This is a genomic window from Fictibacillus sp. 5RED26, from assembly GCF_015903895.1.
Classification (GTDB): domain Bacteria; phylum Bacillota; class Bacilli; order Bacillales; family Fictibacillaceae; genus Fictibacillus; species Fictibacillus phosphorivorans.
This window is the reverse complement of sequence record NZ_JACZDU010000002.1, coordinates 115,344-172,162: the sequence shown is the minus strand read 5'-3', so window position 1 is coordinate 172,162 and position 56,819 is coordinate 115,344. Positions and strand designations below refer to the sequence as shown.

The 56,819-nt window shown below is 42.4% G+C and carries 60 protein-coding genes and 3 riboswitches (2 of these 63 cut by a window edge); of the genes, 20 read left to right on the top strand and 40 right to left on the bottom strand.

Features of this window, described 5'->3' with window-relative positions; all coding sequences use genetic code 11:
- On the bottom strand, positions 1-126 hold the 5' portion of the coding sequence (locus tag IHV10_RS09150; protein ID WP_197128425.1) for a hypothetical protein. Its footprint begins 54 nt before the window's first position; 126 of the gene's 180 nt are visible here — the first part of the coding sequence; the start codon lies at positions 124-126; its stop codon lies beyond the left edge, outside the window.
- Between the two features lie 335 nt (positions 127-461).
- On the opposite strand from IHV10_RS09150, the gene IHV10_RS09145 reads away from it, so the two are divergent.
- The 3 genes from IHV10_RS09145 to IHV10_RS09135 all read left to right on the top strand — a co-directional run bounded on the left by IHV10_RS09145 (position 462) and on the right by IHV10_RS09135 (position 2,991).
- Positions 462-1,640, top strand: coding sequence for a S8 family peptidase (locus tag IHV10_RS09145; protein ID WP_197128423.1), 1,179 nt, complete (start codon positions 462-464; stop codon positions 1,638-1,640).
- Between the two features lie 191 nt (positions 1,641-1,831).
- Positions 1,832-2,047 carry a hypothetical protein gene (locus IHV10_RS09140; RefSeq protein WP_137791030.1) on the top strand — a complete coding sequence of 72 codons (216 nt, stop codon included), beginning with the start codon at positions 1,832-1,834 and terminating at the stop codon, positions 2,045-2,047.
- A 64-nt stretch (positions 2,048-2,111) separates the two neighbouring features.
- A riboswitch (SAM riboswitch) is annotated at positions 2,112-2,219 on the top strand.
- A 103-nt stretch (positions 2,220-2,322) separates the two neighbouring features.
- The gene (locus tag IHV10_RS09135; protein ID WP_197128421.1) at positions 2,323-2,991 is read left to right on the top strand and encodes a sulfite oxidase-like oxidoreductase; all 669 of its coding nucleotides are present in this window, start codon (positions 2,323-2,325) and stop codon (positions 2,989-2,991) included.
- Positions 2,992-3,021: 30 nt separating this feature from the next.
- Here the strand turns inward: IHV10_RS09135 and IHV10_RS09130 are convergent, their stop codons facing one another.
- The gene (locus tag IHV10_RS09130) at positions 3,022-3,312 is read right to left on the bottom strand and encodes a hypothetical protein (RefSeq protein ID WP_197128419.1); all 291 of its coding nucleotides are present in this window, start codon (positions 3,310-3,312) and stop codon (positions 3,022-3,024) included.
- A 177-nt stretch (positions 3,313-3,489) separates the two neighbouring features.
- Between IHV10_RS09130 and IHV10_RS09125 the strand changes: the two genes are divergently transcribed.
- On the top strand, positions 3,490-3,681 hold the full coding sequence (locus tag IHV10_RS09125) for a hypothetical protein (RefSeq protein WP_197128417.1): 192 nt from the start codon (positions 3,490-3,492) through the stop codon (positions 3,679-3,681).
- 253 nt (positions 3,682-3,934) lie between these two features.
- Here the strand turns inward: IHV10_RS09125 and IHV10_RS09120 are convergent, their stop codons facing one another.
- From IHV10_RS09120 to IHV10_RS09075, 10 genes are all read right to left on the bottom strand, one after another.
- Entirely contained in the window at positions 3,935-5,866 is a 1,932-nt protein-coding gene (locus IHV10_RS09120) for a vWA domain-containing protein (protein WP_197128415.1), read from the bottom strand.
- A gap of 65 nt (positions 5,867-5,931) precedes the next feature.
- A complete protein-coding gene (locus tag IHV10_RS09115) occupies positions 5,932-6,816 on the bottom strand; it encodes an ATP-binding protein (protein WP_197128413.1) in 885 nt (294 codons plus the stop codon).
- Positions 6,817-6,991: 175 nt separating this feature from the next.
- Positions 6,992-7,762, bottom strand: a complete 771-nt coding sequence (locus IHV10_RS09110; protein WP_197128411.1) for an HAAS domain-containing protein — start codon at positions 7,760-7,762, stop codon at positions 6,992-6,994.
- The gene (locus tag IHV10_RS09105) at positions 7,759-8,091 is read right to left on the bottom strand and encodes a PadR family transcriptional regulator (protein WP_197128409.1); all 333 of its coding nucleotides are present in this window, start codon (positions 8,089-8,091) and stop codon (positions 7,759-7,761) included. Before IHV10_RS09105 ends, IHV10_RS09110 begins: the two co-directional genes overlap by 4 nt.
- Before the next feature lie 138 nt (positions 8,092-8,229).
- Entirely contained in the window at positions 8,230-8,406 is a 177-nt protein-coding gene (locus tag IHV10_RS09100; protein ID WP_197128407.1) for a hypothetical protein, read from the bottom strand.
- A 15-nt stretch (positions 8,407-8,421) separates the two neighbouring features.
- Positions 8,422-9,156, bottom strand: a complete 735-nt coding sequence (locus IHV10_RS09095; RefSeq protein WP_197128405.1) for a YdcF family protein — start codon at positions 9,154-9,156, stop codon at positions 8,422-8,424.
- A 92-nt stretch (positions 9,157-9,248) separates the two neighbouring features.
- A complete protein-coding gene (locus IHV10_RS09090; protein WP_197128403.1) occupies positions 9,249-9,740 on the bottom strand; it encodes a hypothetical protein in 492 nt (163 codons plus the stop codon).
- 34 nt (positions 9,741-9,774) lie between these two features.
- Positions 9,775-9,857, bottom strand: a riboswitch (cyclic di-GMP riboswitch).
- A 167-nt stretch (positions 9,858-10,024) separates the two neighbouring features.
- Positions 10,025-11,464: a sodium/pantothenate symporter gene (gene panF, locus IHV10_RS09085; protein WP_197128401.1), complete on the bottom strand. Its 1,440-nt coding sequence runs from the start codon at positions 11,462-11,464 to the stop codon at positions 10,025-10,027.
- Positions 11,461-11,754 (bottom strand): YhdT family protein, encoded by a 294-nt coding sequence (locus tag IHV10_RS09080; protein ID WP_197128399.1) that lies wholly within the window; start codon positions 11,752-11,754, stop codon positions 11,461-11,463. Before IHV10_RS09080 ends, panF begins: the two co-directional genes overlap by 4 nt.
- 180 nt (positions 11,755-11,934) lie before the next feature.
- Positions 11,935-12,573 carry a spore coat protein gene (locus tag IHV10_RS09075; RefSeq protein ID WP_197129887.1) on the bottom strand — a complete coding sequence of 213 codons (639 nt, stop codon included), beginning with the start codon at positions 12,571-12,573 and terminating at the stop codon, positions 11,935-11,937.
- A gap of 338 nt (positions 12,574-12,911) precedes the next feature.
- Between IHV10_RS09075 and IHV10_RS09070 the strand changes: the two genes are divergently transcribed.
- Complete coding sequence (locus IHV10_RS09070) at positions 12,912-13,472, top strand: transposase (protein WP_197190097.1); 561 nt, start codon at positions 12,912-12,914, stop codon at positions 13,470-13,472.
- A 131-nt stretch (positions 13,473-13,603) separates the two neighbouring features.
- On the opposite strand, the gene IHV10_RS09065 is transcribed toward IHV10_RS09070, so the two are convergent.
- Positions 13,604-15,577 (bottom strand): methyl-accepting chemotaxis protein, encoded by a 1,974-nt coding sequence (locus IHV10_RS09065; RefSeq protein ID WP_197128395.1) that lies wholly within the window; start codon positions 15,575-15,577, stop codon positions 13,604-13,606.
- 256 nt (positions 15,578-15,833) lie between these two features.
- On the opposite strand from IHV10_RS09065, the gene IHV10_RS09060 reads away from it, so the two are divergent.
- Positions 15,834-16,004 carry an aspartyl-phosphate phosphatase Spo0E family protein gene (locus IHV10_RS09060; RefSeq protein WP_082861519.1) on the top strand — a complete coding sequence of 57 codons (171 nt, stop codon included), beginning with the start codon at positions 15,834-15,836 and terminating at the stop codon, positions 16,002-16,004.
- Between the two features lie 149 nt (positions 16,005-16,153).
- Here the strand turns inward: IHV10_RS09060 and IHV10_RS09055 are convergent, their stop codons facing one another.
- Both IHV10_RS09055 and IHV10_RS09050 read right to left on the bottom strand, forming a co-directional pair.
- Positions 16,154-17,101: a nucleoside hydrolase gene (locus IHV10_RS09055; RefSeq protein WP_197128393.1), complete on the bottom strand. Its 948-nt coding sequence runs from the start codon at positions 17,099-17,101 to the stop codon at positions 16,154-16,156.
- Positions 17,102-17,177: 76 nt separating this feature from the next.
- Positions 17,178-17,594: a thiol-disulfide oxidoreductase DCC family protein gene (locus IHV10_RS09050; RefSeq protein WP_370629659.1), complete on the bottom strand. Its 417-nt coding sequence runs from the start codon at positions 17,592-17,594 to the stop codon at positions 17,178-17,180.
- Positions 17,595-17,722: 128 nt separating this feature from the next.
- Here IHV10_RS09050 and IHV10_RS09045 point away from each other — a divergent pair, with 128 nt between their 5' ends.
- From IHV10_RS09045 to IHV10_RS09035, 3 genes are all read left to right on the top strand, one after another.
- Positions 17,723-18,385 (top strand): DUF975 family protein, encoded by a 663-nt coding sequence (locus IHV10_RS09045; RefSeq protein WP_197128391.1) that lies wholly within the window; start codon positions 17,723-17,725, stop codon positions 18,383-18,385.
- Positions 18,386-18,588: 203 nt separating this feature from the next.
- Positions 18,589-20,214 carry a hypothetical protein gene (locus tag IHV10_RS09040; protein ID WP_197128389.1) on the top strand — a complete coding sequence of 542 codons (1,626 nt, stop codon included), beginning with the start codon at positions 18,589-18,591 and terminating at the stop codon, positions 20,212-20,214.
- Positions 20,215-20,219: 5 nt separating this feature from the next.
- The gene (locus IHV10_RS09035; RefSeq protein WP_197128387.1) at positions 20,220-20,915 is read left to right on the top strand and encodes an OmpA/MotB family protein; all 696 of its coding nucleotides are present in this window, start codon (positions 20,220-20,222) and stop codon (positions 20,913-20,915) included.
- A gap of 56 nt (positions 20,916-20,971) precedes the next feature.
- On the opposite strand, the gene IHV10_RS09030 is transcribed toward IHV10_RS09035, so the two are convergent.
- Positions 20,972-21,454, bottom strand: coding sequence for a hypothetical protein (locus tag IHV10_RS09030; protein WP_197128385.1), 483 nt, complete (start codon positions 21,452-21,454; stop codon positions 20,972-20,974).
- 216 nt (positions 21,455-21,670) lie between these two features.
- Here IHV10_RS09030 and IHV10_RS09025 point away from each other — a divergent pair, with 216 nt between their 5' ends.
- Genes IHV10_RS09025 through IHV10_RS09005 form a run of 5 tightly spaced genes read left to right on the top strand, consistent with a single transcriptional unit; the run spans position 21,671 to position 26,255 of the window.
- Positions 21,671-22,216, top strand: a complete 546-nt coding sequence (locus IHV10_RS09025; RefSeq protein ID WP_197128383.1) for an RNA polymerase sigma factor — start codon at positions 21,671-21,673, stop codon at positions 22,214-22,216.
- Positions 22,217-22,972, top strand: a complete 756-nt coding sequence (locus IHV10_RS09020; protein ID WP_197128381.1) for a hypothetical protein — start codon at positions 22,217-22,219, stop codon at positions 22,970-22,972.
- Positions 22,973-23,857, top strand: a complete 885-nt coding sequence (locus IHV10_RS09015; RefSeq protein ID WP_197128379.1) for an ABC transporter ATP-binding protein — start codon at positions 22,973-22,975, stop codon at positions 23,855-23,857.
- Positions 23,841-25,109 carry an ABC transporter permease subunit gene (locus IHV10_RS09010; protein ID WP_197128377.1) on the top strand — a complete coding sequence of 423 codons (1,269 nt, stop codon included), beginning with the start codon at positions 23,841-23,843 and terminating at the stop codon, positions 25,107-25,109. The genes IHV10_RS09015 and IHV10_RS09010 overlap by 17 nt, the downstream gene beginning before the upstream one ends.
- A gap of 15 nt (positions 25,110-25,124) precedes the next feature.
- Positions 25,125-26,255, top strand: a complete 1,131-nt coding sequence (locus IHV10_RS09005; protein WP_197128375.1) for a hypothetical protein — start codon at positions 25,125-25,127, stop codon at positions 26,253-26,255.
- Positions 26,256-26,344: 89 nt separating this feature from the next.
- On the opposite strand, the gene IHV10_RS09000 is transcribed toward IHV10_RS09005, so the two are convergent.
- From IHV10_RS09000 to IHV10_RS08950, 11 genes are all read right to left on the bottom strand, one after another.
- Positions 26,345-27,214: an AraC family transcriptional regulator gene (locus tag IHV10_RS09000; protein ID WP_197128373.1), complete on the bottom strand. Its 870-nt coding sequence runs from the start codon at positions 27,212-27,214 to the stop codon at positions 26,345-26,347.
- Positions 27,215-27,401: 187 nt separating this feature from the next.
- The gene (locus IHV10_RS08995; RefSeq protein ID WP_197128371.1) at positions 27,402-28,364 is read right to left on the bottom strand and encodes a DMT family transporter; all 963 of its coding nucleotides are present in this window, start codon (positions 28,362-28,364) and stop codon (positions 27,402-27,404) included.
- 295 nt (positions 28,365-28,659) lie between these two features.
- Positions 28,660-29,190, bottom strand: coding sequence for a chromate transporter (locus IHV10_RS08990; RefSeq protein WP_197128370.1), 531 nt, complete (start codon positions 29,188-29,190; stop codon positions 28,660-28,662).
- Positions 29,187-29,768, bottom strand: coding sequence for a chromate transporter (locus IHV10_RS08985; RefSeq protein ID WP_197128368.1), 582 nt, complete (start codon positions 29,766-29,768; stop codon positions 29,187-29,189). Before IHV10_RS08985 ends, IHV10_RS08990 begins: the two co-directional genes overlap by 4 nt.
- 36 nt (positions 29,769-29,804) lie before the next feature.
- The gene (locus tag IHV10_RS08980) at positions 29,805-31,448 is read right to left on the bottom strand and encodes a gamma-glutamyltransferase family protein (RefSeq protein WP_197128366.1); all 1,644 of its coding nucleotides are present in this window, start codon (positions 31,446-31,448) and stop codon (positions 29,805-29,807) included.
- A 5-nt stretch (positions 31,449-31,453) separates the two neighbouring features.
- Positions 31,454-32,428 carry an ABC transporter ATP-binding protein gene (locus tag IHV10_RS08975; protein WP_197128364.1) on the bottom strand — a complete coding sequence of 325 codons (975 nt, stop codon included), beginning with the start codon at positions 32,426-32,428 and terminating at the stop codon, positions 31,454-31,456.
- Positions 32,400-33,407: an ABC transporter ATP-binding protein gene (locus IHV10_RS08970; protein WP_197129884.1), complete on the bottom strand. Its 1,008-nt coding sequence runs from the start codon at positions 33,405-33,407 to the stop codon at positions 32,400-32,402. The genes IHV10_RS08975 and IHV10_RS08970 overlap by 29 nt, the downstream gene beginning before the upstream one ends.
- 9 nt (positions 33,408-33,416) lie before the next feature.
- Positions 33,417-34,949, bottom strand: a complete 1,533-nt coding sequence (locus IHV10_RS08965; protein ID WP_197128362.1) for a glutathione ABC transporter substrate-binding protein — start codon at positions 34,947-34,949, stop codon at positions 33,417-33,419.
- Between the two features lie 16 nt (positions 34,950-34,965).
- Positions 34,966-35,862 carry an ABC transporter permease gene (locus IHV10_RS08960; RefSeq protein ID WP_197128360.1) on the bottom strand — a complete coding sequence of 299 codons (897 nt, stop codon included), beginning with the start codon at positions 35,860-35,862 and terminating at the stop codon, positions 34,966-34,968.
- An 18-nt stretch (positions 35,863-35,880) separates the two neighbouring features.
- Positions 35,881-36,822: a nickel ABC transporter permease gene (nikB, locus tag IHV10_RS08955; protein WP_066398770.1), complete on the bottom strand. Its 942-nt coding sequence runs from the start codon at positions 36,820-36,822 to the stop codon at positions 35,881-35,883.
- 662 nt (positions 36,823-37,484) lie between these two features.
- On the bottom strand, positions 37,485-37,934 hold the full coding sequence (locus IHV10_RS08950; protein ID WP_191754264.1) for an Lrp/AsnC family transcriptional regulator: 450 nt from the start codon (positions 37,932-37,934) through the stop codon (positions 37,485-37,487).
- A gap of 279 nt (positions 37,935-38,213) precedes the next feature.
- Between IHV10_RS08950 and yhfH the strand changes: the two genes are divergently transcribed.
- From yhfH to aceA, 3 genes are all read left to right on the top strand, one after another.
- Positions 38,214-38,345, top strand: a complete 132-nt coding sequence (yhfH, locus tag IHV10_RS08945; RefSeq protein WP_137791063.1) for a protein YhfH — start codon at positions 38,214-38,216, stop codon at positions 38,343-38,345.
- 83 nt (positions 38,346-38,428) lie between these two features.
- Complete coding sequence (gene aceB, locus IHV10_RS08940) at positions 38,429-40,018, top strand: malate synthase A (RefSeq protein ID WP_197128358.1); 1,590 nt, start codon at positions 38,429-38,431, stop codon at positions 40,016-40,018.
- Positions 40,019-40,415: 397 nt separating this feature from the next.
- The gene (gene aceA / locus IHV10_RS08935) at positions 40,416-41,702 is read left to right on the top strand and encodes an isocitrate lyase (protein ID WP_197128356.1); all 1,287 of its coding nucleotides are present in this window, start codon (positions 40,416-40,418) and stop codon (positions 41,700-41,702) included.
- Positions 41,703-41,781: 79 nt separating this feature from the next.
- On the opposite strand, the gene IHV10_RS08930 is transcribed toward aceA, so the two are convergent.
- Entirely contained in the window at positions 41,782-42,228 is a 447-nt protein-coding gene (locus IHV10_RS08930; protein ID WP_197128354.1) for a DUF2569 family protein, read from the bottom strand.
- A 112-nt stretch (positions 42,229-42,340) separates the two neighbouring features.
- Between IHV10_RS08930 and IHV10_RS08925 the strand changes: the two genes are divergently transcribed.
- The gene (locus tag IHV10_RS08925) at positions 42,341-42,811 is read left to right on the top strand and encodes a GNAT family N-acetyltransferase (protein ID WP_197128352.1); all 471 of its coding nucleotides are present in this window, start codon (positions 42,341-42,343) and stop codon (positions 42,809-42,811) included.
- A 261-nt stretch (positions 42,812-43,072) separates the two neighbouring features.
- Here the strand turns inward: IHV10_RS08925 and IHV10_RS08920 are convergent, their stop codons facing one another.
- From IHV10_RS08920 to IHV10_RS08910, 3 genes are all read right to left on the bottom strand, one after another.
- Positions 43,073-44,032 carry an ABC transporter permease gene (locus tag IHV10_RS08920; protein ID WP_197128350.1) on the bottom strand — a complete coding sequence of 320 codons (960 nt, stop codon included), beginning with the start codon at positions 44,030-44,032 and terminating at the stop codon, positions 43,073-43,075.
- Complete coding sequence (locus IHV10_RS08915) at positions 44,004-44,954, bottom strand: ABC transporter ATP-binding protein (protein WP_197128348.1); 951 nt, start codon at positions 44,952-44,954, stop codon at positions 44,004-44,006. Before IHV10_RS08915 ends, IHV10_RS08920 begins: the two co-directional genes overlap by 29 nt.
- An 87-nt stretch (positions 44,955-45,041) precedes the next feature.
- Entirely contained in the window at positions 45,042-45,974 is a 933-nt protein-coding gene (locus IHV10_RS08910; protein ID WP_197128346.1) for a DMT family transporter, read from the bottom strand.
- 361 nt (positions 45,975-46,335) lie between these two features.
- Here IHV10_RS08910 and IHV10_RS08905 point away from each other — a divergent pair, with 361 nt between their 5' ends.
- Entirely contained in the window at positions 46,336-47,256 is a 921-nt protein-coding gene (locus IHV10_RS08905; protein ID WP_197128345.1) for a DMT family transporter, read from the top strand.
- Between the two features lie 61 nt (positions 47,257-47,317).
- Here IHV10_RS08905 and yidC read toward each other — a convergent pair whose 3' ends face one another.
- The 8 genes from yidC to IHV10_RS08865 all read right to left on the bottom strand — a co-directional run bounded on the left by yidC (position 47,318) and on the right by IHV10_RS08865 (position 53,612).
- Positions 47,318-48,067 carry a membrane protein insertase YidC gene (yidC, locus tag IHV10_RS08900; RefSeq protein ID WP_231619489.1) on the bottom strand — a complete coding sequence of 250 codons (750 nt, stop codon included), beginning with the start codon at positions 48,065-48,067 and terminating at the stop codon, positions 47,318-47,320.
- A 28-nt stretch (positions 48,068-48,095) separates the two neighbouring features.
- A complete protein-coding gene (locus tag IHV10_RS08895; RefSeq protein WP_197128343.1) occupies positions 48,096-48,377 on the bottom strand; it encodes a hypothetical protein in 282 nt (93 codons plus the stop codon).
- A 38-nt stretch (positions 48,378-48,415) separates the two neighbouring features.
- Complete coding sequence (locus IHV10_RS08890; protein WP_197128342.1) at positions 48,416-49,432, bottom strand: MoeB/ThiF family adenylyltransferase; 1,017 nt, start codon at positions 49,430-49,432, stop codon at positions 48,416-48,418.
- Positions 49,429-50,196 (bottom strand): thiazole synthase, encoded by a 768-nt coding sequence (locus IHV10_RS08885; RefSeq protein ID WP_197128341.1) that lies wholly within the window; start codon positions 50,194-50,196, stop codon positions 49,429-49,431. The genes IHV10_RS08890 and IHV10_RS08885 overlap by 4 nt, the downstream gene beginning before the upstream one ends.
- A gap of 4 nt (positions 50,197-50,200) precedes the next feature.
- A complete protein-coding gene (gene thiS, locus IHV10_RS08880) occupies positions 50,201-50,395 on the bottom strand; it encodes a sulfur carrier protein ThiS (RefSeq protein WP_231618404.1) in 195 nt (64 codons plus the stop codon).
- Between the two features lie 5 nt (positions 50,396-50,400).
- Positions 50,401-51,468, bottom strand: coding sequence for a glycine oxidase ThiO (gene thiO, locus IHV10_RS08875; protein WP_197128339.1), 1,068 nt, complete (start codon positions 51,466-51,468; stop codon positions 50,401-50,403).
- On the bottom strand, positions 51,452-52,072 hold the full coding sequence (tenI, locus tag IHV10_RS08870) for a thiazole tautomerase TenI (protein WP_197128338.1): 621 nt from the start codon (positions 52,070-52,072) through the stop codon (positions 51,452-51,454). Before tenI ends, thiO begins: the two co-directional genes overlap by 17 nt.
- A 69-nt stretch (positions 52,073-52,141) precedes the next feature.
- Positions 52,142-52,248, bottom strand: a riboswitch (TPP riboswitch).
- Positions 52,249-52,313: 65 nt separating this feature from the next.
- A complete protein-coding gene (locus tag IHV10_RS08865; protein WP_197128337.1) occupies positions 52,314-53,612 on the bottom strand; it encodes a YjiH family protein in 1,299 nt (432 codons plus the stop codon).
- Between the two features lie 201 nt (positions 53,613-53,813).
- On the opposite strand from IHV10_RS08865, the gene IHV10_RS08860 reads away from it, so the two are divergent.
- Entirely contained in the window at positions 53,814-54,083 is a 270-nt protein-coding gene (locus IHV10_RS08860) for a hypothetical protein (protein ID WP_197128336.1), read from the top strand.
- 89 nt (positions 54,084-54,172) lie between these two features.
- On the opposite strand, the gene IHV10_RS08855 is transcribed toward IHV10_RS08860, so the two are convergent.
- On the bottom strand, positions 54,173-56,819 hold the 3' portion of the coding sequence (locus IHV10_RS08855; RefSeq protein WP_197129882.1) for an alpha-amylase family glycosyl hydrolase. The gene runs 1,691 nt beyond the window's last position; only the last 2,647 of its 4,338 coding nucleotides appear in the window; its start codon lies beyond the right edge, outside the window — the gene reads right to left on this strand; the stop codon is at positions 54,173-54,175.

Here is a 56,819-nt window from a genome sequence, read left to right as displayed (position 1 = left end):
TTCAGGCTCTAGTATGTCGTTCAGCGCTTTTTCCATCTGCTGAAAAGCATCTAGAATACCTGGTGCGTTAGCAAGGGATTTCTTAAAGGGTGTTCCTTCCACATCTACTTCTGGTAAACGTGCCATTTGTATTCCTCCTCCTCAAATAAAAAATTTCTTTTTTCTTTCTCTTTTACCTTACACCATTCTTCAAAGTAGTCCTATGTTTCTGTTTAAGGGGATGAGACTGAATGCGCTTTCTGTCGAATTTGAGACTTATCACCTACCCACTTTATATTTCAAGATAATAAATAGGTCATGCGAACCTAGAAGCTCTTGTAGTAATATCTTCTCTGTGATTGTAGTCTTTTGGTAAATAATCATTATTTTCGAATAGTATTAAAGGGTTTTGTTGAAAATTGTTGAATTCCTTACCATCGGAGCCAAGCTTGCTTGGTAAATACAACAGAGGAGTGATTTTTATGTTAAAGCGTTTCGTGGCGACTGCCGCAACATTACCACTACTTGTTTCATTAGCATTGCCAGCATCTGCTGCAAATTCGGAGGTGTCGAAAGCTTCCTTTACACCGGCTGCAACGAAAGCTGCTTCACAAGAAATTATTGTTCATTTTAAAGATTCTGTTTCAGCAGCAGCTAATACTAAAAACAAAGTTTCACAACTTGGCGGTAAAGTAGTTGAGGTTACAAAAGACTTTACAGTCGTGAAAGTAGACGGCAGTGTGGCAGATGCGATCAAGAACTATGAAAATCTTGACTCTGTTGAGTATGCGGAACCTAACTTAACGTTCCATGCAAGCTATGTACCAAACGATCCTGCTTATCAAAGTCAGCAATATGCGCCACAAAAAGTAGGAGCTGAGCAAGCTTGGGATACTACGCAGAGCTCTTCCTCTGTAAAAATTGCAGTAATTGACACAGGCGTTGACTATAACCACCCAGACCTTGCTGGAAAAGTCATTAAAGGTGCCGACTATGTAGATGACGATAACGATCCATTGGATGAGAACGAGCACGGTACACACGTTGCGGGTATCGCGGCTGCGAACACAAATAACGGTGTGGGAATCGCAGGTCTTGCTCCAAAAGCTTCTATTCTAGCAGTTCGTGTTCTTGATGCGAACGGCAGTGGATCACTCGATGACGTCGCTCAAGGCATTCGTTACGCAGCTGATCAAGGTGCGCAAGTTATCAATCTAAGTCTTGGTGGAGCAGGCGGCACACAAACGCTTCAATCTGCCGTTGATTATGCGTGGGGCAAAGGTTCTGTAGTCATTGCTGCTGCAGGAAATGAGGGTGTATCTTCTCCTAGCTACCCTGCTTATTATACGAACGCGATTGCAGTTGCGGCTACTGATCAAAACGACCGTAAAGCTTCATTCTCAAACTTCGGTACGTGGGTTGATATCGCAGCGCCAGGTGTTAACATCTACTCAACAACACCAAATAACCAGTATGCGAGTTTCTCAGGAACGTCTATGGCATCACCAGTTGTTGCGGGTGTAGCAGGACTTCTTGCGGCTCAAGGTAAGAGTGCTTCTCAAATCCGTGCAGCGCTTGAAAACACAGCTGATCCTGTATCCGGAACAGGCAGCCAGTTCCAAAACGGACGCGTAAATGCAGCGGCGGCTGTTCAGCAGTAATTGATATAAATAAAAATGTTCCCAAACCTCTGGAAGTTAGTGTTTATAACTTCTGGAGGTTTTTTATTTTCGTTTTTTTATAGGTAACAACTTCGATTTCCTTCTATAAATGTAACGTGTACGGTTTAAAACCTCCTCTTTCATGAAAAACTGTTAACAGAAACATCTGTAAGAAGCGGAGGATTTCAGCTATGTTTGGTCTTGGTAAAGGTAAGCAAAAGAAAAAAACGTCTCAAGGCTCTGGCAAGAGTGAGTCGACTGAATCAGAAAAAAGGCAGAGTGAAAAGGAAGCCGAAGAAAAAATCGTCTACTTTTTCTTGATCAGCACTGCACTTTTTGGAGTGGTCGTTCTGTATCTAGGCATTTCTCGCGAGATGTCTTTTGTGGCTGATCTCATTTCAAGTTGATTTTTCATGTCCTGAATGTATAATAGTTGTAACTTACATATCGTTTTTCAGCCGATTAATCGGTCTCTTATTTCGAGCAGGCGGAGGGAATTAGCCCTATGAAGCCCGGCAACCACCTATTTTGTTAGGCACGGTGCTACATCTAACAGTTTTACAGACTGAAAGATAAGAGGATGTGAACACAACCATTCGTCCTCTTTTTTTATAAAAGAGGGCGTTTTTTGTTTTTGCTACCTCAAATGGAATCAATCGTATTAAAGAAAGGATGTTCATTTATGGACCTTAACAAAGCGGATCGCATTAAAAAGATGCGTGTCCCACAAGTCGATGAAAAACTAGGAAACCGCTTGCCTCCTGGGCAGGTTGAAACAAAAAAGTTCCCTATTCTTCATGAGGGGGACGTTCCTGTTTACGATATGAAAAAATGGTCGTTATCTGTAGAAGGACTCGTAGGAAAACGTGTCGAATTTAGTTTTGAAGACATCATGAAGATGCCTCAAACGACAGTAGTACGAGATATTCACTGTGTGACGAGATGGTCACGGTTCGACAATGCGTTTGAAGGTGTTAAATTTACGGACTTTTTAAAGCACTTTGATGTGGATCCAAAAGCAAAGTTTGTGATGGTCCACGCTGATTACGATTATACGACGAATGTTCCTCTCCAAGATTTGTTGCGAGACGATGTCATTCTTGCGCACTCTTTTGACGGCAAGCCGTTAACGGAAAAGCATGGATTTCCGCTTCGTCTCATCGTTCCGCATCTTTATTTTTGGAAAAGTGCAAAGTGGATTCGTAAGTTCGAGTTCTTAGAAGAGGATCAGCCAGGCTTTTGGGAGCAGAACGGCTTTCATATGTACGGTGACCCCTTCAAAGAAGAACGATTTTCGAGCGATGAATTTGAGATGCCTGAAGATGAGTGGAAAAAGAAAGAGTATGATTGATCCCAAATGAAAAATTAGGGGGAAGAACGTTTATTTTCTTCCCCTCAGCATTTTAATCTCATTTTTTAACGCTGTAATCTGATCTTGGATGTCTTTCATCTGAGCTTCTTGTTCTTGCTGGTCTTTAAGATCCTGCGCTTGATCGATGTACACTTGTCTGAGAGCGATCGCTGCACTGAACGTAGCTAGAAAATCCCCCGCGGTCACAAGCGTTGAGGCGAGTAAGGCGAGTTCTGCAGCAAACGTGGTACCATCTTTATTATTTGATAAATATTCTTCTTCTGCTTCTGCTAAAATGACGTCTACTACACGTTGATTCACATCATTCACTCCTAACACCTGAATTAGTAATACTATATGCGTTTGCCCTATTTGCGGTGCCCGATGTTATCCTTCATATCCCGATTTTCGAACACATAAAAATTCGGCTTTTTTCGTGAATTGTTCTTAATGTATAGGCATTTTGTCCGATATTATCCTTACTAGGGAGGTTTGGCGATGGAACAATGGCTGTCTTTTCGTATTCCGTTCGATATCATTTCCATTTACATCTTACTTGCCGCGATTATTGTGGTCGGCATATTTTCAAGCGTACTTCGAACAGCCTTACCAGAATGGTCTGTCAGGATCTTTAGCTACACGGGGTTTGTTGGAGTAATCTTTGCTTGGCTGAAGCTGCTGGAATATTGATACATACATAAAAAACGCCTCGGGGTTTGTTGCCCCAGGCGTTTTGGCGTTCTATAGTTGTTGTTTTGCGAAGAAACATCTTTGACCAGTTAATTGAAGTGCAGGGTGCGAGACTCCTGCGGGACGAGTGGGACAGGTGAGACTTCTAAAAGCGCGAAGTGCTAGAAGGCTCACCGCCCGCCCCGCGGAAAGCGAAGCCACCCGGAACGGAAATTAACCTCTTTCAAAGCTACAAAGGTTGTTCAAACAGGTTTTATAAAGATTTAAATAACAGTTTACGCAGAACAGGCATCAGATAGTCGACAAGCTCTGAAGCACTTGGCACAACTACATTTTGCGGGCCATAGATGTTCTGCATCAACTTCTCTTCTTCCTCTGTAATCTCTCCGTTTGCGATGAACATACCGATCGTTTCGATCCCAAGCTTTCGTGTACGAGTGACCGCTTCATGTGTATCGAGTACGCCATGCGATTCATAATCGAAAGCCGCTGGTTCACCGTCTGAGAAAACGAGCAGAATCTTTTGCTGCTCTGGACGCTTTGCCAGCTCTTCTCCCATACGTCTGATCGAATAGCCGTCACGGTTATCTTCTTGTGGTTCGAGCTGTATGATCGGCGCTCCCGATTGATGCAGAGAGTTACGATAGGAGATCACTTCATGAAAATAGTTCGGCTGATCGTTAGTAGAAGCATCTGCTGCATCTTCCCAAAACCCAACTACAGAATGCGGAATCCGAAGAGCTTTTAACGTTTCATGAAAAAGCACGATTCCTTTTTGCGTCTCTTCCATCTTGTTGAACATGGACGCTGAACAGTCGACGAGCAGCGTGAACGTCGTGTCGAGTTCTTGTGGAGATTCCTGCTTTTTCCGGAAAAGCCTTGGATTCTTATCAGTTACGAGTCTCGTAAGCTTCTTTCCAAGTCTTCCAAAGTGCAAATCTTCTCTCGGTGCTGTTCGTTTGTGCTCCATCGTTTTTAAAAAGTTTTGTTTCAGCTGCGAAACGAATGGCGCGATCTCTTGGTTATATTCGTCGTATTGAGCAATTTCGTCGAGTGTTACCGGTTTTGCTGGCACAAAATGCTCTGTGACGTTTTTATTCACCTCTCCGTATGGGAAGTGGTTTGCAGAGTCGGAACCATTTTGGTTGTTGTCTGTTTCGGCTTCATGCTCATTTTGGGTGTCGAAGTCGTTGTTGTCTGTACTTTTAGCGCTCGTTTGAACCGATCCGAACACCGCGTCACCACTCTCCGCTTCCCTCGCACCTTCTCCTAACAAATCTGTGTTTGTTCCCTGATCAAGGTCCATTTGTAAAAACGAATCCTGCGGGTCAGATGTTTCATCATGCCAAGAGGAATGAGACTCTTTTTCTTTATCGTCTTTATCCTTGTCTGAATCTTCATCCTTGGTGATCGTTTTCTTCGTTTTCGTTTCGTTGTTGCGTGTAAGGTCGTCAAAGCTTTGAGCGGTCTCACTGGTTTTATCCGCTTGCTGCGATTGATCGCTGAAACTGCGGTATGCGGTTTTCATATCGTTTAAGTTTGTATGTTCTTGAGTGATAGCAGCCATTTCGCTGATGATAGCCGCTATTTCTTCAGTCGATTTTGCCGTTGTAAGTTTTGTTAAATGAGATCGCAGTTCTTGATAGAGTTCCTGCGTCTCCTCTGGCACGGCCACAAATCGTTTGTTCGCTAAAAGAATGATATGGCAAAAAAGCGCATCAAGTGTACGCTTTTGCTGAATATGCTTTCGGTACTCACGGTTGTAATGAACCTGAAACGTTTCTTTTCGGAGCTTGAAAGCATGCTTCATCCCCGGTCGGTTCTTCACGCAGATCTGTTCTAATCGATAATCTTCTGCAAAAAGAAGGACTTGCTTGAGAAATTCACGGTGCGGATGAGATTTCAATTGCTTCAAGGTATCCCAGATCACATGGTCGTCCGTGTGAAACTGAGTACCATAGCTGCGCAAATAAACATCCGATTTCCAGCCTTCAAGCTGAATTTCGCGCGGGTATGGGTTCCAGAACTGGCTGACGTGTGTGACGCCGCTGTTTCGTTCAAGGTACGAGTGATACGAGAACGAAACGTCCATTTTATCCACTTTTGAGAGTGAGCGGGAAAGATCAATCAGTTGCATGTGAACAAAAGAATCGATTTTCGTATCCGCAAATACTAGGAATTTCATCTAGGGAAAACCTCCAAAATCGTCGTGGGAAATAAATTGTATGGGGTCTGACCCCATTTCCCAGCTTACGCGAACAGGGTTGCGGCTACGTTTGCAACGAGGGCGCGTTCGCGCGCATCTTCGAGCTTGTCTGCGATCGCGCGCTGAATGGCACGCTTCGCCGGCAAATAAACAGAGAGATCGGCTGCATCTAGCAACGCACGGATAGATGCTGCATCTTCAGACAGATGACCTGCTTTTGCTTGCCCGATCAAATCTGACGACAACTGAACAAACTTGGATAGTACCTCTTCGTCTTTTTGCTGAGATTGGTTCTTAAGCATTTCTTTTAACGTATCACCTTGAATGTAAGGCACTTCGATCACGACAAAACGGTTTTTCAACGCTTCGTTCAACGGAACTGTTCCGATATATCCTTCGTTAATCGCTGCGATAACATTGAAACCAGGCTGCGCTTTTACCACTTCACCTGTGAAAGGGTTAGCAATCGTACGTCGATAATCGAGCATTCCGTTTAGGATCGGTAGCGTTTCTGGTTTTGCGATATTGATCTCATCTATATAGAGAAAATGCCCGTTCGCTGCCGCTCTTGTGACTGGCCCAGGAATGAACTCGATCTCCTGTTTACCCTCGCTATAGCTTAACGTCTTATGACCAAGAAGCGCTTCAGCATCAAGATCGACAGAGGCGTTGACTTGGTGCAGAGGTTGACCGAACACGTTTGAAAGAAGCTCTGCAAGCTTTGTTTTACCTGACCCCGTCGGTCCTTTCAACAATACATTTTTTCCGAGAGCAAGCGCGATCACGGCATCCTCAATCAATGCTGCATCAGGCGCTGTATATCCCTGCTCCCCAATTAATTCTTTATATTCATTTGGTAGATTTTCTAGTCGTTTTGCTGCATCTTGCTGCAGTTTTTCTTTTATTTCAATCGGAAGTTGGAGATTCATATCAAATTTCCTTTCTGTATCAGTGATCTTACCATTATTCTAGATCACTTCATCTATCAACAGTATTTCCACTTATTTGCTGTGTAAAGCCTTACACAATGTAACATTGTAAGCTTTTTCAGTGCAAGTACGTTGTTTAGCAACCACATTTTACTCAGAAGAAAGAACCGACCATTTAGATTCGGTTCTCTTTTTTCGCTTTTTTAAACGTATACACGTTATAGATAATAAGTGTTACAAACAGCGCACTTATTGTTAAAATGGCTTTCGTTTCTTTTTCGAATGAGGTCAGACTGATTAGAAATTCAGGTAGAAAAAGCATGGTTGGAATGACGATTGTAAACCAGGTTTTGCTCCATAAAGCGATTCCAATAAAGATGGAGATAGCAAGGAGTGCGGCGATAATGTTTCCTGTTGCTCCAAGCTTGATGACGACCGGAGTCTTATAGGCATCGTTTGCAAACATAAGACCTAAAAAGAACAAAATCGGTAAGATTCCTAAGGTCAATGTGGTGATGATGGTCTTTGTTTTAGAAAGCTTAGTGCTCGCTAAGAACTTGAACATTCTTAAATAGAAAAGCACGAGTATGATACAAACCGCTGGATAACCAACCACTTGAAGCAATGTATACTGCACGCCTCCTCTTATCGAATCACCAAGCAAAACATAGGCGAAAACACCGAGAACGATGATCGGCAAGTAAGAGAGCCATTTGAAATCAAAAGACATTTCTTCTGAAAGCTGCTCCATATAAGCTTTTGGTGAATGGCCGATGATGTGAGATACTGATTTTCCGCGCTTTTCTGCTTCGATCAGGTGATCTTCCAACTCTTCTACGATCTCTTTCACCTCTTCCTCTTTTTTTCCACTCGAAAACAAGTAAAGGCTTAGGTTATCTAAAAAATCCTGACTTTCAGCTGTTAACGTATGTTTGGACGCATTCATTTTCCGCTTCCTCTCTTTTGTAAAATTTGATCGACCGAATGACTAAGTTGATTCCATCTTTTAATAAATGCTTGAAGTTCTTCCTCGCCCTTTGAGGTAAGTGAATAATACTTCCGCCTTGGCCCCGCCGTTGATTTTTTTAGCGTCGTCGTAACAAGTTCTTCTTTTTGCATTCGTATTAATAGTGGATAGATCGTTCCCTCACTCGTCTGTTGAAATCCGTATGTCTCAAGCTTTTCAGCTAACTCATAGCCATAAACTTCTCCTTCATTGATGATGGCTAAAAGGCAGCCGTCGAGAATTCCTTTTAACATTTGAGTGTTCGACATGTGCTACACCTCATTTCACTATCTTGTATTACAAGAGTTATAGATAAAAAAAAGAATGTCTTGCATAACAAGATATACCATTAGTATATGCGGCACTAACTTGTAATGCAAGGCATTTGTGTTAATTTGTTCCAAAAATTATTTTTTCTTATTCATGAGCTCCACCACGTGAGGTTTGGGCTCCCAACAATTGAACTGATAGTCTGGTTTCGTCTCATACCCTAAACGCACGCAGTGATAGCGCATCCCTTGATTCGCTTTTTCAGGTTTAAAATTTATACAAGTCGCGCAGCAATGATACTTATTTTTGTTCATGGAAGCCACCCTCCTCTATCTGTCAGTAAAATAACTTTTTATGATCGCCATATACTCTCTAACGTGAGCTTGTGGGACAGAAGAAATTCTCAACGGTGAGCCTAGTCCCTCTGCCTCAATGCCAACACGCTTTGCGATCATCTTTGTTCGGAAAAGATGGAAGTCACTCGTTACTATAAGCAGTTGGTCGCTCGGTTGTATCATTTCCTTTGTATATAATAAGTTTTCGTATGTACTCGTAGCTTTTTCCTCAATCTGAATGGTGTCCGCTTCAATTCCATTCTCAACGAGATAATTTTTCATGATAGATCCTTCGCTCGTCGTTTTACCAAATCCAAGACCACCGCTTACGATGAAGATAACATTTGGATGTTCCTTTGCGTACGCGAGAGCTTGATCTAGCCGACCTTTTAGGACAGCACCTGGTCGATTGTTCTTCGTTCCGCCACCAAGTACGAGGATCGAATCTATCTTGGAGGAAACCTTCTCAGGATCAGTGTTGGCAGATGTAAGAATAAGAGTTTCTAGCGTTGCTGCAAATAGAATGGTTGTAATTAGGACGGTCAGCGTCGTTTTTTTGTACGTTTTAAATAGTTTCATAGCTGTGTTGTAACGGAAGAAAAGGATGAAGAAAAATGCACCTAACAAGAAGAAAACCGCAAGACCCATATCCATGTTGGTCGTTTGAAGCAGCATGGCCGTTGCGTATACAGCAAAGAGGATCCCAAGTGTTAGAAATAGTTTTTTCATAGTGTTGTCTCCGTTCATAGATTTTCTATATTCTAGGATATCAGAAAAAGGAAAAGAGCGGAGAATGAAGATTCCGCTCTTTTAATAAGTTATTATTTTTTATTTATATCAGACTCTTGAATTTCTTTTTGAATGGCTGAAGAAATGTCCGCTTTCTTTTGCTCGGAAGAACGTGTCGCATCCGTGCTCATGTTCTCGGTCTTTTTATTTACTGCTTCGTTCTTTCTTTTCGTTATTTCTGCGAGTTCTTGTTTATAATGCGTTTCTAGTTCTTTTTTCTTGTCTTGAATGATCTTTTCTTTGTTAGAATCCAAATCCTTCTTGGCATCCGCAACAATTCCTTTTATCGCTACATTCACATTCTTAAGCAAGTCATTCTTCTCTTTGTTTAACTCACTCTCGATCTCAGATTGGTATGTATATTCCATAATCTTATTATATAAGTCGTTTGCAAGATTTGGATTTGCTGCATACGCAGATGTAGTACCTACACCAAGTGCAATCGTAGTCGCTAAAACTATCTTCGGCCATTTCTTAGTTGTCTTTTTCTTCGTACTGAATTTTTCTTTGCGTGAAATTTCCATAATAAATACCCCTTCCTTTATCTAGAGAACAAATAAAGAAAGCGGTCGGTTGCGCTACTAGCTTCAGTTATTCCAAGCGCCCACATACAGAATAACCTTCACAGCTCCACACTTATCTAATTATATTCTGATATAAAATTACCACCAGCCACATTCTCTGTAAATGGGTATTTAGTAAGATATTACTATAAATTGTTTTTTTAGTATTTTATTGTAGAAAAGAAGATGGTGCTGAAGGTGAGAAATGAAAGAAGACAATGTCCACCGAGTGTGGACATTGTCTTCTAGAATGTATTTGTCTGGGGTCTGACCCCCTTTGTGAAACTTCCCACAATGTAGGCAATCAAGGAAAGTACGATTGGCAGCACTACTGTGTGCATGCCCCAAAGATTTGGATAGTTAAGATGTAGGAACATATAGGATCCTACCCCTACGATCAGAGAGGCAATCGCTCCGTTCGCATTTCCTCTTTTCCAATATAACCCCAATACGATTGGCCATATGAAGGCAGCTTCTAGTCCTCCGAAGGCAAACAGATTCAGCCAGATCAACAAGTCAGGCGGGTTAATCGCCATTGCGAATACGCTCAGTCCAACAACCGCTGTTATCCCAAAGCTCAATTTTTTTACAAATTGCTCTTCAGCATCTGGTTTGATGTAATTAATATACACGTCCTTAATAATTGCAGAACTTACGAGTAAGAGCACTGAGTCCACCGTTGACATGACTGCAGCTAAAGGCGCTGCCAACACGATACCGGCTAACCACCCTGGCAATACTTCGAGTGCTAAAAGCGGCATCACTTTATCCGGCACTTCAATTCCCGGTAGCACGACTCTTCCGAATACACCAGCTAGATGCATACCTAGCATGATGAACCCCACAACAAACGTTCCGATGATCATCGCCCGATGCATCGCTTTTGCATTTCTGTAGCTCATCGCTCTCACCGATATTTGCGGCAATCCTACGACTCCAACACCAACCAAGATCCAAAACGATGATACATAGAGAGGAGTAAGCGATTGATCAGAACCATAAGGCGAAATAAGATTCGGGTTCTCCGCTCGCAACTCGCTCATGATGTTCTCGATACCCCCACCTGCGATAATCGTACCGGCCAATATGATGACGGTTCCGATTACCATGACGACACCTTGTATTGCATCTGTGATTACAACCGCACGAAAGCCGCCGGCAATCACATACACGAGGACAGAGCCAGAGAAGATGAAAAGCGCTGTCGTATAGGAAACTCCGGTAAACGATTCGATCAACCGTCCCCCGCCTACCCATTGAGCGGCCATTGCAGAAAATAGGAAGACCACAATGCTTATTGCAGATAAAATAACGACCCACTTGCTTTCATATCGTGCTTTTAGAAAATCTATCAGTGTAACTGCGTTAATCTTTCGTGCAACGATAGCAAACTTTTTACCAAGCACAGCAAGGGTGAAGTATCCTGTCACAAGCTGCGCCATAGCAAGTAGCACCCAACCAAGTCCTAATTGATAGGCTGCACCAGGTCCACCGATAAAACTCGACGCACTTCCGTATGTCGCTACCATCGTCATCGCAAGAACAAATCCACCAAGTTCTCTGCCTGCTAAGAAGTAATCTTGTAAAAATGACGATCCGTTTCTAATGTGCCGAGATGTATAAATCCCTACAAAGAACACTGAGATCAAAAAGATTACTAAAGGAAGAATCACATCCCAATTCATCGGACATCTCCCTCCTCATTCTCGTTCGTTTCATCAAGTTCAAACGGAACCTCTTTAAAGAAGAACTTCACCATAATCCAAACTAAAATTGTAAAAACAACAAATCCTACGATACAGCTATAAAAAAACCATGATGGAAAGCCAAGTATGTATGTGTATTCTTTAATAGGACGTCCGCCTAGACCGTATGCAAACGCATACCACCAAATAAAGTTCAAAATGGCAAGCACTGTACCCATGATGGCTTCTCTATTCGATACACGATACCGCCAGTCTGTTCCCTTTTTCATATCCTTAACCCCCTGGAGTTTCAGTACAAAATATAAGTCCACTCATTACTATGGCAAATTCATTTCTCGTTGTCGAGCCCTTCGACGATTATAAAATTTTCTATTTCTTCTCATGATATCCCTGTTTCAGTATGTGTAAAAGTAAAAACGAGCACCATTATCGGTACTCGTTTAAGTCATTTATTGAAGAGGTGGCTGTGTTTGAGTAGACGGAGCGTATGCACCAAGCATACTCGTCATATCTTGTTGGTTCAGTTGAGGAATTTGGTAGTAATGATTTTTATTCTGCCAGATAGACAATTCGTATGCCATCTCGATCCAGTTCGGAATTCCATCTGCTAATACGCGTCTAAGCACTGGGTTTGTAACTTCAAGTGTAGCCATACCTCTTAGAGAAGCATTCGATTTCAAAGTTCCTAGAATTAAAGTCGAAACGGATTGATCGTTAAATTCTGTAACGCTTTGAATAGGTTTGACGGGTTGCGCAGGTTTCAAACCATATACAAAATTATTATCTTGAGCCATCTTGTATGATTCTGTTCGCATTGCTGGGTCTTTTCCTGTCTGAAAAGCTTGTACACACGCGTTATATTCTTTTGTAATGTGTTGATAATGACGGTCGAGCATCGTTTTGAGCTCAGGATCCTGAACATGTCCTTTACAAAGTGTATATAAGTTCAATGTTCCAACAATTCCGCTTAGCATCTCATGAACATCAAACATCTCATGCCCACCATGGTTTAATTGAGCAGGTACCTGTCCGGTCTGCATATTTACATGGTTGAATTCAGGATTGCTGTTCCCTGTTTGCGGATTCATGTTAGGTTGATTTTGGTTCTGATTCAAATGACATACCTCCGTTAAATAAAAATACGGGGTTATTTTATGTAGAATGGAAAACTCTATTCCCTTTCCCATGAATAATTTCCGGGGAAATTTGATAAATAGTTCGTTTAATGGATTGAATTCGACATTTTTTTATGGGAATTCTGCTAAAAAAGATAACTTCCTGAAAAGAGAAGTTTCGAACCGGTTGCATTCCAAAACTGATATAAAGGTTTTGCTTGAAAACAACGGGGGAAATAAATTTTTTGGGGTCAGTCCCCATTTCCCAGATTCACTTGCAAGACGTATAATGTAAATACGATTGAAAGGAGGTGAAAAACATTCCTAGATCCCCTCGCATTTGGTATCCTGATGCTGTTTATCACGTGACTACCCGCGGAAATCGCAGGGAACCTCTTTTTTATTCCCACTTAGATTTCCACCGCTATTTAAAGATCTTAAGTCATTGTGTTAAAAAGCATGCTGTTGAGCTCTTCTCGTATTGCCTCATGACAAACCACACTCACTTACAAATTTTGTGCAGCAAATCACCACCTGGAGATTTCATGAAAGAATTAAATGAAACGTACGCTATGTATTTCAACAAGAAATACGAACTGACTGGCCATGTGTTTCAAGGTCGATACGGAGCAGAATTAATCGAAGATCGGTCACATCTGTTAGACACGAGTCGCTATATTCATTTGAATCCCGTTTCTGCTGACCTGGTCATGTACCCCTTAGAATATCAATGGAGCAGTTACCGCTATTATGTAACCCCATCGGTGTGCCCTTTTGTACACACCTCAACCCTTCTTGAGCAGTTTAGCAATTCGAAATCTCAATATCGAGATTATGTTGAAAGCAAGATTACCCCTGTAGTAGAGCTTTAAACCCTTTTAGTTCAGATGTGAAATTACACTCTTTCCTTTTTCAAAAAGTCACTCATAGCAAAGAAAAAGCCGTTTTTGTCTTTTTGAAAAAGACAAAAACGGCACTAATGTAATTGTGTGGGGTCAGACCCCTAGAATGTAAACCGCTGGACGTGGGTACGCATTTGTTCCGCATACTGTTCAAGCTGATCCGCTAAGTGGTTCAACTGCTCCATCGACGCGGATTGCTGTTCGGCTGATGCGGAAACCTCTTCTGTTCCAGCCGCTGTTTCTTGCGTGATCGCCAAGATATGGGACGCATTCTCAAGCAGTACATCTTTTTGCTTCGTCATTTCATCCACTGACTGAATCACATCTTTTAATGCTTCTGCATTTCCTTTGACGGCACTAGAAATCGCGGTAAAGCTTCGCTCTGTCTCTTCAACCGCTTCACTTTGTGAAAGAATGAGAGCCGCTGCTTCTTGAACTTGTCCGACGGTGTTTTCGGTTACTTGCTGCATATCCGCAATCAATGCGCTAATATCTTTCAAAGATAGCTCAGTCTGCTCTGCAAGTTTTCTTACTTCATCTGCAACGACCGCAAACCCTCTTCCAGATTCTCCTGCTCTAGCCGCCTCGATTGCTGCGTTTAGCGCCAATAAGTTCGTTTGGTTTGCTATATCGCTTATCGTTAGAACAATCTGTTGAACGCTGCCAGATGTTTCATCAAGTTTTTTAATAGAAGAAATCATCTCTTTTGTCATTTCTGTTGTCATCAAAGACTTCTCTTTTAGCATGCTCACCTTTTTTACACCGGTCAATGATTCTTCATTCATTTGCTGTGTTGCTTTTTCGATCGTCTCGCCATGCGCATGAACTTGACTGATTCGCTCAGCTAGTACGTTCGCAGCTTTTGCATTCTCATCCATCAACTCTGCTTGATGAGAAGAGCCCGCGGCGATCTGCTGCATCGTCGTTGAAACTTCTTGTGCGGATGCTGAATTTTCTTCCGCACTCGCAACGACCGTTTGAGACGCATCTGTCACATGATCGGTAATCTGAGCCATCTCGGCAATCAACGTCCGCATCTGATTAGACATCTCATCAAAGCTTGAAGCTAGTTCACCGATCTCATCTTTTCTTTGTATAGAGACGCTTGTCTGCAGATTTCCATTCTTGATCTCATGCATCGCATTCTTTAATTGATTCACAGGCACCGTAATTCTTCTTGAAACAAACAGCGAGATGACTGCCGCTACTAAAAGAGTGACGAGTAAAGCAATCCCAATCGGTAAAAGAATGACAGTAGCTTTTTGTTCAAACTCACTAAGTGCTACAGTTCCTGCTAATTTCCAACCAGTTGTGTCGTTCTTTGTGTAGCTGACCACTCTTTCTTCACCGTTGATGTCGGTCGTGATCGTTCCATTTTTTTTCGTGATACCTTTATAAAATGATTCTTTTGTTGCGCTTTTTCCCAGCATCTTTGCATCAGGATGCACCATATAATTCCCCGAATTATCGATGAGAAGAGCATAACCAGTGTCCCCGATTTTCACATTTTGCATAAGTGTTAAGATATCATTTACGGCGATATCAATTGCCGTTACACCCACGACTTTCCCGCTGTATTCAACCGCTTTTACGGCTTTTACTACCGGACGGTCTGTCGCTTCGTCAATAAACGGATCTGTCCAGAAGACTTGAGCAGGATTCTTTGTTGCTTGTTGGTACCACGGCGTTAACGTCATGTCCTCGACTGGTGATGCAGGTATAGGATACATGACCACTTCTTTGCTTTCCGAAATGAAATAGCTGTTCATGATTGCTTCATTTGCTAGATGATAGTCTTCGAACTTAGAAATAATATAGTCTGGGCTATCTCCTTTTGCATGGAGCTTAATCGTTGCCGAATCTGCATAAGCAGAAACGAAATTGGCATTGTCTTTTAAAAATCCGTTGAGCGTCTCATCCAGATCATGCATGCGTTCTGATGTATTCTTCGATGAATTATCAACGGTTGTTTGCTTACTAAACATATAACTAACTCCGCTCACTACGAAACCAGTCATCACAATAAGTAATAGAAAAGGCACAAGAATTTGCCTCTGTAGACTTTTTTTAATCATTTCTTCCTCCTGCAGTTACTTTTTACTAAGCAGCAAAAAGTATATCGACAGAAAGCAACAAAGTTTTACAGGAAAAAAAGCACATTTTGTCTACTGGAGTAGTACAAAATGTGTAAAAGTGTAATTGGAGGGGGTCTGTCCCCCTATATGTGTAAAAAAATAATAGACTTGACACAAAATATGGTATATAATATTTACAAGATTTACCGATATTAATGGTGCAGAAGTGGTTATTATATTAGAGGGGGAATGGACCATGAGCCGAAGCAATGCTCTTGTCTTAACTACAGAGATAGACGCCATTCGCACGACCATGTATGAGGTAAGTAAAAAGGTTAATAGTCTTGCAGATCCGCTTCTTGTTCAGTTGAGCCAAATACTAGACGAAAAGCTAAACAAACTAGATCAAATTAAAAATTGCGCTTAATCACATAAAACGACACTTAAAGTTCGACCGGGGTTCGTACGTTTCGTAGAATCACCGGTTTTTTATTATGATGCCGTTTCTACCCTTTCCTCCTTCTCTTAAAATGATCTTAAAAACCCCTAACTTCCTTCCACGATTCTAAACTAACACTATGAAAATGTCTCACCCGTCATAATACGCATAAAATCTCGGAAGAAATAGCTATAATCAAAATCAAACGCGATTCGGTGTCGTTTTTCATCATCTGCAAACTGTGCATACGGCCGAACATCGGCAATACTCTGTCCTCTTGCCGTATTGCCATTTTGAATCACAATATGTACCGGCAGCGACTTATACGTGAACATATCTTCTCTTATGCAGGCCATCAACGTAATGGCATCGTGAACAGGACTTCCGAGTATTTCTGGGTTTCTGCTTTTGTAAAAGTTGTAATAAAAGTCTAGCATCGGTTTTAGGATCGGAACCTTGCCTTTGTAATCAATATAATTAACCATCTCCGGAGTAACAACTGCCCTATCCGTCACATTCAACGGGATGATCGTTACGTTTTCTGCGTACGTTAACACGATTCTGACCGCGATTGGATCACCGTAAAAATTCGCCTCTGACACTGCCGTCACGTTTCCCGGAACCCAGAACGCTCCCCCCATAATATAGTACGCTTTTACTTTTTTCATAAGTGACTGAAACAAAATAAACATCGTTGCAAGAGACGTCAACCTACCTGCATTCACGATGATCAGATCATCTTGATACTGTTCGATCACGTTCACGATCTCAAAAAAGTTCTCAATAAATCCTTCAGGTACACCCGGTTCGATCGGACCTAACCCGTAAACACCATGAACATCTGGATAAAAGGTAGGCTGTTCCCCAGTCATCGGAACTTCTGCTCCACCGATGATCCTAACATCCTGTGGAAAATTAAATGTTTTAGCAATATATTTTACATTTGCTACTGTTTGTTCTCTCGATACGTTGCCATAGTCCGCCACAACACCAACGATATCAATTTCATCACTTAAAAACGCATAAGCTAAGGCAATCGTATCGTCTATTCCAGCGTCACCGAAGAACAGAACTTTTTGTCCCATCGTGCAGTTCCCCTTTATAGGCATTTGTTCTATCTTATTAGGCGATCTGCGCACTTATGAAGTTTGGTGGTCGAAACTATTGCAAAAACCTATTTCGAAGGTCAGGTGTCGGGATCATACAACTCTCTTTTTGCCCAAACCATCGGTATCGATTATTGGCGATCTTTTTATAGAAAGCGTTGCGAATCGGCCGTGGAACAATCTTTAGATATTGGCCTAGGCTGTATGGAAACCTAAGGAACAGAGAGGTTGCCGCTACCGCATCCGATTCTGTATGGATCTTTCCGTCTTTAACTAAAATAACGGAATTCATTTGTGCGGGATCCATGTTGTACTGTGAAAGCAGCTTCTGCCCAGCTTGTGACTGTATGGCTGAGAACTTTAACTCGTTACTTTTTTCATGTTTGAGTATAAATTGCACGCTCCCATTACAAAGATTACAAACTCCATCAAAAAGAAGTACAGCACCCTTTACCTCATCAAATTTCTCCACATCCAAACCTCCCTTTTCAAAACAAAACATACTTTCCTCTAGTCTACTATTAATTTTCATGAAAACGCATCTTTCCGCCTTCTAAACCGTAGTATAAAGATAGGACAACTTCAGAAAGGTGATACATCATGAAAAATAAAGAAATCAAACAGCAAGCCCGGCTTCAACTTAAAGGACAATGGGGCACAGCAGCGTTATTCACGTTGTTGTTCTCGAGCATCTATTACCTCATCCCACTAATCATAGAAGTGAATTTGAGTGGTGGTTGGAATGCTTGGTTGAATCAACCCGCCGACGAACTTAACGGACCAACGTCCAGCACGTTCATCATCACCCTCGTTTTACTGCCTTTATATATTGGATATTTGTGGACTTTTTTATCAGTGATCCGAACAGGTGAGAAAATGAACGTTTCAAGCCTATTTCAAGCGTTTTCTGAGATCAGCACTTATGTAAAAATACTCGGCACCTATCTCGTGATGATGGTGTACTTGATTCTGTGGTCTCTTCTTTTACTGATCCCTGGAATCATTAAAGCATTCAGTTATTCGCAAACGTACTTTGTTCTAAAAGATCATCCGGGTATCGGCATTAACGCTGCGATCAAGAAAAGCCGGCAGTTGATGGACGGCTATAAGTGGAAATTTTTCGTTTTACAATTAAGCTTTCTAGGTTGGGGAGTTCTTTGCATTTTATCACTTGGTATTGGTTTCTTTTGGCTCGCTCCATATATGAGCGCTTCGTATGCTGCATTTTATAACGATCGCGTTGAGAATTACCAAAGAGATTAAGAGCACACCTGGCGTCAAGATTAATTTCTTTCCTTTGAAAAAAATTAACCCCAAAAACTCTCCCCCTGAAATGTCCATCTTGAATGGACATTTCAGGGGGTTATGTATTTGTTTGGGGTCAGACCCCATTTCCTAAAATATTTCCCGACAGTAGGACATATCTATCAATATAGGACATTTAGACAAGACATCTAAGGGGTGGCATGATGGATCAACTTACTTTAATCGTCGTCGGGGTCATTGGGTTTCTCGTATTTATGGGGATTGTGGGTCATACACAAACCGCTTATCACTTTCGCAAATGGAACAAAGAGCTTCAGCAGCTCGAGACAAATAAAGAACAGCAGCCGTACTCGCATTGGTTGCAACGTGTTACAGCCGATTACAAACAGTTTCATCTAGCAGGTGTACCGCAGCTCAACACGCAGGCACTGATTGAAAAACATCTATACAATGAACGCATTCCGCTTCTTGGCGTCTTGAGGGTACCCGTCGGCAATATCCAAAAGCTGCTCAACCAGCTTCCGTCCTTCACGATCATTCTCGGCGTGCTTGGAACGTTCGTCGGACTCACGCTCTCTCTTTTATCTATGCAAGATACGCTCATGACGCTCGGCACGCAGCCTGCTGATTCAAATCTTACGCTGAATTCGATCATCTCCTCCCTCACCGCACCGTTCGAAGGGATGAGTGTTGCCTTTTATACGAGTATTGCTGGAATTGGAGCCGCACTTCTGCTCAATTCCATTCAGTCAGGCTTCTTCTCGCAAGGAACATCACTTTCTTATATGCAGAACAAACTTTTAGCCGATTGTGAAGTATACCTTGATCACAACATCAACAGCGACCTGATCAACGACAAACCACAAGATTCGGTTGAACGCCTTCTTGATCGCCTTGCCTCACGCGTCGAGTCGTCATTTGATAAAACACTCGGTGAGTTCGCATCGCAGATGGTTAATTTTACAGCAGGTCTTCAAAAAGCGATGGAAGACGTGAATGGCATATTTGAAGCACAGCGCGAACACGCTGAACGGTTCGCCGCATCTGCTACACAGCTCGATCACTTCGGACAGCGGTTCAACGAGACGACAAAGGAACTCGGAACCATTCAAAAAACGGTCGACACGAGTATTAACGCGCTCGCTAAGAACATCTCTTCTTTCGAGCAGCAGCTAAAAACGAGCAACGACCGGCACACACAAGGTCAACAAAAGTTTGAACAACTCATCCAACGCTCTGATAAAATGCTACAAGAAGCACAGCGTCGGTCTGAAGAACATGCCCAATCGGTGCTTCGCGGCATGCAGGAACAGCTGCAGCACTACCAAAATCAGCATGACGCACTCGAGAACCGCCTCGCGCAAAAGCAAGACGAATGGCATTACCGCTATGCCGAAAAACAAGGCGAATACGGCCGTGCGGCAGCTGACTTTGCTTCAAGCGTCGGTCAGCTCGAAAAAGGATTCTACGCTGCGGTGGAGCATATCAAGCGTGATTTTACCGATGGAGTTAGAAACATCATGGACAGTCAGAGCCGACAGCTGGCTTCTGCCCTAAACAACTCACAAAATCAAAACAGAAGCGATGACGATATGCGCGAGCTCGCACGTACGCTTGAAAACCTGCACCACGGCTTAACACGAAGCATCACCGACAACAATCGTACACTCTCTGACATGTACCACCTCATGCAGCGCATCTATCAAGCGGCCATGAACCAATCATCCAACCAAGTGATCTATGAAACACGCAGTCCTCGCGCACCCGAATACGTAGAAGATGAACGCATGCCAGAAGTCTCGCCGCAAAATTTTAGGAGACGGTGATCGGTATGAAGGCGCGCAAATCTTACTACAACGACGACAGCCAAGAAACAAAAGAAATCTTCTGGCCAAGTTTTACCGATATGATGGCGATGATGGTGCTCGTTATGGTCTTTATCGCGATTCTCGCTTATGTGCAGAGCATCTATAACGCATATGATCAGGCTCAGATCAAACGCGAACTTGGTCAGGTGGCAGAGGTGAAGAAGCATATCTCTGATCTCATTCAAAAGCAGCTAGAAGAAAACGTTGGAAAAGATAAGATCATTCGTGGACCGAACAACACGATCTCTGTTGAAGGCAACATCCTTTTTGATACCGGTAGTGCAGATATATCAGCAAAAGGAAAGCAAGTGCTCGACCCGCTCGCTGACGCACTCGCGGCAATCATCGAGGAAAAAGACATGAGTCAGTATCTGTATATCATTCTAATCGAAGGCCATACAGATTCCGTGCCATATGACAACTGGTCGCTCTCCACTCAGCGTGCGGTTGCAGTCGTTGATTATCTTGGAAAAGCAAACCCGAAACTCGCTAAAAAAGAGTATGCTCAATACCTCGCCGCAACAGGATATAGCGAATATAAGCCGATTGCAGAAGGGAGCTCTTCTCAGGCGCTCCAAAAAAATCGCCGCATCTCGTTTCAGATCATTTTGGACGACGACAAATGGCAGAGCAAGCTCAAGGAAATTGTTGAGCAATAACATCATCTAAAAGCACAAAAAAACGAGCGGAACACTTCGCTCGTTTTCTTCTGCTATTATGCTTCCTTTTTACGCAACTGACGCTTGAAATATAAAAAGATCGGAAGTGGAATGAGTATAAATCCAGAACTTTTGACAATATTATTCATCTCATTCCTTTTCTCCTGCAACTTGTCGTTTTCAATCATCATCTCGTAGTCTTTCCGCATCTCTTCTTCCGTTTTCTTACTAGGCAACGGCTTTCCGTTTTCATCATATTCTACTTCCGCTAAACCGAGTTTATAATCTGCAAAACTAGCTTGATACGTATCCGGACTCACAATATCGGCCACGCTCATAAATACGCTAATACTTCCTCCTATCGTTAGCAAAAGGGTCGTAAACAATACCAAATATATATACAAATATCTAAACATCTTCTCTTCCCCCTTCTCATCGTAAGCTGTTTTTGACTTCACTGCTGCAATCGCCACTCCGACAAATAACAATAATACGACCACTGCAAAGTACACTAAGTAATCTAGATCAAAATTAAACATATATTCACCTAGCTTTCTATTTAAATCGCTTTATGAACAGAGCTACCCTTCTATAGTTCTTCTATTATTTGCTATAACTATTTAATTCTCCTTTAACCCTTAAATGATTCTATAATAAAAAATGGAAATATTTTTATAAAAAGTAAAACTATTTATCTTTTATATACGAATATATGAGCAAGACAACCTTTTTAGTCTGGAAGTGAAGACAAAATCATGATGAAGCAGAAAAGATGGATCAGCTCTGTACAAAAAAGAGGCGATCAACATGCGGCGAACGAACTGATCTCTCATTACTATCAATCTATTTATGCCTATGTTTATAAACAAACGTTGAATAAAGAACTATCACTTGATCTAACACAAGATATCTTTATTAGCATGCTTCAATCCATCCAGCAGTTTGATGAGAAAAAAGCATCTTTCAAAACGTGGCTATACCGAATCGCAACATACAAACTCGTAGACTATTTTAGGTCTAAAAACTATACATATGATCGTTCCACAGACTCGATGGAAGGTGTTGATGTGGCTACACCTTCAGATTTCACGCTTGAATTGGAATGGAGAGAAGATATCGAAAAGGCAGCACGACTCATAAATACGTTCCCGATCATCGATCAGCAGGTTCTGCGGCTCAAATTGTTCGGTGAGCAAACGTTTATCGAAATAGCAAGTTCTCTCGAAATGCCTGAGTCATCTATTAAAACAAAGTATTATGCTGCGATAAAAAAAGTGAAGCAACGAATGGAGGCTGAATAAATGGAGAAACAAAAATTCCACATCGAATATCCCACGGATCGTGAAAGAAAAAACCAGATTGCATCTATCGTATCTGCCGGTCTAACTAAACCCAAATCGTTTCCATCTTATCTATTTGAAATGTATCAGCAGCTTGGCTTTCGCTATTTATTTCGAGATGCTACTGAAATTCTGTTTACAACCTGTTTAGCGCTAGCTGTAATGCTATACGGCATATTTTCACTGAAATCATCTATAGACTTGCAAGATTTGTATTCTTTTATCTTTACGCTGTCTCCTATTTTTTTCTTTGCTCTATCCTCTCTATTTTTAGTACGTGCTTTAATGAAAGACACTTTTTCAGTAGAGATGACCTGTAAGTACCATGTGTTTCAGCTAGCCGCTTTTCGTATGTTCATTTTCAGTATGCTAACGATGCTCATGAATATCGCACTGATTATCGTTCTATCGTTCTTGTTTCAATACATTCAAATCCTAGATGCACTGCTGTTATCATGCAGCTCGTTAAGCCTATTTTCGGTCCTTTACCTGTACGCCTTACGCTATGCAAAAGGGCCGTACGCCACATATCTTATGATGGCAAGCTGGCTGTTAGTGAATGTTCTTCCAGCCACCTTAAATCAGAACATGTACAGTATGTTTTTAAGTCATATACCTGCGTATGTGTATGGCGTTGTACTCATCATCAGCATCGTGCTCTATGTAAAAACGTTAAAAAAACTAATCGCATTTCGAGGCGCAGAAGGAGTTTTATAAATGTTAATCGTTGAAGATGTTACAAAAAATTTCGGTCAGTTTCATGCACTAAAAAATATTAACCTCGAGTTTCATAACGGTGTGTATGGATTGTTGGCACCGAATGGAGCGGGTAAGACAACACTGATCAAGATGCTCACGACCCTTTTGTTTCCTACTAGCGGAAGCATTCGTTATGACGGAGAAGATATTATTAAGATGGATGAAAAGTACCGGGAGATGATCGGTTATCTTCCTCAGGAGTTTGGTTATTACAAAAATTATTCCCCTACCTCCTATCTGCTTTACTTGGCGGCGTTAAAAGGAATACACCGAAAAACAGCAATTACTCGTGTTGAAGAACTCCTTAAAATCGTAGCACTGGATCATGTGGCAAATAAAAAGATGAAGAAGTTTTCAGGCGGAATGATTCAACGTGTCGGGATCGCTCAGGCCATGCTGAACGACCCAAAAATTCTGATCCTGGATGAACCAACAGCTGGCTTAGATCCTAAAGAAAGAGTTCGTTTTCGTAATCTGCTTACGAATCTGGCTCGCGATCGCATCGTTATTTTATCCACGCATATCGTTTCAGATGTAGAATCGATCGCAAACGAAATCATCATGATTAAAAATCAAGAAGTGTTATACAAAGATACCGTTTCTAACATCTGCCGCAAAATTGATGGACTTGTTTACGAGACTGAAGTGAGTTATGAACAAACAGAACAATTTCGTACGACTTACCTTAGCTTGTCTGAAAAACAAGAAAACGGAAGCATGTACATGCGGTTTTTAACCACAGATACAGCGAAACCAGAGTGGAAATCGGTACACCCTAACTTAGAAGATGTCTTTTTGTATATCTATCAAGATGGAGTACGTTCTGATGATCAAACGGCTTGAATTTAAAAAAATCATCTCGTCACCTATTATTCTAGGATTGTTCGTACTGTTTCTTTTGTTCAACTGTTTTCTTATCTATCAGCAATCAACTCTGCGTCAGGATATGAAATCACTTCAGCCAATCGTGAAAGAAACGGGAACGTTAATGGATAAAGAGGGACGTGAAAAGCTGCAAACCTCTCATAAAGAAGATTTAAATACTTGGAATGAGCTCTCACAAAGCAAAACTGGAGACACCTATCAAAACGCAGCGGACTTTTATAAACCAGAGCTCTACTATAGTTTGATTGAATCAAACATTTATTTAGAAACAGAATTGCAAGACATCAACAATCTAGCGATAAAAGAAACGTATCTAAACTCTATTCAGGATATTGAAACGAAGTACAGCACTTTAAACGTCATGGAAAATGCAGAAGAAGGCATCCGCCTTTTCGGCTTGGAAGGTGCTGTAGCTGAAACAGTTCGTGAGCAATACTCTGTATTAAAACCACGTGTAGAAGAGCTAATCGAAAACAAAGAACATCTTCATCTTTTCTTTCATGGAAAAATGTTTGGTACACATTCTTTTCTTTTTAAAACGTTATTTGGGTTTATGCTTTTTCAGGGAATGATCTTAATCGTTCTGTTCACCGCTTTTATCGTGAATTATGAGTTTGAACATAGAACAGCTTTAGTCACTTATGCAACAAAACGTGGCAGAAGATTGATGTGGGATAAGCTTCTTGTTTCCACCTTTGCATCAACACTTGTAACTGTCGCTCTTCTCGCTATAACATTGTCTGTTTATTTTATAGTGTTTGATTATTCTGGTCTTTGGAACGTACCGATTAGTACAGGGTTCTTAATCGAATTAAACAAAATACCTTTTATTAGCTGGTGGAACGTCACGTTCATCCAATACCTATTCATGTCATGTGGTTTAGTTGTACTCTGCCATATACTATTTGTGCTGATCACGTTTTGTCTCTCTATGCTCATACGGAACAGTTACATCGTTTTCACTCTTTTTGGAGTTATCTTTTTGGCAGGTCTTTATGTTCCGAGCCTCATGCCAAAGGACAGCACGATGCTTCTATACACGCACTTCTCTCCTTTTATTCTAGTAATGAACGTGAAGAAATGGTGGATGGAAAGCGGTGTTTTTACGACGTTCAAATATTATGAAATCATCACGGTAACAGGATGGTTAATCGTTTTACTGCTCACAGCATGGCTGTTAATCAAACGTTTTGCCAGAGAAAATATATAGATAGGACGCGAACATATGAGAATCTTATTTAATGAGGTAAGAAAGCTGTTTTCGGTAAAAATAATCTTCCTGCTTCTTTTAGTTAGCTTTTTTGTGTACCAACAGTTTATTATGTTTGAATTTAAGCATTTTCCTAACGGCAGACCACTGTTAGATGATTTCCGTGCTACGCAAAAAATGCTAGTTGATTATGGCGAATCTATGGATAGTGAGGAATTCCAAGATTTTAAAGAGATTAAGGAACAACGAATAGCTGAAGCGACAGAGTATCTTAAGTCACAGAAAGAAATGGTTGCTGCAGGCATTGATACGTATGAGGAATTTAGCAACATGGATCTAGAAAACGAAAAACTAGCTGCACTGCACAGCAAAATCATTTTTGAAGACTATGTAGATGTATTTTGGGAGATTCAAGCACGCGATGGGATCATCGACAAATATGAGCATCCTGAACGTTTTAATGAGCATGAACTAACTCCAAAACAAAATGCACGCATGGATGAAGTGGTTGAAAATGGAGCAACAGAGGCGATATTCACGGATATGGTGTTTGAAAACTACAATGTCTTAATGAAATATGTAGCCATTCTTATCTTTCTAAACATTATAATTATCCTTATGCCACTATACATTCGGGACAAGCGAAATCACGTACAGCTGCTGCAGTATACTTCAAAAATAGGACGCAAACTTTTCTCTCAAAAGCTCCTTACTGGCTTGACTGCATCCTTAATCATTATTACCGCCCAGCTCGCTTTTTTCTTTTTCATGTATAGAGGCAATGACACGAGCATGTTCTTTCCGCTATCGATCAACTCTATATTTAATTTCTTTGTTTCATGGTATGATCTAACCTTTTTTCAATACATAATTCTTACTGTTCTATGTGTCTATCTGTTAGGAATCGCGTTGGTATTGGTCGGAGCTTGGATATCGAGCATTGCTCCCAATTATATGACAAGTGTTGGTCTCCATGTTCCGCTAGCATTTTTGCTATTTGGAACAGGAACAACATATCTCGTACAAAACCTAACAAGCATGTATTTAAATCCTTATCTCGTACCTATTTCTTTTGTCACGATTCTTATTCTTACTTCGCTATTGTTCCTGTGGCGTTATCGAAGAGAAAAAGTGAAGAATATCTAATGGAGAGGAGCAGCATCGGCTAATATACGCAGATGCTGCTTTGTTAAAAAAACACCGGCCACTTAGCCGATGCTTCACAAATTGCTATATTATTTCTTCTTAACCGGCACCCAGATCTCACTTCTAAATGTAGGTGACGACGTATCTTTATCTGCGTTCCAAAGAATCTCTGGTCCTTCTGTTTGTTCGTATGACGATGATGGAAACCACTCTGAATAGATGCGTCCCCACACGTTCTGCAATGTTTCTGGAAATGGACCGACTGCTTCAAAGACTGCCCATGTGGATGCTTCCACCTTTAGTTGCGACATACTCTCGGGACATTCGTTGGTTGTGGCTGCACCAATATAATGATCAAGCTCACTGTTTTCAGTTGTCCTCTCCGAAAAGTTCGTTGAAGCACTAATCATACCTCTTGGCTCTATATTCGATAACTTCTTCAGCTCACTAATTAATTCAGGTGTAAGGCTCTGCCACATCGCAGCGATCTCCGGATTTACTCCTTCAAATACGAGCGGTACTCGTTTCTTAAGACCTACTATAGAAAAAGCTTCTTTTTCAACGATACGATAGTTCATTTCACTTCCTCCTTTTACCGATAATTGAAAGGACATGCGCGGAAAGGCTTTGAGTGATTGACCGTTTTTACGTGCTTCTGATGGCGTAATGCCGTGCATCTGCTGAAATGCTTTTGTAAAAGAATCAGGTGAAGAGTAGCCATATTTCACTGCCACATCAATTACTTTTATGTCGCTGTCCTGCAACTCAAAAGCCGCCAGAGTCAGCCGTCTGCGCCGAACGTATTCTGACAGTGGAATACCTGCCAAAAAGGAAAACATCCTTTTAAAATGATACTCTGAACAATACGCACGTCTCGCTACTTCCGTAAAGTCGACCTCATCCTGAAGATGCTCCTCTATATACTTTAACGCGTCGTTCATACTCTTAAGCGAATCCATTGACAACGCCTCCTTTCAAAATAAGAATAACAAGGGGAAGATGATGACACACGACAATCTCTGTATACAGTTTAACGGATTTTTCTACATAAAAAAAACAACCGCTGCTACGGGCAACGGCTGTTCCAAATTACTATTTAAAAAGGGGGGGTAGTACTACTATTCCCAGCTCACATATTTTTATTCATCATTTTGCAAGTTTCATAGATTTTTTTTGCACGACTTCTGTTTTTCCGAAATAACTGTGTAAAAACATGCCCAGCATGATGATGAGAACGCCCATCATAGAAAGGAACGTTGGGCTTGCGATCGATAACAGCCACATCTCGCCAGCTAATACAAAAATAATCTCAGCCGATTGCGTTGCTTCTACACCTGCCAGTTTCACAGGATTGTTCGCACAAAGATCAGTCGCTTGGAAAAAGAGTACCGTAGCGATAACACCTGAGGAGATCGCAACTAAAAATGTTTGCCACAACTGATCGTTCGTTGGAGGTCCGCTCTCCACCCATCCGATTCCGGCGAGGACAATCCACCACGGAAGTGAAGCGATCGTCATGCCGAATGCTCGCTGAAAAGCATCGAGGCGTTTGTTTGTCACAACCATCATTTTTCGATTGCCGAGTGGATAGGCAATCGCCGCAATCAGAACAGGTAACACAACGTTCAACCAAGCGGAGCCGTTCACACCACTTGCTTCCTGCACTTGAACGAGCGCGACACCTCCCAATATGATCAGCGAAAAGCCTAATCCTTTAAAAGGAATTCTTTGGCGTGTGGCTCCTTCCGCTTTGTTCCCTTCATAAAAGAAGGGCACGAGAAGAGAGCCCGCAACGATCGTAATCTGCCAAGTCGCGGCCACTAACCACGCCTCTCCAAAACCTGCTGCATATGTAATCGGTGCATAAAAGAGCACAAAGCCTACTGAACTCCATAAAAACCATGTGCCAAATCGTTTCCTAAGTTCTTGAAACACAGGACGCACGTTACCACGCATCCAAACGATGATCCACAATAACGGAACCATGTAAAAAAAGCGAAGGGCTGCACTCCAATGCCAGCTTCCGCCTGATAAGTCCATAGAACGATTCAATATGAACGTGACGCCAAAGAAAAAGGCTGCCGCAATCCCAAGCCATATCGGTCTCATGTTAAGTCCTCCGTTTCCCTTTAAAAAGTATGCATCTGCCTTGTCCAACATGCTTATCTTTTTTTATTATCTTACCATATGGTTGTATGAATTTGGGAAGACACTTTGATTGGGTAATGAGGTCGTTCATTACGTGGTAATTCACTTTTTTTACGAGGTAATCCGTATTTTATACGAGGTAAACTGCCATTTATACGAGGTAATCCAACATTTATCCGATTTTCGACCATAACCGACAACTCTGTAACATACAAAAAAAAGCGAAACCTCAATGAAGTTCCGCTTCCCCCCTAACCTAAGCCAAAAACATGGCTCCATACCCGAGTGAGCCTATAATGACGAACACCGGGGACACTTTCACTTTCTCCATCAATAAATAACTGACAGCAGCTAGAAACAGCGTGTGCATCCATCCAACGCTTATATAAGATTCGGCAAAGAACTGATACGCCATGATGCCAAGAAGTACAGCAATCGTTGGCTTTACATACGTGCTCATGTTCTTTACTCTCGGTGAGTCTTTAAATTTGTAGACGAGACCAAGAAACGCGACCATCAATAAAAGGGAAGGCGCAACGGTTGCAAACACGCCAACAAACGCCCCGAACCAGCCTCCTTCTTGAAATCCGATATAGCCTGCCATCTTGGTCGCGATCGGACCAGGAAGTGCGTTTCCGAGCGCCAACACTTCTGTAAATTCATTAACAGATAGCCATTCATAGCGGTCAACGACTTCGTTTTCAATCAAGGGAATCGACGCTGGGCCACCGCCATATCCTAAGATTCCGGGTAGAAAAAAGGCGAGAAAGATATGCCAAAAAGTCATCCTGTCTTCTCTCCTTCCCGCACGTTTACTGTCTGTTTATTCTTTCCCTTTAAAGGTCCAAAGAGAGCGAAAGCCAATAATGCACCAATGATGATGCCAGGGTGAACACCGAGAAATTGAAGAAGGACCACGCCCGCAAAGATGTGAAGAAGGCTAAGTTTTAAACCTAATCCTTTTTTGGAGCTTTCAAAGAACTGCCACGTTAGGACAGCGAGCATCACAGCGACAACGGGAATGACTCCTTTTGTCATGCCTTCTACCCATGGCTGATCCTTAAATTCTCGGAGCGAGGTTAATAGAAGTATCATGAGAATAATGGTCGGCAGAATTGTCGCTAATAATGCAATGAAAAGACCGAGAATGCCCGCTACACGATATCCGATATAACCTGCCATTTTGGTTGCGATCGGCCCAGGCAGCGTGTTTCCTAGCGCCAACACATCTCCAAATTCTTCGTCGTTCATCCATTTGTATTTTCCGACTACTTCTTTATGAACCAACGGGATGGAAGAAGGACCTCCCCCATACCCCAGCATGCCCGACCGAAAGAAGGCAAGAAACAAGTTGAGATACGTCATATGATCAGTCCTTTATTCTTAGTTGAGTTTAGTAGGTTACCATGCAGCGATCGAGCCATCTGTTCTTCCTTCCGTTCCACCTGCTAATACACCAGTCTCTGGGTCTCTCCAAATGATCTGTCCTCGCCCAAAGTTCCCTGAATCTGCCGCCACTTGAACGTCATGACCTCTTCTCGCTAGGTCATCAACAATATGCGACGGAAGTGAGCGTTCGACTAGAACTTTCTTATCCTCCATCCACTGCCAGCGTGGCGCATCTAGTGCGGCTTGCGGGTTCAGATGAAAATCAACCGTGTTCATCACAACTTGCACGTGACCTTGAGGCTGCATGTAGCCTCCCATAACACCGAAAGGACCAACGGCTTTTCCATTCTTCGTTAAGAAGCCAGGAATAATCGTATGATACGTCTTTTTACCTGGAGCGAGTGCGTTATCGTGATCTGGATCCAATGAAAAATCATGTCCTCTATTCTGCAGGCCAATTCCCGTTTCAGGAACGACTACGCCAGAACCGAACCCCATGTAGTTGCTCTGAATGAATGAGACCATATTGCCTTCTTCGTCTGCCGTTGCAAGATATACCGTCCCACCACTTGGCGGTGTGCCGGGTTCCGGCTGAAGAGCTTCATAATCGATCAGGTCTCTTCGTTTTGCAGCATAGCTCTCCGACAACAATCCTTCAACAGATACATTCATCCTGAGTGGGTCTGTTACATATTTTTTCGCATCCACAAAGGCTAGTTTGATGGCTTCGATCTGTTTATGATACGTTTCGGCTGATTCTTTTTCGGTAAAATCATATCCTTTTAGCGTGTTGAGTGCCATGAGTGCAACGATGCCTTGGCCGTTCGGCGGAATTTCCCAAACGTCGTATCCTCTGTAGTTCACGCTGATCGGTTTCACCCACTGTGGATAAAAGGTAGCGAGATCCTCACTTCGGAGAAATCCGCCGTGCGCTTCTGATGCCTCGCTTATTTTTTGTGCGAGTGCTCCTCTATAAAAGGATTCGGATTTCGTTTCTGCGATCTCCCGTAATGTACTAGCATGGTGAGGTGAGCGCCAAATCTCGCCTACTTCTGGCGCGCGTCCGTCTGGTGCAAAGGTTTGGAACCAGCTCTCAAACTCTTCGCCTTTTAATTCCCGCTTGTACGTTTCATATGCTTTGCGCCAGTACTTACCGAGAATAGGCATCAAAGGATAACCTTCTTCGGCGTATGAGATCGCAGGTTGCAGCACTTCTTTAAACGGCAGCTTACCAAATCGGTTGGATAATTCCACCCATGCAGCTGGCGCACCTGGAACTGTAACAGGTAGCCAGCCGAACTTCGGCATATTATCATGTCCCGCTTTCTTCACTTCTTCGATCGAGATGCTTCTCGGTGCGGGACCACTCGCGTTCAATCCATGCAGTTCACCATTCATCCAGACGAGGGCGAACGCATCACCACCGATCCCGTTCGATGTTGGCTCAACGACCGTTAGACAAGCTGCGGTGGCAATGGCTGCGTCAACCGCATTTCCACCCTTTTTTAACATATCCAGCCCAGCTTGTGCGGCAAGCGGCTGACTAGTCGCAACCATTCCTTTTTTCGAAAATACGCTCATCCGATCTGAATGATAAGGGTTATGAAGGGCATTGTACTGAAGTTTCTGTTGTGTATCCTGTATCGTTTGATTCATGATTCTCACCTTTCGTGGCAGGCAATAAAATGACCTTCATCAATTTCACGCCATGCGGGTTTTTCTGTTGAACATTTGCTTTGTGCGATAGGACAACGCGTGTGGAACGGACATCCGGTTGGTGGATTAGAAGGACTAGGCAGATCGCCTTTTAACCGGATACGTTCTCTCTTTCTCCCAACAGTCGGTCTTGGTATGGCAGACAATAACGCCTCCGTGTATGGATGTGTCGGATTTTCGTACAGCTTATGAACAGGTGCGAGTTCCACCATCTGACCGAGGTACATAACAAGTACCCGGTTGCATAGGTGACGCACTACACCAAGGTCATGCGACACAAATAGATAGGTTAGGCCATGCTTTTCTTGAAGATCGCGTAAAAGTTTTATTACTTGTGCTTGGACGGAAACATCTAATGCTGACACAGGTTCATCACATACGATAAAGGATGGATTGATCGAGATCGCACGTGCTATCCCGATTCGCTGGCGCTGACCGCCGCTAAATTCGTGCGGATAGCGCTCATAGTGTTCTTCTTTTAGACCAACCTCTTTTAACAGTTGAAGGACCTTTTCTCTCCGTTCTAAAGAGGATAGATTCGTATGGATGATGAGCGCTTCTTCTAGAGCATCACCAATCCGTTGTTTTGGGTTAAGTGAGGCATACGGATCCTGAAAAATCATCTGCATCTCTTTTTTATAAGGCTTTAATTGTCTCGATGAATAGTTACTAATGTTATTCCCGTTAAAGACGAGTTCTCCTTCTGTCAGCGATTCAAGTCCAAGGATCGTTCTTCCGAGCGTCGATTTGCCGCAGCCGGATTCACCAACAACGCCCAGTGTCTCTCCTTTATAAATATCAAGCGTGATTCCGTCAACTGCCTTCACATGGTTCTTTACCCGCTGCAGCAGGCCGCCTCTCACAGGAAAGTGCTTTTTTACATTTTTTACGCTATAAAGAACTTGCTCGTCTACCGCCATTCTGTTCGACCCCCTCTTCTTGCAGCCAGCATCTTACACTCTGTTTATCTGTAACGTGAAACGTTTTTGGAGATTGTTCCATACATTTATCAAAAGCATACGGACACCGTGGATGAAAACGGCATCCCGAGATCTGCTCATTTAGCATCGGCATCGATCCTGCGATCGGCTTCAAATCAAATTCAGGATCATCAACATTAGGTACAGAAGCTAACAAGCCTTTTGTATAAGGATGCTGTGGATTATCAAAGATTTCTTCCACACGGCCTTCTTCAATTATTTCTCCTGCATACATCACGATCACTCGATCAGCAATCTCGGCGACAACTCCCATATCATGCGTGATCATAATCATGCTCATGTCGAGTTGTTCTTTCAAATCGTTCAGAAGGTCGATGATTTGAGCCTGAATGGTCACATCAAGTGCTGTTGTCGGTTCGTCAGCGATCAACAGAGACGGGTTGCATGATAGTGCGATCGCGATCATGACGCGCTGCCTCATCCCTCCGCTCAACTCATGCGGAAATTGATTCATCCGTTCGACAGGCGAAGGAATCCCAACCATCTTTAAGAGCTCAATTCCTCTCATATGTGCTTGTTTCTTTGATAGCTTCAAATGGATCATCAATGGTTCACGAATCTGAAAACCTACCGTGAATACTGGGTTTAAAGCTGTCATCGGTTCCTGAAAAATCATAGATACTTCGTTTCCGCGCACCTTCTGCATCTGTTTTGGTGACATCTCGGCAAGATTTCTTTGATTAAAGAAGATCGAACCGTCTGCTATCATTCCGTTTGATGGCAGTAGTCCCATGATAGAAAGAGCTGTGATACTTTTACCACAGCCCGACTCTCCAACGATACAGAGTGTTCCTCCTTTTTTCACCGAAAAAGAAGCGCCACGGACAGCCGGCAATGGACCGTCCGCTGATTTAAACGTTGTCACTAGATCCTTTACCTCTAAAACAGTCTCTTTCATCATCCATCCCTACTCTCTATAAACGCCGTATAATGACCACTGTCCTGTAGGTTCCATCTCAAAGCCTTTAACAGATTTATCGTAAGCGGCTGACGCGATGCCATGGTAGATCGGCAGAACCGGCAGCTGTGTCATTACATATTCATCTGCTTTTGTTAAGATTTCCTTACGCTGTTCTTGATCTACAACCGAACGAGATTGATCGATCAGCTTATCGAGCTCAGCATCTTTATAACGACTTAAGTTTGTCGCATCAATGTTTGCAGAATGAAGTCGTGGAAACAATAATTCACTTCCATCTCCTGTAACGTTCGACCAGCCGGCAATCGTAATATCAAAGTCACCTTTTTTCGAAACATCCAGGTAAGTTCCCCACTCGATCGTCTCGATGTTTGCGTTTATCCCTGCTTCTTTTAACTGTGACTGAATGACTTCAGCCATGTTCATGTACTGACTCGTATTAGCAGCTAGAATTTTAATCTCTTTTTTATCAAACCCGTTATCTTTCACAAGTTTCTTCGCTTCTGCCTGATCAAATTTTGGTCCCTTATCACTGCTTTCGTTATGCCCAAAAACCTCTGGTCCGATGAAGCTGTTCGAGTAAACTCCGAGACCATTTAACTTCTTCAAGTATCCTTCACGATTGATCGCTTGAGAAACCGCTTGTCTGAACTTTAAGTCGTTCATCGGTGCTTTTTCCATGTTAAATGCCAAGTAGTAAACGGGTGTTCCATCTTTCTTCTGAATATCAACGTTCTTAATCTTCTCTAGACGCGGCATCAGTTCAGGCGCCAGCCCATCGATCAACTGAACTTTTCCTGTCTGCAGCATAGAGATCGCGGTTGATACTTCAGGAACAACTGTAAACGTTAGCTTTTCGAGTTTGGCCGGCTTCTGCCAATAGTCCTTGTTCTTCACGAGTACGATGTCATCGCCGTTTACTTTTTCAGAGAACGTAAATGGTCCTGTTCCTACTGGATCTTTCATAAGATCTTGCTTTTGATCAGCTGTTGGAGATACGATGGCCGCATTTGAGTGTGTTAAGGCCGCAAGCATCGGTCCATAGGGCTTCTCTGTTTTTAAAACAACCGTATGTTCGTCCTGAACTTCAATGGATGATACTGGTGCTAAAAGTGATGCACGGGGTGCTGCTGTCTTTGGATCTTTTAATTTATCGAACGTGTATTTAACAGATTCTGCGTTGAACGGAGTCCCATCGTGAAATTTTATATCTTTCTTCAACTTGATCACCCACGTGTTTTCGTCTGGGTTCTCATAGGATTCTGCAAGGTGTGGAACGATTTCGCCTTTATTATCTCGAACAAATAACGTTTCATAAATCTGTTCGATCACTGTAGATGAAACAGAATCATTTGTTAGGATTGGTGATAGACCTACCACTTTAGAAGTCGTTGCATAGGTTAGCTCTTGTTCAGCTTTCCCTGCACTTCCGCCTGATGAAGAATTGCTGCTGCAACCTACTAAAGCCAATGACAATACAAAAAGAACCGTTAGCAAACTAGCAAACCACTTTTTTCCCATTCGTCATATCCCCCTCTTATTTGTCTAAACTCATTCCTTGATCTAACGCGTCACGAAGCGCATCACCCACAACATTAAACGCAAACACAACTAGCATGATGGCAATACCCGGAATCACGATCATATGAGGTGATGTCCACATGTACTCCTGTCCTGCCGCAATCATTGCACCCCATTCAGGCGTTGGCGGCTGTGCCCCTAAGCCTAGGAAACTTAATGATGCCGTTGATAGAATCGCAGTTGCCATCCTCATCGTTGCAAAGACGATAATAGGAGCCATACAATTTGGCAGAACATGCCTGACCATGATACGAAGGTCACTTGCTCCAAGTGATCGCATCGCGATAATGTACTCTTGCTTCTTAATGGAGAGAACACTTCCGCGGACGATACGAGCACACGTTGGAATCGACCATATACTGATGGCAATTACGACGTTCACTAGGCTTGTCCCTAAGATCGCGATGATCAGCATAGCTAGCAGAATACCAGGAAAAGCAAACATTAAATCTACGAATCTCATAATGATGCCGTCGAGCCTTCTATAGTAACCAGATAGCAAACCAAGTACGACTCCGCCCGCTAAACCAAGACTTACAGCACCGATTCCTACTAACAATGAGATTCTCGCTCCATATACGATTCTGCTCCAGATATCTCGTCCATAATTATCCGTTCCTAGCCAATGCCCTTCTGTTCCAATAGGCAGTTCACTCAGTTCCAAGTTCTGTTTGTTTGGATCCACTCCTACGATGACTGGAGCCGCAAGAGCCATAAACAGCTGAAAGGCAATGATCAGGAGACCGACGATAGCCATCTTATTCTTAATGAGCCGTTTCCACGTTTTGAAAAGCGCAAACTCTTTCTTTTTCTTATGTGACGGTAACTGCTGTGTTACTAATTCCGTTGACATGTTATCCCCCCTTCGCGTTTATTCGTAACTGATCCTTGGATCAATAAAGGCATATACGATATCGACAATTAAGTTCACTAAGACGAACAATGTAGCTACAAGAAGAACCGATCCTTGAACCATCGGAAAATCACGAGCTGCAATAGACTCAATCATGAGCCTGCCAACCCCATTGATAGCAAAAACAGATTCTGTAATGATGGTGCCTCCAAGTAAGAAACCAAAATTCAAGCCGATCACTGTAATGACTGGAATCATTGCGTTTCTAAGACAATGCATCATGATGACTGTTCTTTCACGAACGCCTTTCGCTCTTGCGGTTCTTACGTAATCTGCTCGAATCACTTCCAACATGGCAGAACGACTCATTCTGGCGATCATGGCGGCTGAGCCTGTCCCAAGAGTAATAGCAGGAAGTGCGAGTTGTTTCATTCCTTCGATGGTCCAGAACGGTTCGGTTAATCCTCCCACAGGAAACCATTGAAGGTTAACGGCGAAAATAAGGATTAATATGGCACCTAACCAAAAGTTAGGAATGGAGATTCCCCCGAGAGCAATAATGGTACTCAATCCGTCAAACCAGGTGTTATGTTTTAATGCTGATATGATTCCTGCCGTTACACCGATTACAATCGCAACAATAATGCTTGCGATAGCCAGGTTCAGTGTGTTTGGGAAACGGTCGATAATCGCTTCTGACACCGCTTGTTTTGTCTGATAAGAGAACCCTAAGTCACCTGCAAAAATGCCTTTTAAGTAATCGAAATATTGAGCGAGCAACGGCTCATTTAGTCCAAGGTTTTCTCTGATCGCTTCAACGTCTTCTTGAGTCGCCGTTGGTCCGCCGATAATACTTGCCGGATCACCTGGCGCAATGTGCATACTCATAAAAACAATGAATGAAATACCGATTAATAAGAGCACTAGCTGAAAAATACGCCTTACAATCAAACCTGCCATTTTCTCTTCACCTCTCCCCTTTTTTCACTTTTTCGGTACAATTAAGTAGAAATGACCTCCGTTTGTTAACCAAAAATCAAATATAAACTAACAAACGTTTTATATTGTTTCTGATTATAAAATATATTCAGAATATTTTCTATATAAAATCATAATTTGGTTCTTTGTTCCCGTACCTATGTAAGTAGACATAAACTAATGCACTACTAAACGTTTTCGAGATAGGAAGATGCACCTAGTTGATATAATTGCTTCACTAGAATAAAAAAAGAGGATTCGAAATGGATAGCTGTCCATTCGAATCCTCTTTGTATTCTTTAAAGTTCGTTCTTTTCTAAAAGATTGTCGCTTTAAACACCTTGTCACCTTTGACGATTGATTGGAGTGGAAGATGCGAGACTCCTACGGGACAGGCGGGCAGTTTGAAAAGTGGAAGTGGCTCGTTCAGCCCCGACAAGCAAAAGTTGAATGGGCCATGAAGGCGCACTTTGCCTTCTTGACCGTTAAACTTTTGACCTCGAGGGGCTAGCCACTGCAACTAGGCAGCTGAGACACTTAAGAGTGAAACGTACGAATGTGGCTCAGCGCCTGCCCCGTGGAAAGCGAGCAACTTGGAACGGAAATTAACACTTCCAAAAGCAACAAAGTTTATGAAAACAGCTCTATAGTTTTAGCCCTGATCGGCTCTTGAATCTTCTGAGTAGAATATGTGATTCTACTCTCGAAATACCTTTGATGCCATAAAGTTCATTATTGATAAACTTCTCTAACGAAGGAAAATCTTCTACCAATACGTGCATATGTAATGTGCTTGGCCCTGTCATCTGGTAGCAGCTTGCGACACTTGGATTATTCACGAGTTTCTCTGCTACTTTTACTAAATAGGCTGGTTCACAGTCCACTTCAAAGAAAGCTGAAACGGTCTTTCCTGCTGCTTCTGAGTCAATCACCACACTGAACTTTTCTATTACTCCCGCTTTTCTCATCTGATTAACACGTTCGCGAACAGATACACGGGAAAGGCTTAATTCCTTACCGATCTCTGCATAAGACATTCTACCGTCTTGTGTTAGCAGCTCTAATATTTTTCGATCTGTATCATCTATTTTCAAATCAATCACCACGCTTACATTGAATGAATTCATTGTAAGCGTTATTTTCTCAAAATTCAAATAAGGGCTAAAAATGCAATGTGTTCACCCTGTATTACAACAGTTTTAAAATATTTAACACATTCCAAGAAACCCAGTCATAACAAGGATAAACAGTTGGACAGATGACTCAATTTTATAAAAAACAAGAAAATGTTATAAAACAGGTGTTGCAAAAAATAAACTGTTATAATACAATGCATTATAATCAAATCAAAAACAAAACAGGAGGAATTTAAAATGAAAAATTACTTGGAGCTTCACCGTAATATTCCTAAGAAGACGTGTTCGGAATGTGGATGTGTGATCGAGGAACAACATGAATCTTATCTTTATGAGTGCGAGCGCTGCATGGGAAAACACGAGAGGTAAATTTTTTTACCTCTTCTGTTATATAACAATAATATTTTAAGTGCATCTGTTTAATAACATGTTTAGAAAGGACTGTGTAATAAGTGACGATTGAAACTACTAATCTACAAGTGTTAGGCGACATTACCCCAGCGTATGAAAAAATATTAACACCAGGTAGCATTCTTTTCTTAAAGTCATTGCACCTTCACTTTAACAACACCCGCAAAGAACTTCTGAAACAACGTAAAGCGAGGCAAAGTGAAATAGATGCTGGGATCATGCCTACCTTTTTACCAGAAACCGAACATATCCGTAACAGTGATTGGACCATCTCACCACTTCCCCAAGATCTTCAAGACCGGCGAGTAGAGATCACAGGTCCTGTTGACCGCAAAATGGTGATAAACGCGCTTAACTCAGGAGCTAAGCTATTCATGGCAGATCTTGAAGATTCCAACTCTCCTACTTGGGAGAACACGATTGATGGTCAGATCAACTTAAAGGATGCCGTTAACCGCTCTATTTCTTTTGATAATGGAAACGGAAAAACGTATACATTGAACGAAAAGACCGCCACGCTCATCGTACGTCCACGTGGCTGGCATCTTGAAGAAAAACATATTGTTGTCGACAACGAACCGATGTCTGGTAGCTTAGTAGATTTTGGCCTTTATTTTTATCACAATGCAAAGACACTGATCGAAAACGGGTCTGGACCTTATTTCTATCTTCCTAAAATGGAAAGTCATAAAGAAGCTCGCCTTTGGAACGATGTGTTTATTTACGCACAAGAACAGCTAGGGATTCCACGAGGTACCATTAAAGCAACTGTACTCATCGAGACCATTGTTGCGGCTTTTGAAATGGACGAAATTTTATACGAGCTTCGTGAACATTCCGCAGGCGTAAACTGTGGCAGATGGGATTATATTTTCAGCTATATTAAGAAGTTCCGTAATCAGCCACACGTGATTCTCCCTGATCGCTCGCTCGTTACAATGACTGTTCCGTTCATGAGATCGTATTCTCTTTTGGCCATAAAAACGTGCCATAAACGAAACGCCCCTGCGATCGGTGGAATGGCTGCTCAGATTCCAATTAAAAACGATGAAGCCGCAAATGCTGCTGCTTTTGAAAAAGTTCGTGCTGACAAAGAGCGCGAGGCTTCTGACGGTCATGACGGGACATGGGTTGCCCATCCGGGACTCGTGCCTGTTGCTATGGAAGTATTTGACCGCATCATGCCAACGCCTAATCAGATCAATCAAAAACGTGAAGATGTAGTCGTAACGGCTGATGATTTAGTGGCTGTACCAGAAGGCGAAATCACAGAAGAAGGTTTGCGCGTCAACATTAGTGTCGGCATTCAATACATCGCTTCTTGGCTAAGAGGTAAAGGAGCTGCACCAATTAACCATCTCATGGAAGATGCAGCTACCGCAGAAATCTCACGAGCACAAGTATGGCAATGGATCAGACACCCTAAAGGCATTTTACGCGACGGACGCAAAGTGACGTTCGAGCTGGTAGAGGAACTAAAGTTGCAGGAAGTTCAAAAGTTGAAGCAAGGAATGAATGAGGAGTCATTCAATTCAGGTCGTTTTATGGAAGCAGTTGCGTTGTTTGATGAGCTGATTCGCAATAATGAGTTTCAAGATTTCTTAACTAATCGAGGTTATGAGGTTTTGTAGGTATATCTTTTTATCAATTTTTTGTTCCAACTTTTAGATTTTCATATTAATTAATGAATGATTAACCCATTTCATGGAGTATCAGCCCTTTTATAGAACCCCTAACCTTTTGAGAAGTTTGTATTGATCATAGTTGAGAAGAAATAAGGGCTTTACCGAGCGAAACGATAGTGTTTGTGCGCGAAACAACTGACTTTTTGAGTGAAGTGAGGTGTTTTTGGAGCGAAACAGTGTCCTGTTTGAGCGAACGTGTAACAATTATAAAAACACGTACCGTAAAACCAAAATTCTTAATATCTCAAAATGCCCGCGTTCCAATTGCATTAAGAGATTTATCTAATTATGTCTAAGAATCATCAACTCACAAAAAACTAATAAACCCTAAGGAGAGAGATTAATGAATCAATCACGTGTGGAGAAATTACAGGATATGTGGCAAAACGAAGAGCGCTGGTCAGGAGTTCAGCGTCCTTATACAGCAGAAGAGGTTATTCGCTTACGTGGGTCCATCGATATCGAGCATACACTTGCTAAAAAGGGCTCCGAAAAATTTTGGGATCTCCTTCAAAACGAAACATATGTAAACGCTTTAGGAGCACTAACAGGCAATCAGGCGGTTCAGCAAGCAAAGGCAGGTCTGAAAGCCGTATACTTAAGCGGTTGGCAGGTCGCAGCAGATGCCAACCTTTCTGGAAACATGTATCCTGACCAAAGTTTATATCCGGCAAACTCTGTGCCACACGTGGTAAAACGCATCAACTCTGCTCTTCAGCGCGCTGATCAGATTCAGCACATGGAAGGTGGAAACGAGGTCGATTACTTCCTTCCGATCGTTGCAGATGCAGAAGCTGGTTTTGGCGGACAACTGAACGTTTTTGAGCTGATGAAAGGCATGATTGAGTCTGGAGCGTCGGCTGTTCACTTTGAAGATCAGTTATCTTCTGAGAAAAAGTGCGGACATCTAGGTGGAAAAGTACTATTGCCGACGATGACGGCTGTACGCAACTTAATCTCAGCTCGTCTGGCGGCAGATGTGATGGGAACACCAACAATTTTGATCGCACGTACTGATGCTGATGCTGCAGATTTGATCACGAGTGACATCGATCCAGTCGACCGCGCTTTTATTACAGGTGAGCGAACAGCTGAAGGCTTTTACCGTACAAACGCGGGCCTTGATCAAGCGATCGCACGCGGACTTGCCTATGCACCTTATGCGGATTTGATCTGGTGCGAAACGAGTGAACCGAACCTAGAACAAGCGCAGCGTTTTGCAGATGCGATCCACGAACAGTTTCCTGGTAAACTATTAGCTTACAACTGTTCTCCTTCTTTTAACTGGAAAAAGAAACTGGATGACGCAACGATTGAAACGTTCCAGCAGCAGCTTGCAGCGATGGGCTATAAGTTCCAGTTCGTAACGTTGGCTGGTTTCCACGCGCTGAACCATAGCATGTTCGAACTAGCAAAAGGCTATAAAGCGAGAGGTATGGGTGCTTATTCTGAGTTGCAGCAAAGAGAGTTTGATAGTGAGATCGATGGCTATACGGCAACGCGCCACCAGCGTGAAGTAGGAACAGGCTATTTTGATGAAGTCACACAGCTCGTTTCGGGTGGTACAGCTTCAACAACAGCTCTAAAAGGATCTACAGAAGAAGATCAATTTCAGTCACAAAAAGCGTAGAGATAGAGTTATTGGATAGGAGATATATAGATATATAGAAGAAAGGACAGGAGCAGATGCCCTTGTCCTTTTTTAGAGTCTAATTTACAAATGTATTGTGAACGCGCCACGATTTCTTTGCATACGTGGACCAGATGAAAAACGCTAATAGAGCAGAAGCTGAGTTTACAAAAGGCGTTCCTGTATTCACTTCATCTACAAACAGAAGCAGAATATCTGTTAGAACCGCAAAGATTAACGTGATCTGAAGCAAAAATACCCACGTCTTTACGAACGTTTTTTTCTTCGTAAAAAATAGATAGAGAAGATAGATATTCAATCCAATCAATCCAATATTAAAGATTAATTCTCCATATACAACGTATTTTAATAATAACGAATGGAATTTATAACCTTTGATCGCATCAAATCCCACTTGTACAGCATTTAGTTTAAACGGCAACGCTAAAAGTAGTCCCGCTCCTACTAATAGCAGCCATCCTCCTAAACCTTTTAAATCTTCTTTTTGTTTTGGTTGTGTTTCCAATGTTTGTCTCCCTTCTGATGTATGTCTTTTCTGCACTCATGTTTTCCATGAAGGATAAAGTGACTCTATACGGAATATTATATCTAAAATTAATCATGTCAGGAGTCATGTTATGGAAATGATTAAAAAAGCTACTGTTCTTGATGCCGCTGATATACATGCGTTACAAAAATTGGCTTATTTGAGTGAGGCTGAACTTTACGGCAATTATGATATTCAACCTCTTACACAATCGGTTGCTGATGTAGAAGAAAGCATAAGAACTCACCACGTACTAAAGTATCTATTTAACGGTAACATTATTGGCTCTGTCAAAGCTCATGAAAACGAAGGAACGTGCTTTATAGGTAAGCTCATGGTCCATCCTGACTTTCAAAACAGAGGCATCGGAAGAAAGTTAGTAGAGGAGATTGAGCAACTGTTTGCTGCATACCGTTACGAATTATACACCGGCAGCAAGAGCGTGAAGAATATTTCTTTTTACGAAAAGCTAGGCTACAAGGTGTTTAAAACCCATAAATTAGACTTTGAAGAAACCATCTTTGTTTTTATGGAAAAGCAACCTGTATTGTTAAAAAAATAAGGCTGTTTTCGTAAACCTTGTTGCTCTTGGAAGTGTTGATTTCCGTTCTAGGTTGCTCGCTTTCCACGGGGCAGGCGCTGAGCCACATTCGTACGTTTCACTCTTAAGTGTCTCAGCTGCCCGCCTGTCCCGTAGGAGTCTCGCACCTTCCACTACAATCAATTGTCAAAGGTGACATGGGTACAAAGCAACAATCTTTTAGAAAAGAGCGAAAAATAAAGTAAAGAGGCTGATACGAGAGTCAGCCTCTTACTCGTTCTATTAAGCTTTTACATCGCGCTTTTGGAAAACCGTAAACGTAATCGCGAGCATGATCACCGTGTATACCGCGAGCACACTAATGGAGAACGGCAGCGTTAAATCCTTAACCATCTGGTTCTGTCCATCAATCAATACACTAAGATCCATATTGGCGAACAATGTGTAGATCACCCAGTCTTTTGTAGCAAGAAGTGCAACAATCGTATTTCCTGCAAACATCGTAAACAGTGCCACACCGATTGCGACCGAGTTACTCATGAACAGAGTTGAGATCATGAATGACATGGCTACGAGTGCTGTTAATTCGATAAATTCTACTCCAATGTTAGCAAACACGTACTCCACGATCAGCCTTTCTTTCACTTGCCCATCTTCTGCTGTGATCAAGTACGACTGATCCATGCCTCCAAATCCATAGGCAAGGCCACCAACAAGCCATGTCACTAAGATGACAACGAGCCACATCAAGAACGCAAAGCCAAGCGTTGCAACGAATTTAGATAAAAGAATCTTCCACCTGCTATAAGGGCGGATCAGAAGCATCTTGATCGTCCCTTTTGCAAATTCATTCGATACGATATCACTAGCCACTACGATTACAAACAATCCGATAAAGATTGAGATCCAAGCCATGTCTTTCATGAACTGCCATGCAGTTGTTTCATAAGGAGAGATATCATTAGCGATGGCGTATTCGTTCTGCTTGATGTTTGATTCTAACATATCGATATAGATTTCATTATCGTTGTTTTTCTTTGCTTCATCCAGCGCTTTTTGGTCATCCTTAACAGTTTGCGTCAGTTCTTGCTTCCAATTTTCATTTACTTCAACATCTGTTGTTGCTTTGTCATAAACAGCGATACCGATAATGATAACGATTGGAATGGCAAGGAAGATCCATGTGCGCATGCGGCTAAAGATTTTAATCCACTCATTCGTTAACAGGGATAGCCACTTCATTCAGATCTCCCCCTTTCTTTGTCATTTCTAAGAATCGTTCTTCGAGCGTCTTCGTTTTGCGTTGGATCCCCACAACGAGAACGCCTGCTAGAACAAGTTGTTTATTAAGTTCTGCAATGGATCGTACGTCCGATGTTTGGACAATTAGTTCCTGTCCCGACTCTGTGACGTTCAGCTCTTCGTTCATTTCGATAAGTACTTGTTTTGCCTGCGAAACGTCGCCTTCGATTTGGAAGTGAACCTTCACATCGGCTTCGTCTTCCTGGTTTAGAATTTCATCGATACGGACCAGTTTTCCATTTTGAATAATGGCCACACGGTCGCACATCATCTGCATCTCAGCAAGCATGTGTGAAGATACGATTACAGAAGTGCCATTGTTTGCTAGCAGACGCAAATAGTTACGAAGATCATATATTCCTTGTGGATCGAGTCCGTTCGTCGGTTCGTCCAGGATTAACACGTTCGGCTTATGTAAAAGTGCCTGAGCTACACCCAGTCGCTGTCTCATACCAAGCGAGTATGTTTTTACTTTATCGTGAATCGCGTACTTCAGATCAACGAGTTCAATGACTTCGTCAATTCTTTCCTTTGTCACATCCGGCATGATCCTCGCATATTGCATGAGGTTTTTATAGCCTGTCATATAATCGTATAACTGCGGGTTTTCAACGATTGCACCAACGCGTTCCATCGCTTTTTCAAAGTTACCTCGAATGTTGTCACCGTTGATCAGAACGTCTCCGTCCGTGATAGAGATCAGCCCAACGATCATTCGAATCGTTGTCGTCTTACCCGCTCCGTTCGGACCGAGAAGACCGAAAATCTCACCTTCTCTTACAGAAAACGATAGATCATCCACAATGGTCTTGCCTTTGATCTTTTTCGTTAAGTTCTTAAGTTCTAACGTATGTGTTGTCATGTGCTCCCCAATTCCTCCTATCATAACTCTCTCTTTTCACATTCTAATACGAGTGAATCATAAGAAAAGTTTCGTTAATTTTGTAAATTATTTACTTATCACTTTAACGCTTCTACTTGCCTTTTGTATATGCTTTTCTTTTTTTGTAACGCGTGTCGAGATAAAAACACCTAGTATAACGAGCACACCTCCAGCTGCTTGATACCATGCGAGCGATTCGTCGATAAAAAGAACAGCAAAGATCGCAGCAAACACAGGGATCAGGTTCAAAAAGACTCCGGCTTTACTCGGCCCGACCCGCTCAACCGCTGTATTCCAGGACATGAACGCAACGATCGATGCAAAGATTCCCGTATATAGAATGGTTGCGATAGTAGCTAATGACCATACAATTTCCTTAGTTTGCATCTCTACTAATGAAAATGGCAGCAAGATGAGAATGCCAAGAAATGCCGTTACAACAAACGTGCTGTATGTAGGGAGAATCCCCGCATATCTTCGAATAAGAAGCGAATAAATACTCCAGCAGATAACAGCCCCAATCACGATCAAGTCACCTTTATTAAACGACAGCTGCAGTAAAACACCGAGTGAGCCTTTAGAGATAATAAATAGAAGTCCAACGAGCGAAAGTAACGCTCCTGCCATCTGTTTGGTGTTAAGCTTCTCTTTGAGAAAAATAAACGACAGTAGGAAGAGCAGAATCGGTGTTGATGTGTTAACGATGGATGCATTTATTGACGTCGTATAGTGCAGGGCAATGTATAAAAGCGTGTTAAAGCCCGTGATCCCAGTGATCGATAAGATAAGGACGACTTGCCACTGCTTTTTTAGCATCGGCCACTCATTTCGTAAAAATGGGATGGCGAACGGAAAAAAAATGAGAAATGCGGTGCACCATCGCAAAAAAGAGAGTGTTACTGGCGGTAAACTGCTCGCTATCGCACGTCCAATCACAAAATTACCGCCCCATATTAAGTTTGCGATCACTAAAAGTACATACGGGTTAACTCTTTGCATGGTGAGGTTCACCTCTTTTTTATGAGATTAAGTCGTTTTGGGGTTCAATAAGGTCGTTTTCATAGCAGATTAAGTCTAATCAGCCACGCATTAAGTCTAAACAGCTCCCAATTAAGTCTAAAATCAAAAATAAAGGCGATTCGACAAAATGTAACCTGACAGACCCTTTATCAACAACTTCAAAATCATTTTCTCCCACTATAGCAGACTACCTTTTAAAGTAGATATGGTCATTTCGCCTCAATCTAAAATTTGTAAGCTTTTTACCTGTAAATCCACTTTGAATGCTGTACAATGGAAATTAAAATCATTGAAATACTTTACTTTATGAAGTAAAAAGCAGAAGAAAGAAGATGACATAATGAAAGCGTATCGGACGTATGTGATTTTATTCCTAGTGATGGTGGTGTGGGGGTTAAACGTAACCGCGACGAAAATTCTGGTTACGAACTTTTTGCCTGTTACAATCACTGGAATTCGTGTTCTAACTGCGGGCTTGACCGTATTTCTGCTTCTCTCTATAATAAAAAAAGTTCGGTGGCTTACGAAAAAAGAGTTTTGGTATGTCTTTCTGGCGTCGATCTTTAATGTTGTTGCGCATCATTATTTTTTATCCATCGGGTTAACCGAAACAACAGCCACGAACGGCGGGTTGATCATGGGAATGTCGCCACTTCTAACGACTATTCTTGCCATCTCGTTTTTAGGAACACCTCTTACGCTCTTAAAATCGATCGGACTTCTTCTTGGGTTCTCAGGTGTTGCATTCATCGTTTTAGAAGGAAACAGTCAGGTAGCAGGAATCTCGTTCGGTGACGGATACATTTTATTATCTGTTCTCACGCAAGCTGTAAGCTTTATCCTGATCAAGCGTGTGGCGCACACGTTAGATCCACGACTCATGACCGGCTATATGATGGTGATCGGTTCACTGTTCCTGATCGTAATCGGATTGATCGAAGAGCCACAAGGATTTGCAGGAGTTGTTAAGAATTCGACCGTTTCGCTATGGCTGATCTATTTCGCTTCAGCTTGTATTGCGACAGCAGTCGGTCATATGCTCTATAATGAGGCCATCGGTAAAATCGGAGCATCAGAAGCTTCCATCTTTATTAACCTGAATCCATTTTTCGCTCTTGTGGGTGCGTATCTCTTTTTAGGTGAACAGATCTTGTTTCAGCATGTTTTCGGATTTCTGCTTATCATCACAGGTGTCCTCTTAGGATCTGGTGCTGTTGAGGAGATTCGGAACAAAAGATTGCGCAAAAAACACGCGGCATAAAGGGCGCATCATACGAACATAAAAAACGACCAGAGATTAAAAAAATCTGGTCGTTTTCTTATTACAAACTAGCAGAAGCTGCTTTCTTCTTTCGTTTTTGCAGAACGACATTTTGAATCGTTAAAAACACATTCCCGACCATCCAATAAAGAGGCAGAACGGCAGCAAGCTTCCATGCCGAAAATAGGATAACGATCGGCATCACGTAACCCATCATTTTGATTTGCGGATTTGAAGCAGCGAGCTCCGTTGTACTCATTTTATATTGGATAAACGTTGTTAAAGCCGCTAACACCGGAAGCAGATGCAGAGGATCTGCTGTGCCTAAGTTAAACCAAAGGAAGTTGTGCAATGCGATCTCTTTCGTTTTGATGATTGCATAATAAAACGCAAACAGAATCGGCATCTGAATCAAGAGGGGCAAACACCCCATCGATAACGGGTTAACTTCATGTTTTTTATAAACAGCCATCAGTTCGTTCTGTAATTTCAATTGAGATTCGCGATCTTTGCCCTTGTGTTTTTCACGAAGCTGTTGAATCTCTGGCTGAATTCCCTTCATCTTTTCCTGATTTTTCGTTTGTTTTAACGTTAACGGCATGATCAGGAATCGTATCACAATCGTTAAGAGGATGATCGCAATCCCATAGCTATCGTTAAACAGATACGCCACATATTGAATGAGCTTTGAAAACGGGTAGATGAAAAAATGGTTCCACACACCTGGGCTTTCTGCTGTAATCGGTGTGTTATTGCACCCGGATAATAGAAAAATTGCTAGCAATGAAAGAATGGATATATATTTCTTCAAATTTGTTCCTCCTTGTTTTAAAAAAAATCTAAGCAAACAAGGAGTAAACGTGCCCTTCTTTATCATCTGGCGTTTCTTTTCTAAACATTGTCCGTGCGATCTCGTCTCGAATGAAGCAATAGTTTTGAACGAGGTGAGAATCGGTCATTCTCTTCTCGTAACATAGCCTGTCCTGCTTCACATGGTGATTTGATCTATGAACAAGAGATCGATGAACGACCGAAAGCTGCTTAGCTATAATGAACGTTAGTGCGATACTAATGGATAAAACTAATGCGTCCGTTTGATACAGCAGATCAAAAAACTCCATAAATCAAATCACCTCCTATACTTCATTATACAGAATTCTTACCCTATAAATCTATGATACAGAGATTTCGCTTCTGCCGTATTCTTCGTTCCATGAACAAGTGCACGTCCATCTTTAAAAAGAACGAGGCGGTGACTGCCACTTTGAAGCTCCAGTAAATAAGGATTACAGCGAACGTCACCATGTGGCAATAATCTTTTCTCCATCTTTTCTAAATCAATCTCGATCGTATGAGCGGGACGGATTTGAACAGTATCCCGACCGCAAAGAACAGCTGTTTTTAACGCAGCACCTTTTTCTAAATAAGGATATGTTGGGTTAGCTCCGCAAGATGGACAATCTACCTTCTTCGCTTTTCCCATCCCTAATTGGACATGCTGATTGGTCCACGTATCAAATGTTACGATTTTTTTCCTGATAGATGCATAGTCTTCTACTAAAATCTTTAACGCCTCGGCTGTTTGATAAGCGGTGACCATCTGTACAGCTGGAGAGATAATTCCTGCTGTATCGCATGTTTGTCCGTTCGCCGGAATCTTATCGAGCAAACAGTTCAAACACGGTCCATCTCCAGGTAAAATCGTGTAAGAAATGCCGTAGCTTCCAACACACGCCCCGTAAATCCACGGAACCTCATATTTCTGAGCCAAATCGTTGATCAACAAACGCGTCTCAAAATTATCTGTCGCATCCATGATCAGATCGATACCCGAGATCAGTTCTACTGCTTCCTCAATCCCCATATCCATCACATGTGCCTGAATTTCTACTTCTGAATTAATTTGGTTTAATCTATTCTTTGCAGCAACTACTTTTGGCAGTTGTCTCTTCGCATCTTCTTCAGAATAAAGCTGCTGACGCTGAAGGTTCGTCCAATCCACATAATCGCGATCGACGAGTACGATCCGTTTTACGCCTGCACGCGTAAGAGCTTCAGCGTTTCCTGCACCAAGAGCGCCTGCACCAACGATGAGCACGCTTTTTGTTCGAATTTTTGCTTGCCCTTCTATACCGATCGGGCTAAATAATTCCTGTCTTGAATAACGCTCATTCACTTCACACTCAACCCTTCTAAAGGACTGCTCGCTGTTGCCGTTTCTTTTCTCGGGATTCTTCCCGCTTCATACCCTAACTTTCCAGCTTCTACCGCCATTTTCATTGCAAGGGCCATCTTTACAGGATCCTTCGCACCCGCTACGGCTGTGTTTAATAGCACACCGTCTGCTCCGAGCTCCATCGCAATCATCGCGTCACTCGCACTACCGATCCCTGCATCAACTATAACCGGAACCTTCGTTTGCTCAATAATAAATTTTAAATAGAGCGGGTTAATAATTCCTTGCCCGGAACCGATTGGAGAAGCGGCAGGCATGATTGCATGTGAACCAAGCTCTTCTAATCGTCTAGCCAGGACCACATCATCTGACGTATAAGGAAGCACGATGAACCCTTCTTTTAATAGCTCTTCTGTGGCTTTAAGCGTTTCCACTGGATCCGGCAACAGCGTTTTGTCGCATCCGATGACTTCTACTTTTACCATATCACATAATCCTGATGCTTTCGCCAGTTTTGCGATGCGTACCGCTTCTGTCGCCGTTTTCGCACCTGCTGTATTCGGTAACAATGTGTATTTTTTCAGATCAAGCATCTCTAAAAAGTTTGGTTGGCTTTCTTCAAAGATGTTCATTCTACGAACCGCAAACGTCAAAATCTCAGAACCAGAAGCTTCTACCGCTTCTTTTTGTGTTTTGAAGTCCGGATATTTGCCTGTACCTAAAAGTAATCGAGATGAAAAGGAATAGTGTCCAATGTTTAACATACAATCAACCTCCGCCAACAAATCGAACAAGTTCGATCTTGTCGTTTTCTTTTATTTGAGTTTCACTTTGTTTTTGATTATTGATGATCTCTTCGTTTACTTCCGCAATCACCACTTGGTCATGTAAGTTAAGGTGCTTCAGCAGATCTGTGATCGACTGCAAAGAATTTGGCACCATGACCGCTTCTCCATTTATCATAAGTTTCACGAATGATATACCTCGCTTTCAATATGGTCAGCAATCCTTTTTCCAGTTATAGCGGAAAGCAGAATGCCGTTTCGATAGTGCCCCGTTGCAAGAATGAGCCCCTCTTTATGTGGAGAAGGACCGATATAGGGTTGACCGGATAGCGTTTGGGGCCTGATGCCTCCCCATGCTTTTTCAAAAACAGCACCACTTAGTTCAGGCACGATTTGTTTTGCCTTCTCCATCAATTCAAATAGACCTGAAAATGTAACCTCTTCATTAAAGACGTGTGGTGTACTTGTCGCGCCAACAAAAATTTGGTTTTCTCGCTTTGGAACGAGGTAACAGTTTTTGTATTTTACCGTACCTGTAAGTAGTGGACGCTGTGTTTTAAAGGAAAGACATTCCCCTTTTACAGGCACCATTTTTAGTGAAGGCTCGATATCTGAGCTCCACACCCCACAAGCTACTATGACGGAATCAGCATGAAACGTTTCCTTCGTTGTTACAACACCTGTGACTCTGTTGTTGGTTTGGAGAAGCCTAACCACTTCGGTATGCTCTTTTATCTCGGCACCGAGAATTTTTGCGGACTGATATAGGGCTCGAGTAAGCTTAACAGGTGACACTTGAGCATCTTTTTCAAAATAGAGAGCTCCCTTTACAAGTGAGGATAATGCGGGTTCTTTTATGATCAGTTCTTCAGCTGAAAGCCAGAAAACCTCTTCATCTTGATCTCGACGCTTGGCCGCTTCTCTTTTTAAATCATCCGCTTCTTCCTCTGTAAACGCGAGTTCATAAATCCCCTTCTGGATCAGTTCAATGTCTATCCCACAAACATCGAAAAGCTCCTGTGATAAAGGGGTAAAAGAGTCCCGACTTTCTTTTGCGAGCAGATAGAGTGGATGATTGGTCTCAAACTCCATCTCTGCACCGAGCATGCCAGCTGCAGCACTTGAAGCCCTGCTCCCAATTGTTTCTTTTTCAAGAAGCAGCACACGTTTGTTTCGTTTACAAAGCTCATAGGCGATGGAACAGCCGATCACGCCGCCTCCAATAATGATGGCATCATACGTTGTGCGCATCCCACACCTCCAGTTGTTGTTTGTACAGCTTCACCGCTTTTAGTGGTGATTCCGCTTCTAAAATGCCTGACATCACGGCGATTCCAGATGCACCTGTTCCGATGACATTCCGTACGTTTTCTGGTGTAATGCCTCCGATCGCGATGACCGGAATTGTGATTTGATCTACCACACGTTGAAGCTGATCTAACCCTCTTGGCTCCGCATCACGTTTGGAAGAAGTCTTAAAAATATGACCATACATGATGAAGTCGGCGCCGTTTTGTTCAGCATCCTGTGCTTCTGAAACAGAATGGACAGAGCAGCCGAGCATCATTTCAGGCAGAGCTCTTCGCACTTGTGACACATCTAAACTGTGATGTGTCAGCTGAACACCTTTTATACCTGTACAAAGCGCTACATCCACCCGATCATTTGCGATAATTTTAGAGGGAGGCACTCCAGCTTTCTGCAGAAGATGGATAAGATGACTGAGTTCTTTCGCAGACTTTGTTTTTTCTCGTACATGCAGCGCCGTGATGTACGGATGAATGAGTTTCGCTATCTTAACCAACTCTTCATCACTTTGCCTTCCCGTAGTAATTACATGAAGCTGTTTTTCCACAATAAAAAACCACCTCCTTTATGTAGCAAAGAGGTGGTTTCACAGTTTTAAGAATTTATAGCGTAGTATCTGATCCACACACCACTTCCCTACGCTGGTTCTAACCAAATCAGGTTCCAAGGGTCTTAAAGTTCACTTTAATCTCAGCCTTAACAAAGGCACCCCTAGTGGTAATGATTATTTAATTTTATATACTACTATTCTATCGATAAAGGGCTTTCATAACAACCAGTAAAAGTATTTATAGGAATAAATAAGCTAGCGGAGTCGCTATAATCAATGCCAACACCGTGCGCTGGAACCAGATAACTAGTAGTTTTGGAACACTGATTGAGATTTCTGTTGAGAGTACACAAGGAATACTAGCTGAGAAAAATAGAATGGAAGCTACGGAAACTACACCGATTACGAATTTCGTTACAAGTGCCGCTTCAGCTACTAAGAGTGCAGGCAGGAACATTTCAGCAACACCGATAGAAGCCGCTTTCGCAGCAAGCATAGCATCAGGAAGCTGCAGCGCCCATGTGATCGGGTAGAAAACGTAACCCAGCCAGTCAAAGACAGGCGTGTATTCTGCCAACAAAAGGGCGATTAAACCGACACTCATAATGGAAGGCAATATACTCATCGCCATCAGAAAGCCATCTCTTAAATTAGACCAAATGTTAGTCAAGAATGCAGGGGCGTTCTGAGATGAATCCATCGCGTTTCGCCAAGCCGTTTGCAAGTATTTCTCATTCACCTCTTCTTCCGGCTGACCTTCCCCACCAGAATACGTATCATCCATTCTGCTTAACGGACGAATTCTCACTGTGATTGCCGTTACTAAGAAAGTCACCACAAGCGTCGTCCAGAAGTAGGTGTTCCACATTTCCATCAGACCTAGCGTTTTTGCCACAATGATCATGAACGTTGCAGAAACGGTAGAGAAACCAGTTGCAATGATAGCTGCTTCTTTCACCGTATACTTTCCTTCTTTAAACACGCGGTTCGTGATGAGTAGACCGATCGAATAACTGCCGACAAAAGAAGCGACGGCATCAACCGCTGACCTGCCCGGTGTTTTCCAGATAGGTCTCATGATCTTTTGGACGAGCACCCCGATAAACTCCATCAGACCATATCCTACAATAAAGGCTAGGAAGACAGCACCGAGTGGAACGAGCAACCCAACAGGGATCACGAGTTTCTCAAATAAGAACGGTCCCATGTTCGGATCGCTTAACCAGCTCGGACCCCATTCAAAGTAAAGTAGGACAGCTGCAACGAGTCCCACAACTTTTAGCAATGAGAAGGTGGTCGTGACTCGGTCTTTGTTCCACGTTTTTTTGTAGAACGGATAAACAGCACCGAGCAATATGACGAGCAATGCATAAAGCGGTACAGCTTCACCCGCTGTATCTCTCACCCATGTTACAAGATGATCGAGTGGGATCGATGACTTTCCTTTCACTGTGATCGGAATGAAGAACATGAAAATACCAACTGCACTGAACAAAAGAAATTTTAACGAATGAGACCAAGAACCCGCAGTTTTCATTACTTCCAACTCCCTTTCCGCTTGATAAGCCTGCGCTTGTCAGGCTCTCTCTACATCATATCGGGACAAAGTTCGAAATATGACGAGTCGTGCTTGTACAATTTTTATAGGTTATCTTCCCTTTTTGTGCCTTTATATGTCTGATGACAACGTGTCTAGGGAATAACAGTTACATAATCAAAAAACAGGAGTGTTTTGTGAATGAAGTATTTTATCAATGTAAACAAAAGTGTAGAAGAAGAGTATGGAAAAATGTTTGTATATGATCCTGCACGCAACAAGGAAAACGAAGACGAGCTAGAAGTGTTGAACAACTTGGACGAACAGGATCATGGAAAGCCTTATATCTTTCCGAAGAGCTTCTTGTTAGAAGTTGCGGCTGAGGATTACGAGAGATATGCGGAGGCGAAGAGAAGTAATCAAAATGTAGAACGTGTGACTGAAAACATTTTAGAGAAGTACCGGAATTAGATATTTTATAAACGAGTACTCCGTATGGAAATACTCGTTTTTTTATGAAAGAAGATGCCGCTTCTCAAGAGAAGCAGCATCCTACCAAACTAGTTCTTATTAAGCGTCATCACAATATCCTTCGTGTTCTTTCCAATCGCCCCGCCGTCATTTTTGAAAATAGTCGTTTTATTCTCTTCTGACGGTTCGATATGAATGTTCAGCTTGTTCTCTCCTGCACTTAAATTCACCGTGTGTGAGAACGTCATGTCATCATTGATCGTAACCGGCTGGCCGTTGATCGTCATCACACCCTCTTTGATGGCATTTCCTTTCAGGGTGATCGTGTCTGATGTAACAGTCTGGCCATCTGTGTGAGAGGTCACAACAACCGGCATGTCGATCCATCGTAAAATTTTATCTTGAACGACCATCGCATTGCCGCCTTGGTTCGTGACAACAAAACTCAAGTCAGTTCCTGTTGCACCGTATCCGTAGTAACTTACGTCATCATCGTTCGGATTACCCGATGTATGGTCAGCAAGTCCTTCTTGATCCCAAGAGCTATTCTTGGCGTATTTGTAGGTGATGACTTCGCCTTCTTGCGCTTCAAACGTATATTCATAATCGTTCGTTACAGCGCCGCCACGCGTCATCTTCCACGCACCTGTGTTCCAGCCGTTCTTGCTGCCTGGCATCGTAATATCGACGCCTTGTGGTGTGTAGGCAGGTGCATTCACTTTCATTGTGACTTTTACCATCACAAGATCGGGTGTAACTTGAACGGCGTTCGACTTCACACTGTTACCGGCTTTATCGAAGATGTGCACTTCGTAACTATAGACTTTTCCGTTTGTTACGTTCAAATCTTTGTACGTTGTGGCACTTGTATCAAGGACTTGGTCGATAACTTCTCCATCACGAACGATCGTGAACAGATAAGGCTCGTTCGCTCCTTCTACAGACCACTTCAGATTCACTTGTCCTGACTCTTGCGCTGGTTCTTCCAATGTTACTGATGTTGCAGGAGCAATCGTGTCATCGCCTTTTGTGAACGTAACGGTCTTCGTTTCACTAGTGACCCACGTTCTGCCTAGATCGGTTGAGAACGCATAACGATATTGATACGCTCCTTCTTTAAAAGGTAAGAAATCTGCGCTAAACGTGTTAAATTCTCCGTTTTGAGCGGTGTACATACCTTTGTGAGATGTCCAGTTTGTTTTACCTGGCTCTTTTACTTGCAGCTCACTCTGTAATCCTTCTGCAAGATCCGTCTCTGTTTCACCAGTGATTTTGATATCTGCTGTAACCGTTTGTGGTTTAGATAGGTCAATCACGCCATTCTTTAACGCTGTTACATTTGAAATGTTATAGTTTCCGTTCTTTAACGCCACATGCGGAATCGCGGCTTTTGATTCTGTTTTCATCGATTCGTTATTGTTTTTATCGATCGCAACAACTGCAAAATAATACTTGCGTCCGTTGTCTAGGTTATCGATTTTGATTGAGTTACCTTTCGTTTCTGCTACCTTTTCATAAAAAGCACCAGAGATCGTGGTTTGATAGACCGCATAACGTTTTGCGTCACCTTTCCAGAAAAGCGAAACTGCGTGACTGCTTTCTGAAACTTTTACGTATTTAACAGCTTTTGGAGCTTTCAAATTCTGGTGCTTGTCCGAAACGAGCATACGACCGCTCATCGCCGGCACAGTTACCGATAGCTTTCCATCCTTAACAGCTGTTTTGTATTTTTTATTCAGCTGATCTGTTAGCTTCACGTTGTTTACGATCAGCTTCTTCACGTCCAGTTCAACAGTCTTAGATTCGTTACCACGGTTTGTAATCACAAGGGCTGCATTTTTCTTATCTGTACGAGCGTATGCGAGCACATCTTTTTCAGCGTATAGATGGTGAAGTTCACCATAGCTGAAGAGATCGTGGTAATCACTACGCACTTTTCCGATGTTTTGATAATGCTTTACAAGATCTTTGTCTTCAGAACCCCATGGATATGTTCTTCGGTCGTCCGGATCTTTAGAGCCCGTAACGCCTGTTTCATCTCCATAATAAAGAGTTGGTGCTCCTGCATAACCCATCTGTAAGATCGCCGCGAGCTTCAGTCGTTTCACGCCTAGCTCGTGGTCATACTTTGGATCCAGCTCAGCACGCTCGTAAGAATCTGTTCCGTTTCCTAGGATAAACGCTGCACGAGGTGTATCATGAGAGCCCATCAAGTTCATCAACGCATAAAATGCTTCTTGTGGGTAATCTTCAAACACGGCGTTCATCTGGTTTTCCGCGCCTTCTGCGTTACCGTTCTTCAAGTAATCAATCATCGCACCCCGGAAACGGTAGTTCATGACGGAATCATACAGATCACCAAGGAAGTATTCAGACGCGTCATCCCAGATCTCACCTAGAATTAACGGATCATCTTTCTTTCCTTCCTTCAGCTCTTTTCGGAACTCTCTCCAAAACTCTGTATCTACTTCGTTCGCAACGTCCAATCGCCAGCCTGATGCACCGCGATCTAGCCATGATTTTGCAGCCGAATCTTTGTCGTACATGATATAGTCTGCGAATGGTTTGTTGTTCAACTCAGAATCATAGTCTACCGCTTCACCAGGAATCGATTTGATTTCAGGAAGCGAATCAAAGCCCCACCATGCTTGGTATTTATAGACGCCGTTCACTTTTTCGTTCTCGATGTTAAACCAATTATGAAACCCGTATGAACTAAACTCTTGTCCTTCTTTC

Excerpts from the sequence above, each read along its gene's own strand:
- IHV10_RS09145 (WP_197128423.1), top strand. The coding sequence starts at position 462 with ATGTTAAAGCGTTTCGTGGCGACTGCCGCAACATTACCACTACTTGTT.
- IHV10_RS09140 (WP_137791030.1), top strand. The coding sequence starts at position 1,832 with ATGTTTGGTCTTGGTAAAGGTAAGCAAAAGAAAAAAACGTCTCAAGGC.
- IHV10_RS09135 (WP_197128421.1), top strand. The coding sequence starts at position 2,323 with ATGGACCTTAACAAAGCGGATCGCATTAAAAAGATGCGTGTCCCACAA.
- IHV10_RS09125 (WP_197128417.1), top strand. The coding sequence starts at position 3,490 with ATGGAACAATGGCTGTCTTTTCGTATTCCGTTCGATATCATTTCCATT.
- IHV10_RS09120 (WP_197128415.1), bottom strand. The coding sequence starts at position 5,866 with ATGAAATTCCTAGTATTTGCGGATACGAAAATCGATTCTTTTGTTCAC.
- IHV10_RS09115 (WP_197128413.1), bottom strand. The coding sequence starts at position 6,816 with ATGAATCTCCAACTTCCGATTGAAATAAAAGAAAAACTGCAGCAAGAT.
- IHV10_RS09110 (WP_197128411.1), bottom strand. The coding sequence starts at position 7,762 with ATGAATGCGTCCAAACATACGTTAACAGCTGAAAGTCAGGATTTTTTA.
- IHV10_RS09105 (WP_197128409.1), bottom strand. The coding sequence starts at position 8,091 with ATGTCGAACACTCAAATGTTAAAAGGAATTCTCGACGGCTGCCTTTTA.
- IHV10_RS09100 (WP_197128407.1), bottom strand. The coding sequence starts at position 8,406 with ATGAACAAAAATAAGTATCATTGCTGCGCGACTTGTATAAATTTTAAA.
- IHV10_RS09095 (WP_197128405.1), bottom strand. The coding sequence starts at position 9,156 with ATGAAAAAACTATTTCTAACACTTGGGATCCTCTTTGCTGTATACGCA.
- IHV10_RS09090 (WP_197128403.1), bottom strand. The coding sequence starts at position 9,740 with ATGGAAATTTCACGCAAAGAAAAATTCAGTACGAAGAAAAAGACAACT.
- panF (WP_197128401.1), bottom strand. The coding sequence starts at position 11,464 with ATGAATTGGGATGTGATTCTTCCTTTAGTAATCTTTTTGATCTCAGTG.
- IHV10_RS09080 (WP_197128399.1), bottom strand. The coding sequence starts at position 11,754 with ATGAAAAAGGGAACAGACTGGCGGTATCGTGTATCGAATAGAGAAGCC.
- IHV10_RS09075 (WP_197129887.1), bottom strand. The coding sequence starts at position 12,573 with ATGAATCCGCAAACAGGGAACAGCAATCCTGAATTCAACCATGTAAAT.
- IHV10_RS09065 (WP_197128395.1), bottom strand. The coding sequence starts at position 15,577 with ATGATTAAAAAAAGTCTACAGAGGCAAATTCTTGTGCCTTTTCTATTA.
- IHV10_RS09060 (WP_082861519.1), top strand. The coding sequence starts at position 15,834 with ATGAGCCGAAGCAATGCTCTTGTCTTAACTACAGAGATAGACGCCATT.
- IHV10_RS09055 (WP_197128393.1), bottom strand. The coding sequence starts at position 17,101 with ATGGGACAAAAAGTTCTGTTCTTCGGTGACGCTGGAATAGACGATACG.
- IHV10_RS09045 (WP_197128391.1), top strand. The coding sequence starts at position 17,723 with ATGAAAAATAAAGAAATCAAACAGCAAGCCCGGCTTCAACTTAAAGGA.
- IHV10_RS09040 (WP_197128389.1), top strand. The coding sequence starts at position 18,589 with ATGATGGATCAACTTACTTTAATCGTCGTCGGGGTCATTGGGTTTCTC.
- IHV10_RS09035 (WP_197128387.1), top strand. The coding sequence starts at position 20,220 with ATGAAGGCGCGCAAATCTTACTACAACGACGACAGCCAAGAAACAAAA.
- IHV10_RS09030 (WP_197128385.1), bottom strand. The coding sequence starts at position 21,454 with ATGTTTAATTTTGATCTAGATTACTTAGTGTACTTTGCAGTGGTCGTA.
- IHV10_RS09025 (WP_197128383.1), top strand. The coding sequence starts at position 21,671 with ATGATGAAGCAGAAAAGATGGATCAGCTCTGTACAAAAAAGAGGCGAT.
- IHV10_RS09020 (WP_197128381.1), top strand. The coding sequence starts at position 22,217 with ATGGAGAAACAAAAATTCCACATCGAATATCCCACGGATCGTGAAAGA.
- IHV10_RS09015 (WP_197128379.1), top strand. The coding sequence starts at position 22,973 with ATGTTAATCGTTGAAGATGTTACAAAAAATTTCGGTCAGTTTCATGCA.
- IHV10_RS09010 (WP_197128377.1), top strand. The coding sequence starts at position 23,841 with ATGATCAAACGGCTTGAATTTAAAAAAATCATCTCGTCACCTATTATT.
- IHV10_RS09005 (WP_197128375.1), top strand. The coding sequence starts at position 25,125 with ATGAGAATCTTATTTAATGAGGTAAGAAAGCTGTTTTCGGTAAAAATA.
- IHV10_RS09000 (WP_197128373.1), bottom strand. The coding sequence starts at position 27,214 with ATGGATTCGCTTAAGAGTATGAACGACGCGTTAAAGTATATAGAGGAG.
- IHV10_RS08995 (WP_197128371.1), bottom strand. The coding sequence starts at position 28,364 with ATGAGACCGATATGGCTTGGGATTGCGGCAGCCTTTTTCTTTGGCGTC.
- IHV10_RS08990 (WP_197128370.1), bottom strand. The coding sequence starts at position 29,190 with ATGACTTTTTGGCATATCTTTCTCGCCTTTTTTCTACCCGGAATCTTA.
- IHV10_RS08985 (WP_197128368.1), bottom strand. The coding sequence starts at position 29,768 with ATGACGTATCTCAACTTGTTTCTTGCCTTCTTTCGGTCGGGCATGCTG.
- IHV10_RS08980 (WP_197128366.1), bottom strand. The coding sequence starts at position 31,448 with ATGAATCAAACGATACAGGATACACAACAGAAACTTCAGTACAATGCC.
- IHV10_RS08975 (WP_197128364.1), bottom strand. The coding sequence starts at position 32,428 with ATGGCGGTAGACGAGCAAGTTCTTTATAGCGTAAAAAATGTAAAAAAG.
- IHV10_RS08970 (WP_197129884.1), bottom strand. The coding sequence starts at position 33,407 with ATGAAAGAGACTGTTTTAGAGGTAAAGGATCTAGTGACAACGTTTAAA.
- IHV10_RS08965 (WP_197128362.1), bottom strand. The coding sequence starts at position 34,949 with ATGGGAAAAAAGTGGTTTGCTAGTTTGCTAACGGTTCTTTTTGTATTG.
- IHV10_RS08960 (WP_197128360.1), bottom strand. The coding sequence starts at position 35,862 with ATGTCAACGGAATTAGTAACACAGCAGTTACCGTCACATAAGAAAAAG.
- nikB (WP_066398770.1), bottom strand. The coding sequence starts at position 36,822 with ATGGCAGGTTTGATTGTAAGGCGTATTTTTCAGCTAGTGCTCTTATTA.
- yhfH (WP_137791063.1), top strand. The coding sequence starts at position 38,214 with ATGAAAAATTACTTGGAGCTTCACCGTAATATTCCTAAGAAGACGTGT.
- aceA (WP_197128356.1), top strand. The coding sequence starts at position 40,416 with ATGAATCAATCACGTGTGGAGAAATTACAGGATATGTGGCAAAACGAA.
- IHV10_RS08925 (WP_197128352.1), top strand. The coding sequence starts at position 42,341 with ATGGAAATGATTAAAAAAGCTACTGTTCTTGATGCCGCTGATATACAT.
- IHV10_RS08920 (WP_197128350.1), bottom strand. The coding sequence starts at position 44,032 with ATGAAGTGGCTATCCCTGTTAACGAATGAGTGGATTAAAATCTTTAGC.
- IHV10_RS08915 (WP_197128348.1), bottom strand. The coding sequence starts at position 44,954 with ATGACAACACATACGTTAGAACTTAAGAACTTAACGAAAAAGATCAAA.
- IHV10_RS08910 (WP_197128346.1), bottom strand. The coding sequence starts at position 45,974 with ATGCAAAGAGTTAACCCGTATGTACTTTTAGTGATCGCAAACTTAATA.
- IHV10_RS08905 (WP_197128345.1), top strand. The coding sequence starts at position 46,336 with ATGAAAGCGTATCGGACGTATGTGATTTTATTCCTAGTGATGGTGGTG.
- IHV10_RS08895 (WP_197128343.1), bottom strand. The coding sequence starts at position 48,377 with ATGGAGTTTTTTGATCTGCTGTATCAAACGGACGCATTAGTTTTATCC.
- IHV10_RS08885 (WP_197128341.1), bottom strand. The coding sequence starts at position 50,196 with ATGTTAAACATTGGACACTATTCCTTTTCATCTCGATTACTTTTAGGT.
- thiS (WP_231618404.1), bottom strand. The coding sequence starts at position 50,395 with ATGATAAATGGAGAAGCGGTCATGGTGCCAAATTCTTTGCAGTCGATC.
- thiO (WP_197128339.1), bottom strand. The coding sequence starts at position 51,468 with ATGCGCACAACGTATGATGCCATCATTATTGGAGGCGGCGTGATCGGC.
- IHV10_RS08865 (WP_197128337.1), bottom strand. The coding sequence starts at position 53,612 with ATGAAAACTGCGGGTTCTTGGTCTCATTCGTTAAAATTTCTTTTGTTC.
- IHV10_RS08860 (WP_197128336.1), top strand. The coding sequence starts at position 53,814 with ATGAAGTATTTTATCAATGTAAACAAAAGTGTAGAAGAAGAGTATGGA.